The organism is Gemmiger formicilis, from assembly GCF_900167555.1.
Lineage (GTDB): Bacteria > Bacillota > Clostridia > Oscillospirales > Ruminococcaceae > Gemmiger > Gemmiger formicilis.
The window spans coordinates 57672-98603 of sequence record NZ_FUYF01000012.1 but is presented as its reverse complement, the minus strand read 5'-3'; the positions used below and the strand labels follow the sequence as shown (position 1 = coordinate 98603).

The following is a 40932-nucleotide window of genomic DNA, read 5'->3' as shown; positions in this document are numbered from 1 at the left end:
AAAAAGCCGCTTACCTCAAACGAGATAAGCGGCTTTTGGCAGGGGTAGAAGGATTCGAACCCTCGGCACGCGGTTTTGGAGACCGCTGCTCTACCAACTGAGCTATGCCCCTATACTAATGATGCCCACAATGCGTATCTTGCACTGTGGGCATCAGCGCTGGAGCTGCTAAGCAGATTTGAACTGCTGACCTCATCCTTACCAAGGATGCGCTCTACCAACTGAGCTATAGCAGCGTATGGCGACCCGAATCAGGCTCGAACTGACGACCTCTAGCGTGACAGGCTAGCGTTCTAACCAACTGAACTACCGGGCCATACCCAGCCTGCGCGGCGTTGTGTGACGTGCACCTCACGACCAGCGCAGGAACTATTATAAGGGATGCCGACAGAAAAGTCAAGGGATTTTTGCAGATTTTTTTATTATTTTTGCAGCTGCTTTGTAGGGGCGGATGCTCGCATCTGCCCGCGGGTCGATGCAAGCATCGTCCCCGGCAAAAGTACAATCACTGCTTCTGCATCCGAATCAGGCTGTACGCCATCAGCGGCGTCTCGCAGGGGATGGTGTACTGCATCATCGGGTGCGGGGTGGCGTCCACGCGCTCGCCGTCGGCGTTCTCGATCCACGCAGGCGTCAGCTTGACGACGCTGCCGTCGGGCTGCAAAATTTCGATGCTGTCCCCCACCGCGAACTTGCCGCGCTGAGTGCAGTGGGCAACGCCGTTCTCCCAGCTGTCCACCGTGCCGATGAAATCCCAGTCGCGCACATAGGTGTGGCTGGGGGTCTGCTGGGCCTGCTCCTTGCCGAAGTAGAATCCCGGCGAGTAATGGCGGTGGCTCGTGCGGTTCAGCTCCTCAATGACGTCGTCGGGCAGCTCAAAGCTATCGTTGTACGGGTTCGCCAGGAAGGCATCCAGCGCGCGGCGGTAGGCGCTGACGACAGATGCAACGTAATAGAACGTCTTGGCGCGGCCCTCGATCTTCAGCGAGTCAACGCCCGCTTTACAAATCAAATCTATAAACGGCGCAGTGCACAGGTCATTGGCGTTCAGGATGTAGCTGCCGTTGTCCTCGCTCTCGCCGATCTCCATGTACTGACCGGGGCGGTGCTCCTCCACCAGGCTGTACTTCCAGCGGCAGGGCTGGGCACACTCGCCGCGGTTGCCGCTGCGGCCCGCCATGTAGCTGGACAGCAGGCACCGCCCGGACACGCTCATGCACATGGCGCCGTGGACGAACGCCTCCAGCTCCAGATCCTGCGGGCAGTTGTCGCGGATCTGCGCGATCTCGGTCAGGGGCAGTTCGCGGGCCAGCACAACGCGCTTGGCTCCCAGCTCGTAGCAGACCTTCGCGGCCTCATAGTTCGTGATGCCTGCCTGGGTCGAGACATGACGCTCGACCTGCGGGGCGTACTTTTTGGCCAGCGCCAGCACACCCAAGTCGGCAATGATGAACGCATCCACGCCCGCCTCGGCGGCGTCCTGAATGTACCGGGGCAGCTTGGAAAGTTCCTCGTTCGTGGGCAGGGTGTTCAGCGTCAGATAGACCTTTTTGCCGCGGGCATGGGCAAAGATACAGCCCTCGTGCAGTTCGCCCACGGTCAGGTTGACGGGTGCGGCGCGCATGCCAAATTCCGGCAGGGCGCAGTAGACGGCATCCGCGCCGTACATGACGGCGTATTTCAGCGTTTCCAGGCTGCCCGCGGGGGCCAGCAGTTCCGGCTGTTGCAGCATAGTGATTTCCTCCGTTTTGCGTAAAAAGCGCCCGGTAGGAAGCGGGCGCTTGGGGATTTGATGTGTGGTGTGCCGTGGGTCCGTGCTGTAGGGGCCGGGCATGCCCGGCCCGCGTGTTTGCCAAAGCACAGCATTCCACGGGAAGTTGCGGGCCGCACATGTGCGGCCCCTACAGGGCAGCTTGCGCGCTTACGACGCCCACCCGGCCTTGACGCAGTTCTGGTAGTGCTCGTCGGCGGTCTTGGCGTAGAAGTACTGCCCTGCCACATCGGTGCCGGGATGGCCCGTGACAAAGAAGTAGTACCCCTCGTTGATATACTCCTCATCGGGGTTCAGCGCGGCCTCCATGGCGGCGTAGCCCGGGCAGGAGATGGGGCCTGCGGGCAGACCGCTGATGGCGTAGGTGTCGTACAGGGCCAGCACGTCATCGGGGATCGCGCCCTGCTCCGGCCAGCCGAAGTACTCCGCCGTCGGGGAGTTCCACAGATAGTTGTTCTCGCTGTCCTGCATGATATAGCTGCTGGCGTTGGATTCCAGCTTGTGCTCGGCCCACTGCGGGTCGCTGGATTCCAGGCGGTTGTGGAAGCAGGCACTGACCCTGGCGTCCTCGCTCTCCAAACCGGCCTCCTCCTGAATGAAGCTGGCCAGCTTGACCACGTCGTCCAGGCTCGTGCCCTTGGCGGCGACCGTGTCGGCCAGAGCGGCGGTCTTGGACGCAAACTCGCCGTAGAGGGCATCCACATAGTAGGCGACGCTCTCGTCCTTATAGAGATTGTAGGTGTCCGGGAAAAGGTAGCCCTCGCACTTCATCAGGCGGTCATTGTCGGGGATGGCGTTCCAGAAATCGTACTTGCTCCAATCCGTGCCGTCGCTGCCGTTGGCGCAGGACAGGAAGGTGTCCACGTCGTCCACAAGGCCCGCGTCCACGAAAATCTGCGCCACACCGACGGCTGTCGTGCCCTCGGGAATCGTGACGTTCACCGTTGCACGGCGGGTCACGACGGACAGCGCCTTGATGATGTCGTTGTAGGCCATGCCGGACTGGACTTCAAAGTCGCCGTACTGGATCTCACCGGCCTTGCCGCTGTACTTGACGTACTGCTTGAACAGCCAGTCATACTCGATGACACCGGCGTCCTTGAGCTGGGTCGCAATGCCGGCGACGGACGAGCCCTCGGGCACGGTGATGGTCTGGGTCGGGCCCAGCGTTTTCTGGCCGTCCAGCTCGGCGTAGAACTGGCTGACCTTGTAGCCGCCAAAGCCGACCAGCGCCAGAATGATGAGCACGATCAGGCAGCCAAACGGGAAACGGCGGCGGGGCTGCTCGTTCTCCTCGTCGTCCTCGACCTCCTCCACCGGCTGGCGGCGGGGCTTCTTGGCGGGCTTTTCCTTTTTGGGCTTCGGCGGCTTTGCAGCCTTCGGGGGTTCCTTCTGGTTTTCCTTCGGGATTTCCTGCTCGGGCAGTTCAAAGCCGTTTACCTCGGTCTGCGCCTTGAGCGGTGCATGACTCTGCACCGGCTGAGCCGCAGGCTGCTCCGGATTTGTGCGATTGATCCTCATGGGAGACTCCTAACTTTTTACGGCGCACAAGGGCACCGGGATTCCTTGATTTTAGCCGCCGAGTTTATTACCTCCCTCGGCGAGGGAGGTGGCCGCAGGCCGGAGGGAGCGAACCTTGCCACAGCCCGAAATATTTCGGACTACATCAGGCTCTCTCCCCCACCGCCTGCGGGCGGAGCCCCCTCCCAGAGGGGGCCAGGATTACAGCAGCATCCTGAAATACGCATCGGTCACGGAGAAGGGGCGGCCTAAAAAGGCGATCATTCCGTAGCCGCAGCGGCGGCCTGAGCCGAGGTAAAGTGTCTGGTTCTCGGCCAGTAGGATGCGGGCGTTGGCCGCACCGGTCTTTTCCCGCGCGGCCTGCAAAAGCTGGTCGGCGCAGTGGTCGTTGTCGGCCTGTAATTCCAGAAATTGCAGCGTGTCGCCCTTGGTAAAGTACAGCCCGTAGCCGCGCCGGGTGGACACCACGGTCAGCCCGCGGCGGTAGAGCTGGGTCATGGTTTCGTTCATGGCCTCCTCGGGCAGGCTGATGCAGCCGGGCTGGTAGATGTGCCGCCGTTCCAGCAGCTTGTGGACGGTCAGACTGTCAAACGCCGCCTGGGCGAACAGGTCGCGGCGGATGGGCGTCTGTATGACCCGCAGCGGCAGCTGGCTTTTGAAGCCCAGCGTTTTCAGGTCCTCGGCGCGCCGGGCGTCGTCGGGCGTCGTGACGGCAAAGTCAAACCCGCTGGCCCCGTAGGCACGCAGGCAGCCCTCCATGATTTTGGGCAGCAGGCGGTCCATCGGCACGCCCTGCATCCCGGCTGCGCCGCACAGCCAGACGCCGCGGTGCTGGCCGTACTTGACCGGCACCGCCGCCAGCATGGCCGCGGGCTGGCCGCTTTTTTCCAGCACCAGAATATTTTCCAGCCCGGCGACGTTTTGCAGCCAGCCCGCCGCATCGACGGGGTTTGCTTTGGCAGCCCCGCAGCGCAGCGCCGTCAGCGCGGGCAGATCATCAGCGGTAGCCTTACGCAGCATGGGCATCACCTCTTTTTGTAAAGTAAACTATTTTTATCGCGCGGTAGGCGCAGGGGTCGGCGTCCCAGACGCCCTCGGAGACTGAATGGCGGCGGGAACAGACGGAGCGGTCAAGACCGCTCCCTACAAGCTGCCCGTTCACGTCATTTCGTAGGGAGGGGTCTTGACCCCTCCGGGCGTGTGCGGCGTGAACAGTCTGGTGTGCTGCCACGTAGGGGCGGATTCCATATCCGCCCGTGCCGTTCGTGTCACCACGAACCCCCGCGGGAGGGCTTTTCCCCTCCCCTGCGCACGTCCCAAAAGCATACCTGTTTATTTTACAGTATTCCCGCCAATTCTGCAAGGATTTCTGCGTTAATATCCTCCACGGAGCGCATGGATTTTGCGCCGTTTGCGTCGGCGGTGGTGCATTCAATGCGGTGCCAGCCCAGCGTGCGGGCGCAGTACTCGGCGGCGGCGCGGCTGCGGGCCAGATACTCGGTGTCCTTCTCCTGGATATCCTTCTTGCTCTCGTCGCCGTGGTATCGCTCGGTGATGAGTCGCTGGGACACCTCGGGGTCAACCGCTAAATAAATCACCGCGTCGGGCGCGGGGATGCCGAACTTCTTGTACTCAAAGTCGAACAGCCAATTCAGAAAACCGTCCCAGTGCATCGGCGGCAGCTTCGAGCACTGGTGTACGGCGTTGGACGTCGTGTACCGGTCCGACAGCACCAGCCCGCCCTCACGGTAAAACTCGCCCCAATCGGTCTTGTAGCTGGCAAAGCGGTCCACGGCGTAAAAGCTCGACGCCGCGTAGGCGTTCACGTCGTCGGGCTTGTCGCCGAACGCGCCGGATAGGTACATTTTGACGAGCGCCGAGGACTCGCTGTCATAATCAGGGAAGGTGATCTGCCGCAGGTCTCTCCCCTGTTCTTTTAAACGCTGAGCCGTCAGTTTTGTTTGGGTGCCTTTTCCGGAGCCGTCCAGCCCCTCAAAAATGATAAGCTGTCCCATTTATACTGCCTCCTCCTTGAGTTTGGCGTATTTTGCGCGTACCTCCGTTTGTTTGCCGCAGCACATGCGCCCCTCCGGGCAGGGGCCGACGAGGCACCGCGGGCCGGCGCTCGCAAAGATGTGTGGGGCCAGCGGAAGCACCAGTCGCAGCATCTCGTCCGCGACGGCGCGAATCTCCCACTGGGCGCGGTTGCAGCAGCGCAGGTTGAAGAAATTCTGCAAGCTGCGGCAGTTCATCGTCATGACCATCTTCGTCTCGCAGGCGTTGGGCAGCACAAAGCGGGCGTCCTCGTTGGCCTGCTTGGACGCCTTGGCGCGGGCGGCCTTTTCATCGAGACCATTCGCCACAAACCGCGCTGTGTGGGCATTTTCGAGCGTCTGCACCAACTCAAGATACTTCTTCGCGTCGTCGTTCATCGACGCAATGAACTGGGCTCTGGCCTCGGGGATGGCCTCGATCTCCGGCGGGATGACGTAGCGGAAATCCTCCAGCCGCACGTAGCGCTGGCTCTGCACGCTGAAGCTGCCGATGCGGTGGCGCGTCACCTGCGCCAGGAACGTGCGGGACACGCCCTCGATGCCGAACGTAAAGCTGGCGTGCTCAATCGGGCTGGCGTGACCGACGTCGTTCAGCCGCTGCAAAAACGCCTCGGTCTTTTCGGGCGTCAGGCCGTCCAGCAGCGTCTCAATGTGCGCATCGGAGTAGCAGAGCTTTGCCGCTGCAGCGATGGTTTTTTCCGGGTCATTTGTATGGGCAATGAGTTGTACCAGCATATCATTCCTCCACTTTTTTCAGCGGCGCATAGTTTGCCATCGTCTTTTTGACGCCGACGCGGTCAAACTGAATCTCGACAATGCAGTCCCCCGCAATCGGCGTGGCCTTCAGCACCTTGCCGCGGCCAAACACGCGGTGCTCTACAATGTCCCCCGCCGCGTAGCTGGCGGCAGCCGCCTTCTTCTGAGGGGCAGCGGACGGCGCACCGGCCAGCGTGGATGTGCCCGCGCCCGCGGGAGCCGTGTTGCCCGCGCTGCGGCTGCGTCCGTAGCCCGAGCCAAAGCCCGTACTCTGCACTTGATGGCGTCCGCCGTAGGAGTTGGGGCTTTCGTGGCCGCCGCTGGCAAAGCCGCTGCTGTAGCCGCCGCCAAACCCACCGCGGGGGTGCGCGTTGTACTCGCTGTTCAGGTAGCCGCGGGACGCACCGGAGTACCCGCTGCGCCCACCCGGGACGTTGGTGCTGTAGCTGCCGTACCCCGCACCGAAGCCGCCACCGTAGCCGGTCAACTCGGGGCTCTGGGTCTCGTCCAGCAGACCGGGGTCGATTTCACTCAGGAAGGCAGACGGCGGGTTGCGGCGCGTCTGGCCGAAGATCATCCGCGTGCGGGAGGTGGACAGGTACAGTTCCTTCTTGGCGCGGGTGATGGCCACGTAGCAGAGGCGGCGCTCCTCCTCCATGTCCTCCTCATTATACTTGGCCATCTCGCCGGGGAAGATACCATCCTCCATACCTACGACAAAAACATACGGGAATTCCAGGCCCTTCGCCGAGTGGATCGTCATCATCGTGACGCTGTCGGCGTCGTTATCATAGCTGTCCAAATCGGAAATCAGCGCGACCTCCTCCAAAAAGCCCGACAGCGTCGCGTCCTCGCCGTTCTGGTCGGCGTAAGTCTTGATACTGCTGACCAGCTGGCCCAGGTTCTCGCGGCGGGTCTCGCCCTCCTCCTTCATGGCTTTGAGCATTGCCTCGTAGCCGGACTTGGCGATGACGTCACCCACAAACTGGTCCAGCGGCTCACTTACCGACAGATCGCACAGCTCGCGGTACATCTCATAGAAGCGCTCGAGCGCCGCGGCGGCGCGCTGCAATTCCGGGTAGTCCCGCACATGGGCGATGATTTCCATCATCGGCACGCCCTTGGAGGCTGCCAGCTCACCGATCTTTTCAATCGTCGTCATACCGATTTTACGCGCAGGCTCGTTGATAATGCGGCGCAGGCGCACGTCGTCCCGCGGGTTTACGATGATGGCCAGATAGCTGTTGATGTCCTTGACCTCCTTGCGGTCAAAGAAGCGCTGGCCGCCCACAATGCGGTACGGGATGCCTGCGCGGGCAAAGTAGGTCTCAATCGGGTTAGACTGAGCGTTCATGCGGTAGAGCACGGCGTGGTCCTTCAGGCTCGCGCCCTCTCTCAAATGCTCGCCGATGACGTCCGCAATGTGGCTGGCCTCGTCCTGCTCGTTCGTCGCGGTGTAGTGGTGGACCTTCTCGCCGTCGCCGTGGTCGGTCCACAGGGTCTTGCCCTTGCGGCCCATGTTGTTCTTGATGACACTGTTGGCGGCGTTCAGAATATTGGCGGTGGAGCGATAGTTTTGTTCCAGACGGATCGTTTTTGCCCCGGTGAAAACCTTCTCAAAGTTTAGGATATTTTCAATCGTAGCACCGCGAAATTTGTAGATAGACTGGTCATCGTCGCCAACGACGCAGACGTTGTTGGTGCCGCCCGCCAGCAGCCGCACCAGATGGAACTGCGCAATGCTCGTGTCCTGGTACTCGTCCACGACGACATAGCGAAAGCGGTTCTGGTAGTATTCCCGCGCTTCCGCGTCGTTTTGCAGCAGTTTGACGGTGTGGAAAATCAGGTCGTCAAAGTCCATGGCGCCCGCGGCCTTTAAGCGGCCCGCGTAGGCCGTGTAGATTTTGGAGACGAGCTGCGCCTTCGTATTGGCGAACGGCTCCCCCGCCACATCCTCGGCGGACAGGAGCTTATCTTTAAAGGAAGAAATCTGCCCGATGGCCGACTTGACGGGCAGGAATTTGTCGTCGATCATCAGGTCTTTGTAGATCTGCTTGATGACGCGCTGCTGGTCGTCAGAGTCGTAGATCGTGAAGCTCTTGGGGAAGCCGATGCGCTCGGCGTCGCGGCGCAGCATCCGCACGCAGGCGGAGTGGAAGGTTGACGCGTTGACGTCGCCGCCCAGCGTGTCGCCCAGCATGGCACGCAGACGCTCCTTGAGTTCGCCCGCGGCCTTGTTCGTAAAGGTGATGGCCAGCACGTTCCAGGGACGCGCGGGGCGCACGGCCAGATAGGCGGTCTCCCGCGGCAGGTCGCGGCCCGCGGCAACGGCATTGCGCAGGTCGTTGAGGTCGGCCTCGGTCACGGGCCGCGGCAGTTCGGTGCTGCCGTGGGCGGAGCCGAAGCGGATGATATTGGCAATGCGGTTGACCAGCACGGTGGTCTTGCCGGAGCCCGCGCCCGCCAGAATCAGCAGCGGGCCCTCGGTGGCAAAGACTGCCTGCCGCTGCACGGGGTTGAGCCGCGCAAACCGGCTCTCAATATATTGGTCGCGCAGCGCGAGATATTCCTTGGTGATGTCAGCCATGGAGTTCACCTTTCGTTTTGATTTTATTTAAAAAAATGCGCAGTAGGGGCCGGATATGACCAGCCCGCGGGTGTCCCGGTATCGGGCGTTTGCGGGGAAGTACAGGGCCGGGCGTGCCCAGCCCCTACGTGCGCAGCGTATGGTTCACGCCCGCTCCCGTCGGCATAAGCCTCCCGGGTCGGCCACGCAGTCAACGGTTCCTCACTCCCCCGTAAACGGGTCGTGACTATGGTTCAACCGCCGGTTCCACACCTTCGGCGTGGCATCCCGGAACCCAGCGCTCAGATACTTGCCCTCGCTCAGGCTGATGGCCGTGCCGCGGGCCACGCAGTTCAGCGGGTCGGGGGCGATGGCCACATCAGTGTGCAGCTCGCCCGCGATATACCCGGCCAGCCCGCGCAGCAGCGAGCCGCCGCCCGTCAGCAGAATGCCGGTGCCGGACACATCCGCCGCCAGCTCGGGCGGGGTGCTTTCCAGCACGTTGCGGGCTGCGTTGGCAATACGGGCGGCCAGCTCCTGCACGGGTTCGTATAGGTCGCGGGTATAGATGATGCGCCGCGCGGGCAGGTTCGTCTCCCACGAGTGGCCGCGCACCTCCATAACGCCCTCAAACTCGCTCCTGGTGCAGCAGGCGACCTGCTTTTTCAGTTGCTCGGCGGTCAGCGGGCCGATGGCGATCTGGTATTTTTCCTGCACGTACTGGGCAATGCAGCTGTCAAAGGCGTTGCCCGCCACAGGCAGGCTGGCGGCCTTGACCCGCCCGCCCATGCTAATGACCGCAATGTCGGTGGAGCCGCCGCCGATGTCCACGACCATGCAGCCGTGGGGCTGGCGGATCTGCAAGCCCGCGCCCAGCGCCGCTGCCACAGGCTCGTCCACAAGGTAGACCTGCCTGGCGCCCGCCGCCATGACGGACTCCACAACGGCGTCCGCCTCGATGCCGGTGATGGCCGCAGGCACACAGACCGCAATGCGCGGCTTGAAGATGCGCGAGCGGCAGACCTGATTGACAAACCGGACGATCAGCTCGTTCGTCATGCGGTGGTCCTGGATGATGCCGTCCCGCAGCGGGCGCACCAAGTCAATGTGCGCGGGTGCGCGGCCCACCATTTTTAATGCCTCGTCCCCCACCGCAAGGATGGAGTTCGTCCGCGTGTCCACCGCGCCGATGGTCGGCTGGCGGAACACAACGCCCTGCTCCTCGGTGGCAATGATAATGGAGGTCGTGCCCAGGTCAATTCCGATGTCGTATTGTTTCATGGATAGTTCTCCATTGGTAAAATATCGTCGTTCTATCGCCAGTATGCACCGCTGTAGGGGCCGGGCATGCCCGGCCCGGTAGTGTCCCATTGGCGGGCGTTTGCGGGCAGGTGCAGGGCCGGACATGTCCGGCCCCTACGGCTGCGCTTTCCCGTCAACCCCAGCCCCCTGCGGAGCGGTCAAGACCGCTCCCTACAGGCCGGGATGAACGGGCGGTTCGTAGGGAGGGGTCTTGACCCCTCCGTGCCCGTTCACGTCGCCGAGAGCTGTTCCTGCTTTTCCTCTGTCGGTGTCGCCGCGTCCTTCAGCAAATACCGCAGCCCGCTGTACCGCATATTCTGCCGCACATTCTCGACCATGGTCTGCTCGGTGCGGGCGGTGCCGGTCAGAACGCAGAGCTTTCGCGCGCGGGTCACGCCGGTGTACAAAAGGTTGCGGTAGCACAGCCGGGCGGGCACGTCCGCCACGGGCAGGATCACCGCGGGGAACTCCGAGCCCTGGCTCTTGTGGACGGTCACGGCGTAGGCGGGCTCCAGCTCGTTCAGCTGGTCGGCGGTGTAGGTGTACTTTTTGTCATCCATCTGGACCGTCACGCTGCGCGCGTCCACGTCCACCGCCGTGATGATGCCCAAATCGCCGTTGTACGCGCCGACACCGGCCTCGGCCCCGGCACGCTCAAACGTGATGTCGTAGTCATTCTTGATCTGCATGACTTTATCACCCAGACGTAATATTTTGGCACTCTCCGCCGTGCCGATCTGCCCCTTGCCCTTGGCGGGCGGGTTCAGAATATCCTGCAGCCGTCTGTTCAGCTCAACGCTGCCGGTGGGGCCGACCTTCGTCGGGCAAAGCACCTGAATGTCCCGCACGGGGTCAAAGCCGTAGGCTTTCGGCAGCCGCGTGCTGACAAGGTCGCAGACCAGCTTCTGGCAGGCAAGGCCGTTGGACTCGATCAGAAAGAAATCGTCCTTCGGCCCGCCCTTCTGCGGCATCTGCCCATCCACAATGCGGTGGGCGTTCTGGACAATCAGGCTGCGCTGCGCCTGGCGGAAAATATCGGTAAGACGTACCGTCGGCACAACGCCCGCCTTTAAAATCTCGCCCAGAATGTTGCCCGGCCCGACGCTGGGCAGCTGGTCGGCGTCGCCCACCATAATGATGCGGCAGTGGTACCGCGCCGCAGCCAGCAGCGCCTGAAACAGCTTGACGTCCACCATACTCATCTCGTCGAGGATGATGACGTCATATTTTAAAAGGTTCTTTTCGTTGTGGATGAACCGCACGCTGCCGCTGCTGTAGTCCACCTCAAGCAAGCGGTGAATCGTCGATGCAGCGTGGTTTGTCAGCTCACTCAGCCGCTTGGCGGCGCGGCCCGTGGGGGCACACAGAGCCACGCGGTCATACAGTGCCTCGTACAGGCTCAGAATCGCGTTGACGGTGGTCGTCTTGCCGGTGCCGGGGCCGCCGGTCAGCACCATGACCCGGCTGGACAGCGCCAGGCGTATGGCCTGCCGCTGCAGCGGCGCGTACGCAAAGCCCTGCGCCATTTCCAGCACACGGATGTCCGCATCCAGCGTCGGCGGGGCCTCGGTGGGGAACGTCGAAAGCTGGCCGAGCCGCGCGGCAATGTCCTCCTCGGCGGAGAGCAGGTCGGGTAGGTAGATGTACTCGACGCCGTCAAACGTGCGGGTGCGCAGCTCCTCGGAGGAGAGCAGCTCGTCGAGCGCGGCTTCCAGGTCTCCCAGCGGCAGGCGGAGAAATTTCGACGTAGATTCAAGCAATTTATCTCGCGGCAGGCAGGTGTGACCGTTGCCCGCGTTGTGCCGCAGCGCGTAGAGCAGCCCCGCCGCCACCCGCAGGCGGCAGCCTGTCTCAAATTGCAGCGCCGCCGCGATGGTGTCCACCTGACCGAACTTTAATTGCAGCGGTTCGCCGCAGAGCAGATACGGGTTCTGAGTCAGCGCCTCGACGGTGTGCGGCCCAAGCGCGCGGTAGCAGGTCACGGCCTGCTGGGCGGTCATGCCGTACCGGGCAAACCAGGCCACGACCTCCCGCACGCCGTACATGCGGCGGAACTCGTTGGAGATGACAGCCGCCTTCTGCTCGGTGATACCCTTGAGTTCGCAGAGCCGTTGCGGGGTCTCGGCGATGATCGTCAGCGTATCATCGCCGAATTTTGCCACGATCTTCTTAGCGGTGGACGGCCCGATGTAGGGCAGCACGCCGCTGGACAGGTAGCTTAAAATGGCGGTGCGGTCCTCGGGCAGGCGCGCTTCGATGGTCTCGGCGCGGAACTGCTCGCCGTAGCTGGGGTGGTTGACCATGTGGCCGTAGACGGTCACGCTCATGCCGTTGTCCACCCCGCCGACGTTGCCGGCGACGACCACATCGGTGCCGCCCGCGTCCACCTCGAACACCGCGTAGCCGGAGTCGGCGTTCTCGTAGATGACGTGCTCGACGGTGCCTTCCAGCTTCATAAGCTGTTGTTCCTGCTGTTCCATAGCCGCCCCCCTTCCCGCAAAATCGCCGCACTTTCACAGATAAGGATATTATACCGCATTGCGCGGCATTTGGCAAATTTATTTGTGTGTGGGAGGAGATGCACGACCCGGGATGCCTTCCGCCGCCGCCAACATCCCGGAGCGGTCAAGACCGCTCCCTACGGGCCGGGGTGAACGGGCGGTCCGTAGGGCGGGGTCTTGACCCCGCCGTGGCCGTTCCCGCCGCCGTGGGCCTGAACCATACACCGCACCCACAAACAAAAATCCCCCGCGCATACGCTGCACAGGGGACCGGAAAATTCCTGATGATTTACTCCGCCACGGCGGCCTTCAGGGCGTCCACGCGGTCGGTGTTCTCCCACTTCACGCCCAGGTCCTCGCGGCCCATGTGGCCGTAGGCGGCCAGCTGGCGGTAGATGGGCTTGCGAAGGTCAAGGTCGCGGATGATAGCGGCGGGCGTCAGGTCAAAGACCTTCTCGACAGCCTGCACGATCTTCTCGTCGGCAACGGTGCCGGTGCCGAAGGTGTCCACCATGATGGAAACGGGCTTTGCCACGCCGATGGCATAGGCCAGCTCGACCTCGCACTTGGTAGCCAGGCCCGCGGCAACGACGTTTTTGGCGACCCAGCGGGCGGCATACGCGGCGGAACGGTCCACCTTGCTGGGGTCCTTGCCGCTGAACGCACCGCCGCCGTGGCGGGCATAGCCGCCGTAGGTGTCCACGATGATCTTGCGGCCCGTCAGGCCGGAGTCGCCCTGCGGGCCGCCCACAACAAAGCGGCCCGTGGGGTTGATGTAGTACTTCGTATTCTCGTCCAGCAGCTCGGCGGGAATGACCTTCTCAATGACCTCGCGGCGGATGTCCTCATGCAGCTGCTCCTGGCTGATGTCGGGGCTGTGCTGGCTGGAAATGACCACCGCGTCGATGCGCACGGGCTTGCCGTCGTCGTACTCCACGGTGACCTGGCTCTTGCCGTCCGGGCGCAGGTAATCCAGCGTGCCGTTCTTGCGCACCTCGGTCAGGCGCTTGGCCAGCTTGTGGGCCAGGCTGATGGGCAGCGGCATCAGCTCGGGCGTCTCGTTGCAGGCGTAGCCGAACATCATGCCCTGGTCGCCCGCACCGGCCACGTCGTCGTTGGTGCCCAGCGCAATGTCGGGGCTCTGGCCGTCGATGTTGGTGATGACGCCGCAGGTGTCGCAGTCAAAGCCGTACTTGGCGCGGTCATAGCCGATGGAGCGGATGACCTCGCGCGCCGTGCCGGGGATGTCCACGTAGCAGCTGGTCGTGATCTCGCCCATGATGTGGACGAGGCCGGTGGAGCAGGTCGTCTCGCAGGCAACGCGGGCACCGGGGTCCTGCGCCAGGATGGCGTCAAGGATGGCGTCGGAGATCTGGTCGCAGATTTTGTCGGGATGCCCCTCGGTGACGGATTCGGACGTGAAAAGAACTTTGGACATTGGGAAAAGCCTCCTAATAAATATTCGGCAGAAACGCAACCGTGGAAACAAAAAGCGCGCAGCCGGAAAGACTGCGCGCGGTAACGCTTATCTTTCGGTTTCCCGCAGGACTTGGCACCTTGCGCATACACGCAGGTTGTCGGGCTTCATCGGGCCTGTTCCCTCAGCCGCTCTTGATAAGTTGCTATTCTGTTGTTGTGAAGTTAGTGTACCACAGGTTTTTGGCAAAGTCAACGATATTTCGTTGTGCAGTTCAGACGGTTTGCACAAAAGTGGGGCAGATGCGGCAGCGTGTGTGGTTTTGGAGGAGAGCCTTCCCCATCGGGGGAAGGTGGCCGAGGCCCCGCCCGAGGCCGGATGAGGGCAAAGTTCTCCTTGCCGCCCATAGACGAGTGGTTGCGTCAACCCGGCCCTCATCAGTCACCTTCGGTGACAGCTTCCCCCTGCGCGGGGGAAGCCTTTCTCACTTTCTCCCGTGCAGCACGCCGGACAGCGGCTTGTAAATCAGGAAGCAGAGCGCCGCGTCCAGCAGACCTTTAAACAAGGTAAACGGGAAGTTGAAGGTGATCAGGCAGGTCAGCAGGCCGTCCACGCTGGGGTTGATGGCCTGATACATGCCGATGATAGCCTCGAGCGGCAGATGATACAAAACCACATAGGCCGGGTAGACGATGAAGTAGTTGTACGGCACGGACACAACGGCCATGGCCAGTGCGCCCAGCCCTGCGCCGATGAGTGCGCTGCGGCGGGTCTTGCTGCGCTTGTACACAAAGCCGGCGACGCCCACAAACAACGCCCCCATGACGAAATTGAACAGTTCACCCACCGCAGCAGTGCTGGTGCTGGGCAGCTTGATGAGGTTTTTGATCAGGCACACGGCGATGCCGGACACCGGCCCGTAAGCGTAGGCGGCCAGCAGCGCGGGCAGCTCGGACACGTCCAGCTTGACGAAGGACGGCATGATGGGGATCGGAAACTCCATGTACATAAGTACGGCAGCGACAGCGCCGAGCATGGCGGTGCCGGTGAGCTTGCGGATGTTGGTAGTCTTGTTTTGCATGAGAAGATGCCTCCCGTAAAAATTTGTGAAAGTCAGCTCACGAACCCGGGAGGCTCTGCCCTGCCCTTGCGAAAACAAAACGCCCTGCCGCAAAATATACGACAGGGCGCAAAAAAAGCAAAGCAAACAGCTTTCCGTTTCTTTCATCCGGACTTTAACCGTCGGCCCCGGAATCACACCGGGTCAGCAGCCGCATTTGCAGCTGGTCGCGGGCTTGCGGGCCATGCCGCTCACCGCCGGTGGGGAATCACACCCCGCCCTGAAACAGACTTTCCAGGAAATATTATAGCATAGATTTTACAAAATGCAAGGGGGTGTGGTATAATTAAGGAAATTCTAGCCCACCAACGACAGCCCACTGCGGAGCGGTCAAGACCGCTCCCTACAAAGCAACGTAAACGGGTGGTTCGTAGGGAGGGGTCTTGACCCCTCCGGTCCACTGAGGAGCACCGTAGGGGCCGGACATGTCCGTCCCTGCACCTACCCGTAAACGCACGCTAACGGGACCACCCTTATTTCATTCCAACTGAGGTACCCACCATGGAAGAACTCACCCACGATTTTCTCTCGTTTCTGCCCGCGGCGCTGCTGGCGCTGGCGGCTGCCGGTGCACCCGAGGTGTACAAGCTCGCCGCCCGGCGTTTTCTGGGCCGCGCAAAAAGTCACACGGCATCGTGGCTTTACATTCTGCTGGACAGTTTCCTTACGCCGGTGGCGGGCCTTTTTCGGGTACTGCTGGGCGCAGCTGCCGTCAAGTCGCTGCCGTTTGAGCTGGTGCGCGACGCCGTCTTTTTGCAATACCTGAATCTGGCTGCCGACCTGCTGGTCATCTTCTATATCGCGCTCGGCTGCTGGCGTGCGGCCCCGGTCACCCGGCTTTTGCTGCGCAGCGCCCAGAACCATCTGGATTTAGAAACAAATCAGACGATGGGACACTTTTTTGAGAACATCTTTCATGCGCTGGTTGGCCTGTTTGCGGGTATCGCCATGCTGGACCGCCTCGGCGTGCCGGTCTCCGGCCTGCTGACCGGCGCGGGTGTTGCCGGACTGGCGGTCTCTCTGGCCGCGCAGTCCACACTGAACAACCTGATTGCGGGCATCACGCTAGTGTTGGAGCGACCCTTCGGCATCGGGGATTACATCGTGCTGGGCAACTGCGAGGGCACCGTTGAGGACATTTCCTTCCGCTCCACCCGCATCCGCAGCCCGGATAATGTCGCTATCACAATAGAAAATTCCAAAATCACAGCGGAGTACATCCAAAACTATGACCGCCGCCAGAGCCGCCTGTGGAAGTTTACGATTGGTCTGACCTACGACACCCCGCGCGAAAAAATCGAACAGCTGACCGCCGATCTGACCGCCATGCTGCAAGCCCAGCCCGACGTGCAGCCCGACGGCGTAACGATTGCGCTGGATAAATTCAACGATTACAGCATTGATCTGGCGTGCCGGGTGTACATCACCAAAGTCAATCTGCAGGATTTTATGCAGGTAAAAAACACGCTGAATCTGCAAATTTTGGATTTGATGCAGGAGGAAGGCTGCGAGTTTGCCTTCCCGACGACGACGGTGGATTTGCCGGAGAGGAAGTGAGGCTGTGGGCGGAAACGACCGCAAAGGCTTCCCCATCGGGGGAAGCTGTCGCCGCAGGCGACTGATGAAGGCTGAGTTCCCGTGACTGCCCGTATCTGGGAAATCGCGCGGACTTTCCCCTCATCCGACCTCAGGCGGGGCCTCGGCCACCTTCCCCCAAAGGAGAAGGCATTTAACGCACAAAAAATCCCCGCTCGGCCAACCCGGGCGGGGCATTTTCATTTCACGTCGCTTCTCTCGCTGACGACCAGAATCTTATCCTCGCCGGTCTGCGTCGTCACCGTGAACTCAAAATTGTACGCGGTGTCCAACTCGTAGGAGACGTACCCGTCCCCTTCTGTCAGGATGTAATCCAGCTTGATCTGCGGCTTGACGCGGTCATAATCGACGTACACGTCGCCGATGTCCTCCAGATACACAAGGTCAATATCCTGCGCTGCAGCGCCGTAAAACGTTACAACGGGCTGACCGTCGGCCTTGACAGCGGGCAAAACCGACACATTGTGCACGTACAGCTCCTCCCTCGTTGCGGCGTAGTAGACGTCCGCGTCGGAGAGCGGCGCCGCGTTGGCAAGCTCCATATGTACGCCGCTGGCGGGCAGGTCGCGCTGCCAGACCGGCGTCAGGTCGGGCGCGGCGGCGCAGCCGGGCAGCAACATTGCCAGCGCAAGCGCCGCAAAACAGCGATACTTCATTGAAAAGTTCCTCTCATTGATAAGGGTCGTAGGGCGCGGCGGGCGGGTCCTCCCCCACCTCCAGCGTGCGCGGGCAGAGGCCGGTCTCGGCCTCAATAAAACCCATCACCATGCCCATGTGGCGGTATAAATGCCGATACTGCGACAAAATCAGCGTAAACCGCGTCCACTCGCAGTTGTCGGGCCGCTGCAGCAGATCCTCGTCGTGGAGCGAGGTCAGATAGATGGACAGCTTGGCCTTGATTGTATAAAAATAGTCATCTATCGCCGGTCTGTCAAGACGCACTGCCGGGTAAATGTGCAGTTCCTGCAAGTGCGGCGTGTGGATGGGCGGCTCGACAAAGTCGGTGTCCCGCGGGTTGATGAACCACTGGTCCAGCTCATGCAGGGTGTGGTAGACGTGCTGCCACAGCGGTGCGCCGCCGTAGCAGCGGTCCCACAGCGCGTCGGGGATACAGTCCAGCAGGTTTTGCAGCTCCCACAGTGCGCGGACGGTCATCTCGGCAATGACCGCGTGGTAGGATGTTTCCCGCATGGCACATGCCCCCTTTCAGGGTCAGTATGCCCGCAGAAAGCACGTTTATTCGTTGTAATTTTCCGTCTCGCGGATGGTTTTGCGGGTCGTCAGCAGCTGCATGAACGGGTCGAGCAGTGCGCGTTCCTCCTGCGAGGGCGTGCGGCTGCGGGCCTGCATCAGCAGCCAGGCCAGCTCGCCGCTGACGGGGCGGCCATAGACCAGCGCGTTGTAGCCGTCCTTGCAGACGGCCAGCTTAGCCGACGTGATGTCCAGCGTTGTCGCGCCCGCGTAGTGGCGCAGCACATTTTGCAGCGCTGCCGGGCTGCCGAACACCGACTTGACCAGCTGCACATACGCGGCGATGTACCGCGGCGGCATGCTGTCCGCGGCGCGCAGCTCAATGCGGGATTTGAGACGTGCATCGTAAAAGAAATTGGACAAAATCTGCGCGGTTTCATGACGACTGACGTGCCCGGCGTAAAGCTCCGGCGCAATCTTTCCGCCCGCAGCCCTGACGCGGCCCAGCCGCAGCGCAGTGATTTGGGGCTTGGTCAGCACGTTCTCCGCATAGCGGGCGTAACCGAAATCCGCGTCCATCAGATGTGGCGTGACGCCGCAGCGGTCACGGTCCACATCCTGCCAGAGCCGCGTGCGGATGCAATAGCTGCTGTTCCGGCTGGCCTGATAGACCGGGGCGTTGTCGCTGAGCAGCGCAAAGAACGGCGTCAGCAGGCTGGCCGCGCGCATTTTGCGGACAAAATCAGTCTCATCCTGATAGTCAATGGACACCTGCGTCGCCGCCGTGGCGCGCATCATCTGCACGCTGCAGGCCCCCTTTTCCCGCAGGTAGGTGTCCATGGCCTCGTCCCGGGTGCGTGGCACCAGAGGCAGGTCCTCGGCATGGCAGGTCGGGTGGCAGCCCGCCGTCCAGGCGCGCAGCCCGTGGGCAGCCAGCGCCAGCCCCAGCTGCAAATAGAAGCGGTTGTACAGATCCATGATGTCCTGCACGTCGCGCAGCGGGGCCAGGCTGATGCGCAGCTGGCACGCGGGCCCCAGCGTGGCCGCCAGCGCCGGGCCGCTGTAGCCGAAATATTCGCCGTCGGTGATGATTGGCGCGTCTGTCTGCTGCTGCAAATCGCGCAGCGCAGCCTGCACATCGGCAAAGGCCGGGGGCTGGCCGTCGGACCGGGTGAGGAAGTGCTCGACCTCCAATTGCAGCGTCAGCTTGCCGTCCGGCTCACAGTCCGCCGCAAAGTAGCCCGCCAGCGTTTTGATTTGTTCGTCCAATTTTGGCATAGCGTGTGGTGGTTCTCCCCTGTTGTGATTCTGGCACTATTATACCGCGATTTTGGGGCGGGCGCAATGCTGTTTTGACGCCGACCTGCGGCTGCGGCACGGTACCTAGGCGGATATGGAATCCGCCCCTACGGTGTCGGGGCAGGGCCGACTTTACATATCCCGCGCCGCCGGGAAGCCGTACGCGCTGTCCGCGGCCTCCACGGCCCGGACGATGGCTTTGGCCATGACCCGTGCGCCGATCACGCCGACGGCGTCGAGGTCAGCGGGCACGTCGCCCAGCGAGACCGCGTAGATGCTGTCGCCGTCCATCGAGGTGTGCACCGGGCGGATGGCGCGGGCGTAGCCGTCGTGCGCCATGCCCGCGGCCTTGCACAACCGCGCCTTGTCGAGCTTTGCATTGGTGAAAAGGATGCCAAGTGTCGTGTTGCCGACAAATTTTTCCTGCGGCGCGTCGAGCTGCTGCATCAGCACCCGCTCGGAATCCAAAAACGTTTTGCCGTCGTCAGCCCGCAGCCCGGCGACCTTGCGGCCCGTCTCAAAATCGTAGACGTCGCCCACCGCGTTGACCGCGACGAGCGCGCCGACCTTTAGGTCGCCCACCTGCACGGCGTAGCTGCCGATGCCGGACTTCATGCAGTGCTCCATGCCCAGCAGCTTGCCGACAGTCGCACCGGTACCCGCGCCGTGGTTGCCGTCGCGGTAGTTGCCGGTTTCGGCGTTGACGCAGGCCGCGTAGGCCATAGCTGCATCGGGCCGGGTGCGGGCGTCGGCCACGGTCAAATCGAACAGGTCGGACTGGCAGACGAGGGGCACTTTCGTCACACCTACGTCAAAGCCGATGCCGCGTTCCTCGAGATACCGCATGACGCCGCCTGCGGCATCCAGTCCGAAGGCGCTGCCGCCCGCCAGCACAATGGCGTGGATGACCTGCGCCGCTGCCAGCGGCTTGAGCAATTCGCTCTCTCGCGAGGCCGGCCCGCCGCCGCGCACATCCAGCCCCGCCGGGGCGCCGTCCTTGCCCAGCAGCACCACCGTGCAGCCGGTGCCCGCCGCCGTGTTTTCCGCCTGGCCGATTTGGAGGTTGTCAAAGGATGTAATGGGGATTTCTTTCATGGGAGTGTCCTTTCCGCGAATGCCGCTTCACCGTATTATAGACCATTGTACACCACCCGCGCCTCCCGCGCAACAAAAAATCCCGCCAGGCGTCAGGCCAAGGCGGGATGGCAGGGTTAGGGGTTATTCAAACTCAATCGTTGCCGGCGGTTTCGTGGTGTAGTCGAACATGACGCGGTTGATGTTCTTGACCTCGTTCACGATGCGGTTGGCGGCGGTGGTGATGGTCTCCGTCGGCAGGATCGTGACCTCGGCGGTCATGAAATCCGTCGTGGTGACGGCGCGCAGAGCGATGGCGTAGTCGTAGGTGCGCTCGTCGCCCATAACGCCGACACTGCGCATGTTGGTCAGCGCGGCAAAGTACTGGCTCGGGCGCTGGGCCATGGGCAGCTTGTCGATCTCCTCACGCCAGATGGCGTCGGCATCCTGCACAATGGCGACCTTCTCGGGGGTCACATCGCCGATGATGCGGATGGCCAGGCCCGGGCCGGGGAACGGCTGGCGGGCGACAAGGTACTCCGGCAGGCCCAGCTCACGGCCAGCCTGACGGACTTCGTCCTTGAACAGGTCGCGCAGCGGCTCGACGATTTCCTTAAAGTCAACGTAGTCGGGCAGACCGCCGACGTTGTGGTGGCTCTTGATCGTGGCAGATTCGCCGCCGAGGCCGGACTCGACCACATCGGGGTAAATCGTGCCCTGTGCCAAAAAGTCCACAGCACCGATCTTTTTAGCCTCATCCTCAAAGACGCGGATGAACTCCTCGCCGATGATCTTGCGCTTGCGCTCGGGGGCGTCCTGACCGGCCAGCTTCTTGTAGAAGCGGTCACGGGCATCGACGCAGACAAAGTTGATGTCGAACTGGCCGCCCTCGCCAAAGACCTCGCAAACCTGCTCGCGCTCATTCTTGCGCAGCAGACCGTGGTCCACGAACACGCAGGTCAGCTGCTTGCCGATGGCCTTGGCCAGCATGGCCGCGCAGACGCTGGAATCCACGCCGCCAGACAGGGCGCAGAGTACCTTGCCGTCGCCGATCTTTTCGCGCAAGGCCTTGACGGAGTTTTCCACGAAGGAGTCCATCTTCCAGTCACCGGCGCAGCGGCAGACATTATAGACGAAGTTACGCAGAATTTTCGTGCCGTTCTCGGTGTGCAGGACCTCAGGGTGGAACTGCACGGCGTAGAGGCCGCGTGCCTTATCCTGCGCGGCAGCCACCGGACAGTTGGGCGTGTGGGCCACGATCTCAAAGCCGGGGGCGGCCTGCTCGATGTAGTCGTTATGGCTCATCCAGCAGACATTCTGCGCGGGCAGAGTGTCAAACAGCGGGCTGTCGGTGTTCAAGTCGACCAGCGTCTTGCCGTACTCGCGCTCGGGTGCCTTGCAGACCTTGCCGCCCAGCATGTGCATCATCAGCTGGCTGCCGTAGCAGATGCCGAGGATGGGCACGCCCCAGTTATAAATTTCGGGGTCGATCGTGGGCGAATCCGGCAGGTAGGCGCTGTTGGGGCCGCCGGTGAAGATGATGCCCTTGGGGTTTTTGGCCTTGATTTTAGCAAGGTCGGTGCGGTACGAATAAATCTCGCAATATACGTTGCATTCGCGGACGCGGCGGGCGATCAGCTGATTATACTGGCCGCCGAAATCCAGAACGATGACAGTTTCCTGCTGCATGAGGAGACTCCCTTCTCTATTTATAGTCCTTTTGGGTTATTATAGCACGTTTTGGCGGGTTTGAACAGATGGGGAGGGAAAATAAATTATTTTTGCATTTGTGTGGCGTACAGCGTGACGCAGGGGTGCCTTGTATATGTGCCCGGGCCGTGTGCGGCTGCATTAGGTTCGCGGGCGGATAGGGAATCCGCCCCTACGGTGGCGTCGGGAGGCTTGCGGTGGCGGGAACGGGCACGGCGGCATGAGGGCATGCCGCCCTACGTCCCCGCATAAATGATACACGTAGGGCGGGGTGCCCCACCCCGCCGCAAGTTCACACCAGCTCCACCTTATACTTTGTCAGCCAATAGTTCAGCTGCAAAAACCACGCGATAGTCTGGGGCGTGGTCATCAGCTGACCGTACCACGGGATGGGGTTATCCGCGCCGGAGGCCAGCAGCGTTTCCAGTGCGTCCGCCCGAATGATGCGCAGAAGCGGCGCGGCGGGGTCGTTCAGGACGGTGCGCAGCTCCGCCGAGACGGCAGCCAGGTAGCTGGGGTTCCACGTTTTGGGGTACGGGCTTTTGCGCCGCCACAGAACCTCGTCGGGCAGCACGCCGCGCATGGCCTCGCGCAGGAGGCCCTTTTCCTGCCCGTGATAGTCCTTGAACTCCCATGGGACCGAGTAGAGATACTCCGCAATGCGGTAATCGCAGAACGGCACGCGGACCTCGAGGCCGCTGTACATGCTCATGCGGTCCTTGCGGTCCAGCAGCGTCTGCATGAACCATTTGAAATTCAGGTTCATCATCTGGCGCATCCGCTGTTCTGCGGCGGGCAGGCCAGGGCGGACGGAGGTCTGTGCCAGCGTGGCGCGATAGCGTTCATCCACGAACGCCGCCGGGTCGATGCCGCCCAGCACACCGGGCTTGATGAACGACGCGCGGTAAGCCGTGGACTGCGCCCATGGGAAGCCGTACCGCTCGCGCACCGTGGGGTCGCGATACCACGGGTAGCCACCGAAAATTTCGTCCGCGCACTCCCCCGACAGCGCCACCGTGGCGTGGGGCTTGATATGCCGGCAGAACACGAGCAGCGACGCATCCACGTCCGCCATGCCGGGCAGGTCGCGGGCGTCCACCGCGGCGTACAGCGCGGGCACAAGCTCCGGCGTGTCCAGCGTGACCCAGTGGTGCCTGGCATGGAGAAAGTCGTTCATTTTGCGGATGTAGGGTGCATCCGCGCCGGGCTGAAATTTTGTTGCGTGGAAGTACTTTTTGTTATCACGGTAGCCCACCGAGAACGTTTGCAGCTGGTTGCCCTGCGCCGTAAAATGCGCGTCGGCAATGGCCGAGATCAGGCTGGAATCCAGCCCGCCGGACAAAAACGTTGCCACGGGCACGTCGGACACGAGCTGCCGCTCGATAGCATCGGTGACGAGGTCGCGCACCCTGCGGGCCGTGGCGGCGAAGTCGTCGGGGTGGTCGTGGTCCTCGAGCCGCCAGTAGGTGTGCAGGGTCAGGCGGGCGGTTTGGGTCTCATAGACAGCGTACTGGCCGGGCAGCAGCTCCCGCACATTTTGAAATACGCCGCAGCCCGGCGTGCGCCCGGGTCCAAGCAGCAGCACCTCGGCCAGGCCGTTGGCATCGACGCGGGACGGCACAGCCGGGTGCGCCAGCAGGGTCTTCAGCTCACTGCCAAATATCAGCGAGTTCTCCGCCTGCGTGTAGAACAGCGGCTTGACGCCGCAGCGGTCCCGCGCCAAAAACAGCGTACCTGCGTTCTGCTGCCAGACCGCAAACGCAAAAATACCGTTGCACCTGGGCACGCAGTTTGCGCCCCACTCGGCAAAAGCGTGGAGCAGTACCTCGGTGTCGGAGTGCCCGTTGAAGCTGTGCCCGCGGGCGGCCAGTGCGGCGCGCAGCTCGGGCGTGTTGTAGAGCTCGCCGTTATAAACCAGCACGTAGGTTTCACCCTGCCAGTCCAGCTGCATGGGCTGCAGGCCGTTTTCGAGATCCACAACCGCCAGCCGCGCGTGGATGAGCGCCGCTGCGCCGCAGATGTACATACCGCGCTGGTCCGGCCCGCGCCGCGCCAGCGTTTGCTGCATGGCGCAGTAGGCCGCGTACCGTCGCTGGATGGTCCGGGGGTCGCGCCCGACCTGCCCCGCAATTCCGCACATAAAAACGCCCCCTTTGCATGATTCACAAATGAATATGCAGGTGGGGGCGGGGGTATGATTTTTGGGTTTCGGGAAAGGGTGGGCGGGTAAAGCCCTTCCGGCCTCGCGGGCTCGGCCACCTCCCCTGTGAGGGGAGGCTTTTGCGCGGGCGAAGCCCGCGATAAAAGGCTCCCCACGCAGTGGGGAGCTGGACGAGCGACAGCGAGACCTGAGGGGCTTTGGCTGTTTGCGGTCTGTTTCTTACTTTCCCGCAATCGCGTCTGCGATGTGACCGGCGACGGCATCCTTGCTCTGGAGGGGCAGCTCGGTGACGCCCTGGGCGGTGATGATGGTCACAACGTTCGTGTCCACGCCGAAGCCTGCGCCGGGCACCTTCAGGTTGTTGGCCACGATCATATCCATGTTCTTCTTGTGCAGCTTGGCCGTGCTGTTTTCAATCAAGTCGCGGGTCTCCATCGAGAAGCCGCAGACAAACAGCTTTTCCGGCTTATGCGCACCGACCCAGGCTAAAATATCGTCGGTGCGTTCCAGAGCAATATTCATCTCGCCGTCGTGCTTTTTGACCTTGTCCGCGGCGACAGTGGCTGGGCGGTAGTCGGCCACGGCGGCGGCCATGACGAGGGCGTCAGCGTCCATGGCGTTTGCCTTGACGGCCTCAAACAGGTCGGCGGCGGTGGTGAACGGAACGGTCTTTACAAACGGCACGGGCGGCAGCGTGCAGCCGGTGGACGCCAGCAGCGTGACGTCTGCGCCGCGCAGCATACAGGCGCGGGCCACGGCGTAGCCCATCTTGCCGGTGGAGTGGTTCGTCAGGTAGCGCACGGGGTCCATCGGCTCCTGCGTGGCACCGGCAGAGACGACGACCTTTTTGCCTTTAAGGTCTTTCGCGCAGGCCAGCTCCCGCAGGACGTAGTCAACCAGCATACCCTCATCGGGCAGACGGCCCGAGCCGACGTCGCCGCAGGCCAGCATACCGGAGCCGGACGGGATGACCGTGAAGCCGTAGTGCTCCAGCGTTTTGAGGTTATCCTGGGTGATGGGGTTTTCGAGCATGTGGGTGTTCATGGCGGGCGCGACCAGCTTGGGGCAGGTCGCGGCCAGCGTGACGGTGGTCAGCATGTCGTCGGCCTGACCGTGGGCCAGCTTGGCGATGACGTTGGCCGTGGCCGGGGCGATGAGCATCAAATCTGCCGCGTTGGCAAGGCTGATATGGGCCACATCGTACTGGAAGTTGCGGTCAAACGTATCGACCTGGCAGCGGCGGCGGGTCAGCGTCTCAAACACCAGCGGCGAGATAAACTCGGTGGCGTTTTTCGTCATAAGAACGTGTACATCCGCGCCCAGCTTGACGAGTGCATGCGCCACGTTGGGCATTTTGTAGGCGGCAATGCCCCCGGTGATGCCGAGGACAACGGTTTTATTTTTTAACAGCATTTGTAAGGTCACACCCCTGCTAAACAAATAATAAATAAGAAATAAAAAATAATAAATGATGTGGAGTTTTTGCCTTTGGCAAAAACGAAATTGCTCTGCGTGTATTATAGCAGATTGACGCCCCGTATGCAAATGCGTATAATATTTTTGAGCGGTGCGCAGCGCCGCGATCCACCATATTTGTTATTTATTATTTTTTATTTCTTATTTTATAAAAGGATAGATTATGGTTTTAGCAGTTGACATCGGCAACTCCAACATCTGCATTGGCGGGCTGGACGGGGCGGACCACCGCACCATTGCGTTCACGACCCGCATGGTCACCCGCCCCCGCTGCACCGAGGACGAGTACGCCGCCGAGATGAAATTTCTGCTGCAGCGCCTGCCTGTGGACCCCACCGCCTGTGAGGGCGTTATTGTGTGCAGCGTCGTGCCACGCCTGACCGGCGTGCTGGCCGCCGCCTGCAAGCGGCTGACCGGGCGCGAGGCGCTGATTGTGAATTACACGCTGGACACCGGACTGACCTTCGCCGTGGACGAGCCCGCCAAGGTGGGCCGGGACCGCATCGCTGATGCCGCTGCGGCAGCGGAGCACTATCCCCTGCCCTGCATGACCGTGGATCTGGGCACGGCGACAACATACAACGTTATATCGGACAAAAAGGTGTTTTTGGGCGGGTTCATCGTGCCCGGCGTGCAGACGAGCCTGCGGGCCATCAGCGCGGGCACGGCGCAGCTGCCGCCCATCGCGCCCGAGCCGCCGGAGCATCTGATTGGCGCGAACACCGTCGCCGCGCTGAACAACGGGGCCATGTTCGGCACCGCCGCCATGCTGGACGGGTTAGCGGACCGCGTTGAGGCCGAGCTGGGCCAGCCGCTGACCGTGGTCGCCACCGGCGGGTTAGCGCCGTACATTATGCCCTGCTGCAAGCGGAAGATCATCTATGACGCTGATTTGCTGTTCAAGGGGCTGGCACTGATCTGGGAGAGGAACGGGAAATGAATCGACTGTATAAAGTTTTAAAGACCGCCGTCTGGTGTGTGATCGGCGTGTTTTTGGGCGTGACGGGCTACACCTGCTGGGACTATCACGCCCATCCCGGGCTGTATGCGCTGCAATCCGCACCGTGGTATACGAGCATCCAGATTCACGCCGTGTTTACCGCGGTGGTGGTCGGCGTGCTGCTGGCTGGGATGTGGTTTTTGAAGCGGCGGATGAAGTAGCCTGCTGTTTGTGGGCGGTTTGCGACGGCGGAAGGTGCCCGGGCGGCATGTATGCCGCCCCTACGACTATCGAGAACGGGCGTATGCGTTCCGCGGAGCGTCGCGGACGCCAACCCCTGCGACGTAGGGGCGGATTCCATATCCGCCCGGGGTGTTTGCGGCGGCGGAAGATGGATGCGGAGCGGTCAAGACCGCTCCCTACGGGGCTTCTTGGAGCGGCTGCCTGTTGATTCTGCCGGTTTGTAGGGGCGAACATTGTTCGCCCCTACGAGGCACTTTTTTGGCAACCTGCGGGCGCACACTGTGCGCCCCTACACAGCACTTTTTGGTAACCTCCGGGCCGGGCATGCCCGGCCCCTACCGCACGATGATATTAAAAAAGCACAAAAAGCCGCAGCTATGCGTTTTCTGCACAGCTGCGGCTTTATTTACACTCTTTTATGCGCTCACATATCCGGCGTCACGGGCACGGCACCGTAGTTGCGGATGTTCAGGACGTGGCAGCTGCCTTCGCCGAAGCAGCCGTCGATGGCGGCCTTGTAGGCGTCCAGCAGGTCAACGGGCACAAACGCCTGAATGGTGCCGGCAAAGCCGCCGCCCTGCAGACGCCACGCGCCGCGGCCATTCAGCACGCGCTGGCTCAAGGCCAGGGCCACAGGCACGCCCTGCTCCTTCGGGTTCTTGATGCTGTAGGCGTTCTGGTTGAACTCAAAGCTGGAGTGACCGCCCTCGATAATCAGGCGCAGGAACGTTTCAAAATCGTCCTCGCGCACGGCGTCGCAGAGCTGGGCGGCGCGGCGGCAGTCGTTGTAGAAGTGCATCGCACGCACGACGGCGCGGTCCCCCACGGCCTTGCGCAGCTTGGGCAGAGCCTTGTAGAACTCGTCTTCATCGACCTCGCGCAGGACCTTTTTGCCGAACTGCTCGGCCACACTCTCCATCTCACGGCGGATGGCGGCATAGTCGTCGGTCAGGTCGGCGTGGCTGCCCTTCGTATCGCTGATGCACATGACAAAGCCGTGCTTTGCCAGATCAATGGCGGTCTGGCCGACCACCGGGTGGGCCGGGTCCTTGAAGTCGATGGTGATAACGCCGCCGACGGCGCAGGCGGTCTGGTCCATCAGACCGCAGGGCTTGCCAAAGAAGACGTTCTCGGCATACTGGCCGATCTGGGCGATCTTGACCTGGTTGAACTTCTCCATGTCATTGTTGTTGTACTCGCCGCGCAGGATGGCACCGATGCAGACCTCAAAGGCTGCGGAGCTGGACAGACCGGAGCCGCGCAGCACGTTGCTGGTGGTGTAGCAATCAAAGCCGCCCACCTTGCCGCCTGCATCCACAATGCCTTTGGCGACGCCGCGGATCAGGGACGCGGAATGCTCGGCCTCGCGCGGCTGCGGGACGAGGTTGGTGACATCGACATCGTCAATTTTGTCAAAGCCCAGGGACTTGACGCGGATGACATTTTCCTCATTCGGGGAGACGACGGCCACCATATCCAGGTTGACAGAGCCTGCCAGCACCACGCCGTTGTTGTGGTCGGTGTGGTTGCCGCCGATCTCGGTGCGGCCCGGGGCGGAATAGAGGCGCACCGTGCGGTCGGTGCCGTATTTCTTTTCAAATTCGTCAATCAGGTCGGTATAGCGCTTGCGCTGCTCCTGCACGGCGTCTGCACCGTACAGCTTGGCAAAGGCGGCGTCGTATTCGCCCTGTGCGATCTGCTGTTTGAGTTCAATGGTATTTGCCATGATTCCACTCACCTTTCCTGTCGGGCGGCTCTTTTCGTAGATATGCACAAATTGAGCCTTATGTTTTTAGGCAGACAGCCAAAGGAGCGGCTCTCTGCGGGTTTCTTGTTTTCAGTATAGCAAATCCTGCAAAAAAAGCAAACATTTTTTCCGCCTCTTTTATGGACTTTTGATGAATAGCTTGGTATAATGAAAATATCACACGAGCGAGGTGCCGCCATGACCATCAATGAGATGAAGCAATCCTACAAGCAGAGCTACACCGACAACGTCGAGCTCTCGATTTTTAACTGCGGGCATGAATACTGCCAGCCGGGCCATACCTGGGGTCCCGGCGTGCGCGACCACTACCTGATCCATCTGGTGGTGGCGGGCAAGGGTGTGTATCAGGTCAACGGGGCCTCGCACACGCTGCAGGAGGGCGATCTGTTCTTGGCCAAGCCGAACCAGCTCATCACCTACGCCGCCGACGAGACCGACCCGTGGGAGTACTACTGGGTCGGCTTCAACGGCGCATGTGCCAACAAGCTGGTGCAGCAGACGCCGTTCTCCGACGCGCACCCCGTACACCACTGCAAGGACCCGCAGACCGTGCGGGAGGCGCTGTACAACATCTACCTGTCCCGCGGGCCGGAGCCGCAGTGCGAGGCCCTGATGACGGGCTATCTGTATATCTTTATGGCGCACCTGATGAAGGAGGCCCGCGAGGCGATGCCTAACGTGGGCTCGTCCAGCAGCCAGTACGTGCTGGCCGCCATCAAGTATATCCAGTTCAACTACTCGCATGATATTTCGGTGGACGATATTGCCAAGGCCGTCGGCGTCAGCCGCAGCCACCTGTACCGCGTGTTCATGTCGAACGTCGGGCAGAGCCCCATTGACTACCTGACAAGCTACCGCATCAGCGAGGCGTGCAGCCTGCTGAAGAATTCCAGCCTGTCGATTGCGGAAATTGCCGTATCTGTGGGCTTTTTTGACCAGTTCTATTTTTCCCGCGTGTTCAAAAAGGTCAAGGGCGTGCCGCCAAGCAAGTACCTGGCCACGCTGGAGAAGGAGGGCCCTGCCGCACCGCAGGCCATCAACCCGTAACATTTCCCGCACTATTTATAAGGAGCAGACATGCCTTTTACGAAAAATCAGATCATTACTCTGGAGATCGAAGCGCTCTCCAATGACGGAAACGGCGTGGCCCACAAGGACGGTCAGGCCGTTTTTGTGCCGCTGACCGCCCCCGGCGACGTGGCCGAGGTGCGCATTGTCAAGCCGATGAAAACCTATGCCTTTGGCCGCGTGGAGAAGCTGCTGACCGCCGGGCCGGGCCGCATCAAACAGGACTGCCCTGTGGCCGGACCCTGCGGTGGCTGCGGGCTGCGGCATATCAGTTATGAGGCCGAGTGCGCCGCCAAGACCCAGTTTGTACGGGACGCCTTTGCGCGGCTGGGCAAGCTGGACGTACCGGTGCTGGACGTGCTGGGCGCACCCGACACGGACCGCTACCGCAACAAGGTCCAGCTGCCCGTAGGCACCGACGAGAACGGGCATATTGTGACCGGCTTTTTTGCCGGGCGCAGCCACCGCATTGTGGCCTGCACCGACTGCAAGCTGCAGCCCGCGTGGATGAACGAATTGGCTGCCCGCGCCTGTGCGCTGCTGGAGGAGAACGGCATCACCGCCTACAACGAGGAGACCCACACAGGCCGCGTGCGCCATTTGTACATGCGTCAGGGCTGGCACAGCGGGCAGCGGCTTTTGTGCTTTGTGGTGAACGGCAACGGCCTGCCGAACGAGGCGGAAATTTGCGCCACACTGCAAAAAGAGTTTGCTTTAACGACAATTTTGGTCAACCGCAACAGTGAGCGGACGAACGTTATTTTGGGCCGCAGGACCCGCACTGTGCTGGGCCCCGGCGTCATTGAAGACACGCTGGCCGGTGTGCCGTTGCGGATGGGTGTGCATGAATTTTACCAGGTCAACACCCCCGCCGCCGAGGTGCTCTACGCCAAGGCGCGGGAGTACGCCGGGCTGAAGCCGGACGATTTTTTGCTGGACCTGTACTGCGGCATGGGCACGATCGGGCTTTCGATGCTGGCGGACTGCAAGCGCTTAGTCGGCGTTGAGGTCGTGCCGCAGGCTGTCGAGGGCGCGAAGGAGACCGCCGCGCGGCTGGGACTGGACGCGGACAGAGCGGACTTCCGCTGTCAGGATGCCGGTGCAGCCGCGGCCCAGCTCGCCGCCGAGGGTGCGCGTCCCGACGTGATCGTCGTAGACCCGCCCCGCAAGGGCTGCGACGAGGCGGCCCTGACCGCCATCGCCGAGATGGCCCCGCGGACCGTGGTCATGGTCAGCTGCAACGCCGCAACAGCGGCAAGGGATGCCAAGTGGCTGACCGAGCACGGGTATAAAGCCGTGGAGGTCCAGCCGGTGGATCTGTTCCCGAGGACGAAGCACGTGGAGTGTGTCGTGAAACTAGTCTGGGAATGAGACAGCACCTAGGGGTTTTGTTTTCACCTTGTCGGCCACCTCGTACCGAGGAAGTATGAGTGGTTGGAGAGGATTTGAATAATAAGGAGTTTCCTACATGAACCAGGAAATCAGCAGGCGCATATCCTTTCTGGGGTTTGTGATGACCTGCGGCATCGTTCTCTATCACTGCGGCCCTTCCCCGGCTGTTCCGTCCGTTGGGTTGGACCAGGTATGTTTTGATGCCATATCAAACTTCTTCACAAATACCGCGACACTTGCCATGTCCTATTTTTTTGCAGTGACTGGCTATTTGCTGTTTCTGAATTTATCGCTGCGCGGCTGGGCCGGTAAGGTCAAGCGCCGCACTTTTTCGCTGTTGGTTCCCTATCTGGCGTGGCAGTGTTTGACTTTTGCGGTCAATCTGCTGCACCATGAGGCCATGACCAAACGCGAATTTCTGAAAACGACCTTTCTTCTTGACCAATGGCCGCCGGATGGCGCACTGTGGTATCTCTATGCGGTCTTTCTGCTGGCATTGCTTGCCCCTGTTGTTCTGCTTATTTACGAACGTGCAGGTCGTTGTCTTGGCTTTTGCCTTACGTTCGCGGCAATTTTGTTTTTCTACTGGCTGCAATCCGCAGATTTTGTCTCGGCTTTCTGCCAATATAGCTATGTCAATAATATTTTGCGCTATATGCCGTCCTATCTTTTGGGCGCTTACTTCGGATTTTATTGCGCACAGGCATCGGAGATAGATAATCTACGCTTTCTGTTGGCTGCGCTTTTGGCTGCATTTGCTGCCGACGCCGTGTTTTCTGGCTTTTTCTCGCTCATAACGCTGCAAGTACTTCCGCTGTTCGCGCTGTTCTTATTGCCTATGCCGGAGTCCCTGTGTGACAGAAAAGTCTATCACTTGTCGTTCCTTGTGTACGCTCTGCATCAGCCATTGCTCAAGCACCTCTTGCATCCGATCCGCGATTTGATGTACGTGGTATACCAGGCTTCGCCTGCCACACTCATCAATGGACTGGGACGTGTGTTGTATCTGCTTGCTATTTTGTGCCTGGCCTGGTCGCTGCATACCATGCTTTCTCGGTTCTGCCCGAAAGCACTGGATGTGCTGACCGGCGGACGGAAGTAGTATTTGTTCAAACTCTATTCCCCGCTTGTTCACGATTTGCCCATATTTGTGTGCCATAATAGTACGATGAAAACAATGCGGCTTTGCCGCAAAAAGGTGGTTTTTACATGAAAGGCTGGTTTCAGCGGTTTATGGCGGGCCGATATGGGTTCGACCAGTTCGGCGGTTTCCTGTGTATTTCGTCGCTTATCCTTATTGTCATCGGCGCGTGGGTGTCGCCGGTGCTGTACTGGCTGGGGCTGGTGGCCATCGTCTACAGCTATTTCCGCATTTTGAGCCGCAACACCCGCAAGCGGTACAGTGAAAACCTCAAATATCTCTCCTACCAGAACCGCGTTACCACGTGGTTTGGCAAGCAGCAGGTGCGGTTCAAGCAGCGCAAGGACTATCACTATTACCGCTGCCCCCAGTGCGGCCAGCAGCTGCGCGTGCCCCGCGGGCGTGGCAAGATCAGCATCACCTGCCCGAAGTGCGGCCATCAGTTCATCAAAAAGAGTTGACGCGCGATGTTCGGATATGTTACGCTTTACCGTAAAGGTCTGGCAGACGCCGAGATGGACCGCTACCAGGCTTACTACTGCGGGCTGTGCCGGACGCTGGGCCGCCGCTACGGACGCACCGGACAGTTGGCATTAAGCTATGACATGGCGTTTGTCGCCATTCTGCTGACAGCACTGTATGACACGCCCACAGCCTTTTCCGAGGGCCGCTGTGTGCCCCACCCACTGAAAAAACGCCCCCGCGCGGACAACGAGCTGCTGGACTACGCCGCCGACATGACCGCCGCGCTGGCGTACTACAACTTTCTCGATGACTGGCAGGACGATCACCGCCGCGCCAGTCTGACGCAGGCGCAAAAGCTGGAGCCAAGCCTGCCCGCCCTGCGGGAGCGCTGGCCGCGCCAGCTGCAGACCATGGCCGCACAGCTGGACAGGCTGAATACGCTGGAAAGCGCCGGCAGCCACAATTTGGACGCGCTGTGCAACGCCTTTGGCGCACTGCTGGGCGAGGTGTTCGCCTGCCGCGACGACATCTGGGCCCCGGCGCTGCGCGGCATGGGCAATGGGCTGGGGGCGTTCATCTACCTGATGGACGCCTACGACGATCTGGAAAAGGACAGCCGCCGCGGGCAGTTCAACGCCCTGCGGCAGTTGGCGGACGAGCTGCCGCCCGCCGCCTATGAGCAGCGCTGCCACGAGCTTTTGACCCAGCAGATGGGCCGCTGCGCACAGCAGTTTGAGATGCTGCCGATTTTAAAGGACACCCCGGAGGGGAAGCTATTGTACAACACGATCTATTCCGGCGTGTGGAGCAAATACGCGCTGGTACGCAAGCACAGGGAGGCAAAGCGCCATGACTGATCCATACAGTGTATTGGGCATCACCCCCAGTGCCGACGACGAAACGATTAAAAAAGCCTACCGCAAAAAATGCAAGGAGTACCACCCCGACCTGCACCCCGATGACCCGTCGGCGGAGGAGCACTTTAAAGAGGTGCAGGCCGCTTACAGCGAGATCATGCGCATCAAGCAGGGCGGCGGGGCGTCTTACAGTGCTGGCGGGCAGCGCTATGGCAGCAGCCAGAGCGGCTACAGCCAACAGTATCAGGACCCGTTCAGCGGGGCCGGGTTTGGCTTTGGACCGTTCGGGTTTGGGTATTACAGCACAAGCGGCTCGTCCGGGCGGCAGAGCTACGGCAGCGCTGCCGGTGACCCAGAGCTGCGTGCCGCGGCAAACTACATCCGCAGCGGCTTCTATGAGGAGGCCATGAACACGCTGAACGGCATCCCCACTGCCAACCGCACGGCCCAGTGGCACTACTACGCCGCGCTGGCCAATCAGGGGCTTGGCAACAACATCCGCGCGCAGGAGGAGGCCCGGACAGCGGTCTCGATGGAGCCGAACAACTACGCTTATCAAAACCTGCTGGATCAGCTGCAAAGCCCGGGCCGCAGCTACACAAGCTACCAGCAGCCCTACGCCCAGCCCAGCGGCAGCCCGGGGTCTTTCTGTCTGTCGTTCTGGATGTATTTATTGGTGTGCAATATTTTGAGCTGGTGCTGCTGCGGCGGCAGAGGCGGATTCTTTATCTGCTGATTTACACGTAGGGGCCGGGCATGCCCGGCCCGCGGCTTTCCCGCAGTTGGGCGGTTATCTTCAGGCTGCGGGCCGCATATATGCGGCCCCTACAAAGCAATATAGGAAAAGCGCTGTGACTGTTTGAAAAGGTCACAGCGCTTTTGTTGTTGTTTTGTAGGGGAGGGATTTTTCTCTCCCGGGGCGTTGGCGGCGGTGGGAAGGTGCACGGGAGACATGAATGTCTCCCCCTACAAACCGTCCGTTTACCCGCATCCGACAATTTACGGGAAATTTTGTAGGGAGGGGTCTTGACCCCTCCAGGGCGTTGGTTTCTGCCGCAGAGCTGCACGGAGCGGTCAAGACCGCTCCCTACAAAGCTGTTTTTTACAGCATCCTGTCCAAAAGCGGCATTAAAATTTCTATGTTTTGACAAAACTGCGGGTAGAAGTCGTCGCCGAGCTCGTAGTCGTAGTAGAGGGCACGCTCCATACGCCTGACAGCGGCGGAGAAACGGGGGTTATCCGTGCCGCCCGCGGCCTGTAACCGGTGGGAAAGCTGCGTGCAGACGATGGCCCAGCGGGCATCCACCCCCGCGCGGTCCAGCACGGCGGAATCCTGCAGATAGTCCTGCAGCGTCCGTGCCTCCCCTGCCCGCGCACCGCAAAGCGGCGTCTGTACGTAATATTCCGTCTGCGCTGTCACCGTGTCGATGCTCTGCCCCAGCGGGTAGAGCGCACAGGCCAGCGGGCGCGCGGCGTGGATGGTGCAGGCGCTGCCCTCAAAAAAGCGGCAGTTGCCGGTTTTGGGGTCCGGCGTCAGGCGCAGGGCGGGCAGGCAGCTTTCAGGCGCAAGGTAGCTTTTGCAGAACGCCGCCGCCACGATACGGGGCGGCAAGCTAAGCCGCCGCGCAATGCGGTAGAGGTCATACCCCGACAGCACCAGATCGCGCCTCTGGCGGCAGCAGTCGCCGCAGCCCGCACAGGCAAAGTCAAAGCGGTCCCCTGCCGCCAGCCGCGGGCAGTCGTCCCAGTGTTCGCCGCAGCGGCCCGGCTCAACGGCTGGCATCACATCTGCACCTCACCGGCGTAGGGCTGGCCGTGGGCGTAGGCGTCCAGCGCCTCAAACGGGCTCTGCACCATGCTGGCGACATTGACGTCGGTGTAAAACGCCGTGTGCGGGCTGACAATGACATTGGGATAGCTGCGCAACAGGTTCAGTTCGCGGTTCGGGATGGCCTGCCCCATGCGGTTGTAATAGTAAATACCGGTCTCATCCTCAATGACGTCGAGGCCCGCGCCGCCGATCTTACCGCTTTCCAGCCCGGCGATCAGCGTGTCGGGGTCAATGAGCGTGCCCCGCGCCGTGTTGACGAGCAGCACGCCGTCCTTCATTTTTGCAAGGGCGCCGGCGTTGATGAGGTGGTGGTTTTCCGCCGTGGCGTTCGTGTGCAGCGTGATAATGTCACTTTGCGCGTAAAGCTCGTCCAGCGTGACGTAGTCGGCGTACTGCCTGACCGCGTCGTTCGGGTAGAGGTCGTAGGCCAAAATCTTGCAGCCGAAGCCGCTCAGGTGGCGGATGACCGTCTGGCCGATCTTGCCCGTACCGATGACGCCCACCGTGCAGCCGGAAATATCGCGGCCCATCTTGCCGGGCAGCGAGTAGTCCTGCACATTGGCGCGCAGCATGATTTCGTTCATGCGGCGGGTACACATCAGCATGAGCATGATCGTATAGTTGGCCACGCCGTCCGGCGGGTAGTGGCTGTGGCTGATGCGCAGACCCAGCTTTTTGGCGGTGTCCAGCGGGATATGATCATAGCCGATGCTGCGGCAAGGCAGATATTTGACGCCCATTTCAGCCCATGTCTGCAAATATTCAGGGCGTATCTCGCAGGGGTTCGTGCTGACGGCGTCGCAGCCCTCGGCCAGATGCAGGTTATCCGGGCGCGGCACGTCGGGCGTGCCGGTGTAGTCGATGCCGTAGCGGGCTTTGTAGGGCTCGCAGTATTGCTGCTCATCAAAGGGGCGCAGCGCGTAAAACATGATTTTCATGCTTTGTCATCTCCTGTTACAGGTGAAAATCAAAGGTTTCGGCCAGCCAGTCCGTGCAGAGGGCCACCCAGGCGCTGTTATGCTTGTTGGGGGTGTTGACCTCCCGCGTGCAGGTACTTGTGCCGTGGCCGTCGTGGGCGAAAAGATGCAGCTCCAGCGGGACCTTATGGGCTGTCAGCGCACCGGCAAGCATCAAAGAGTTCTGCACGGGGACGGACGGGTCCTCCACCGTATGCCAGACGAAGAAGGGCGGCAGACCGTCGCGGACCTGGTTTTCCAGGCTCATTGTGGCGCGCAGGTCGGCGTCATCGCCGCAGAGGTTGACAAGGGAGCCGTCGTGGCGGTATTTCCCCGCCGTGATGACCGGATAGCCCAGCACAACGGCATCGGGGCGGGCCTCGGTGCCGTGGATGCCAAGGGCGGTCTGCACAGGCTCGGCGTCCCACAGGATGGCCGTGGACGCCGCCAGATGGCCGCCCGCCGAGAAGCCGCAGATGGCGATTTTCGCCGGGTCGATGCCGAACTGCTCTGCATTGCGGCGGATATGCAGGATCGCCCCGGCAGCATCGATCAGCGGCTGCCAACGCAGCGCGGGCACGGTCTCGTCACTTCGGCAGGTGTAATAGAGGGTAAAAACGTTGTAGCCAGCCTGCAGGAACTGCATGGCAACGGGGTCGGCCTCGCGTTTGCTGCACCAGGCGTAGCCGCCGCCCGGCAGGATGAGAATGGCCGGACGGGTGTTGAAGGCAGGCATCTCGACGGTCCTATCGCGCAGATACCCGATGAGCTGTGCGCCGCCGGGGAGAGTGTGGGTGTATATTAGCATGATGGATTCTTCTTTCTATGGTATTTCTATGGTAAGGGATCGTTTTTTGTCGGCAGGGCGTAGGGGCCGCCTATATGCGGCCCGCAGCTGTACGCAGGCAGACATTCACGGGCAAGCCCGCGGGCCGGGCATGCCCGGCCCCTACCGCGCTGTTTAACAGAATACCTTATACATTGTTAGCATACCGCAAATTCCCACGTTTGAAAAGCCCTGAATTTAAATTTTTTGTTAAAATGCTGTGCAAGGGTTGCACTTTATTAAAAAGAGTGCTAAACTAGCTTTAGCAGTTGAAATAAACGAGTGCTAATTTCATTTGTATAAAGTGAGGTTTTCTACCATGGCTATGCATCAGTTTAAGGCCGAGAGCAAAAAGCTGCTTGACCTGATGATCAATTCTATCTATACAAACCGAGAGATCTTCCTGCGTGAGCTGATCTCCAACGCATCGGACGCCTGCGACAAGCGCTACTTCAAGAGCCTGACCGACACGTCCATCGGCATCACGAAGGATGACCTGAAAATCCACATCCAGCCCGACAAGGACAGCCGCACGCTGACCATCACCGATAACGGCATCGGCATGACGAAGGAGGAGCTGGAGAAGAACCTCGGCACGATTGCCAGGTCCGGCTCCCTTGACTTCAAGACCGAGAACCAGAGCGATAACATCGACATCATCGGTCAGTTCGGCGTCGGCTTCTATTCCGCGTTCATGGTGGCCAAAAAGGTCACCGTCATCTCCCGCGCACAGGGCGCTGACACGGCCTGGAAGTGGGAGTCCACCGGCGTCGAGGGCTACACCCTGACCGAGGCTGACAAGGAGGACGTCGGCACCGAGATCATTCTGGTGCTGAAGGACGACACCGATACCGACAAGTACAGCGAGTACCTTGAGGATTACGAGCTTGCAAACCTCGTTAAGAAGTACAGCGACTACATCCGCTTCCCCATCACGATGTACCGTGAGAAATCCCGCCAGAAGCCGAAGCCGGAGGACGCGGGCGACGACTACAAGCCCGAGTACGAGACCTACACCGAGCTGGAAACGCTGAACAGCATGGTGCCCATCTGGAAGCGCCCGAAGAACGAGGTCAAGGACGAGGACTACAACGAGTTCTACAAGAACAAGTTTATGGACTACACCGACCCGCTGCGCGTCATCACCAGCCGCACCGAGGGTACGGCGACCTACACCGCGCTGCTGTTCATCCCCGGCTCGACCCCGTACGACTACTACACCAAGGAGTACGAGAAGGGTCTGGCGCTGTATGCCTCCGGCGTTATGATCATGGAGAAGTGTGCCGACCTGCTGCCGGATTATTTCAGCTTTGTGAAGGGTGTTGTGGACAGCGAGGATCTGAGTCTGAACATCAGCCGTGAGACGCTGCAGAAGGACAACCAGCTCAAGCTGATGCGCAATTCTCTGGAAAAGAAGATCAAGAACGAACTGCACGCGATGCTCATCAATGACCGCGAGAAGTATGAGACCTTCTGGAAGAACTTTGGCCGCCAGATCAAGTTCGGCATCTACGGCGACTACGGCATGCACAAGGATCTGCTGGGCGACCTGCTGATGTTCTACTCCGCCAAGGAGAAAAAGCTCGTCACGCTGGACGAGTACGTCGAGAAGATGCCCGAGGGTCAGAAGTGCATCTACTTTGCCGCCGGTGACGACACGGACCGTCTGGGCAAGCTGCCCAACGCCCAGCTGGTGTTGAGCAAGGGCTACGACCTGCTGCTCTGCACCGAGGATGTGGATGAGTTCTGCCTGCAGATGATGCGCGACTACAAGGAGAAGGAGTTTAAGAACATCAACTCCGGTGACCTGGGTCTGGAGACCGAGGACGAGAAGAAGGCCGCCGAGGCTGCCGAGACCGAGAACAAGGACCTGTTTGAGGAAATCAAGAAGGACCTGAACGGCAAGGTCAAAGAGGTCAAGGTCAATCCGACCCTGCAGGAGCACCCCGTCACCCTGTCTGCCGAGGGCGGTATCTCGATGGAGATGGAGAAGGTACTGCGCCGCATGCCCAACGCAGAGGGCGTCGAGAGCACGAAGGTGCTGGAGCTGAACCCGAACCACACGGTCTTTGCCGCCCTGAAGGCTGCCCACGCCGCGGGCGACACCGACAAGGTCGCCAAGTACGCCGAGTTGCTCTATGACCAAGCCCTGCTGATCGCCGGTCTGCCCATTGAGGACCCCGTTGCCTATGCACAGCTGGTGTGTGGGCTGATGCAGTAAAATCAGAATAACAGCCGCCCGCCCAGGTACGATGCCTGAGCGGGCGGCTGTTTTTTGATGGGGTAGCAGGGGCGGGCATGCCCGGCCTACCGGCTTCCGGCTGGCTGGTGCTTGTTGGAAGTTTTGTAGGGGGAGGCATTCATGCCTCTCCCCTACGCGGAAATATCTTTATGTATCCGACTTTTCCAGCTGCTTCAGCGTTTTGCCATCCTGTGTTTTCCATTCCACATAGCCGCTTGTGCTGGCTGCGCACACAAAGCTGGACGCACCGGAGGGTGTATTGAACAGCACATCCTCCTGCAAAACGCCGTTTTCATCAATCGCATTTTTATATTGCTCGCGCTTCTTTAAGACAAATTCCGGACAGCTTTTGGTTGGCTTCATCGAGAGCACGCTCCCCCTCTTCACCACAAAGCCGTCACTTGTGCGAATGGCTGTTGCCTGAACGCCGTTTTTCACACAGAGCAGTACCGGCCCTTCCGTCCCCACTGTATCCGTGCTTGTCGGCTCCACCAGCGGCACAAATACCTTATGCCCCAAAATACCTACTACAATTTTGGCGTAGTCAATGAAGTCCTCCAGCTCACTCTGCTTTTCCTCGGAAGGGTTCCCCTGCGCAGGGTCAACGCCATTCTTTACAGCATAGCGCTTTGCTTCCACGGCCAACTGATAGAAGCGGTGCTCAAGGTAGCTGATTTCCGTGGGGCCAAGGGAATCGTTAGAGGTGGTGATGGCAATAGCCTCTGTCCAGTAGTCCTTTTCCGGGCTGCCGTTGTGCTCCTGCAAGCGTTTGAGAATGCCTTCCCCATTTTTTCGGACGCTGGCCTGCCCAACATAGACAACGGATTGATCATGCTCCTCATCTTTGCCGAAAAGGAAGTACACACCTGTCTGCTTCAGTTCCTTCCGGTCCCTGCACAGGTCCAGCGCCGTGCGGGGAATTTTAAAGGCAAGGCCTGTCCAGTTTGCCAGCGTGCATTTTACGCGGCCGTTGACGCTCCCATCCATCAAGTACAGGTTCAGGCTTTTTCCTCGCGGCATAGCAGTTCTCTCCTATCTGTCATTTGATTCTAGTATAGAAGAATTTTTCTGCAAAAGCAATAAGGATTTTTGTTTTGCGCGGCTATGTATCCCGTACACGGGCGGCTATAGGAATGGTGAGGGCCGGGCATGCCCGGCCCCTACCGCTCTATATGATATAAAAATGCGCCCCTGCGGAATCTGTTTTCTGCAGGGGCGCAATTTTCGTTTTTTACACAAACGGATTATAAAACCGCCCAAACCTGATCGTCACGGTCAGGCTGATGAGCAGCAGCACGACGCCGACTGCCAGCGCGATAAAATCGCGGCGGGCAAAGGGGCGGCGTGTGTACCAGGTGCGCTTGTCATGCTTGCCGAAGCCGCGCAGCTCCATGGCGTTGGAGATCGTGTCGATGCGGTTCAAGCTCGTCAGAATCAGCGGCAGCAGGATGCTGACCGAGTTCTTCAGGCGCTTGAAGAACGGCTCGCTGCGGCCCAGCTCGACGCCGCGGGCCTGCTGTGCCTGGCTGATGCTGTGGTAATCGCGCTGAATATCCGGAATGTACCGCAGCGCAATGGCGACGGAATAGCCGACCTTGTATGAGATGCCGATGCTGTTCAGACTGGCGGCGAACTCACTGGGGTTCGTGGCCGAGATGAACAGAATGGCCACCGGCAGCGCGACAAAA

Annotated in this window: 33 protein-coding genes, 3 tRNA genes and 2 riboswitches (1 of these 38 cut by a window edge); of the genes, 10 read left to right on the top strand and 26 right to left on the bottom strand. The window is 60.9% G+C overall.

The features are described 5' to 3' along the window. Positions 1-36 precede the first annotated feature (36 nt). The 13 genes from B5D32_RS10510 to B5D32_RS10450 all read right to left on the bottom strand — a co-directional run bounded on the left by B5D32_RS10510 (position 37) and on the right by B5D32_RS10450 (position 14969). Positions 37-112, bottom strand: a tRNA-Trp gene (locus B5D32_RS10510). A 48-nt stretch (positions 113-160) separates the two neighbouring features. Beyond that, positions 161-236: transfer RNA gene (locus B5D32_RS10505), tRNA-Thr, on the bottom strand. A 3-nt stretch (positions 237-239) separates the two neighbouring features. Beyond that, positions 240-316, bottom strand: a tRNA-Asp gene (locus tag B5D32_RS10500). Between the two features lie 189 nt (positions 317-505). Beyond that, positions 506-1732, bottom strand: coding sequence for a peptidase U32 family protein (locus B5D32_RS10495; RefSeq protein WP_078784977.1), 1227 nt, complete (start codon positions 1730-1732; stop codon positions 506-508). Positions 1733-1921: 189 nt separating this feature from the next. Continuing rightward, on the bottom strand, positions 1922-3292 hold the full coding sequence (mltG, locus tag B5D32_RS10490; RefSeq protein ID WP_078784976.1) for an endolytic transglycosylase MltG: 1371 nt from the start codon (positions 3290-3292) through the stop codon (positions 1922-1924). A 201-nt stretch (positions 3293-3493) separates the two neighbouring features. Next, positions 3494-4312, bottom strand: a complete 819-nt coding sequence (locus tag B5D32_RS10485) for a hypothetical protein (protein WP_078784975.1) — start codon at positions 4310-4312, stop codon at positions 3494-3496. A 317-nt stretch (positions 4313-4629) separates the two neighbouring features. Further along, the gene (locus B5D32_RS10480) at positions 4630-5307 is read right to left on the bottom strand and encodes a dTMP kinase (protein ID WP_078784974.1); all 678 of its coding nucleotides are present in this window, start codon (positions 5305-5307) and stop codon (positions 4630-4632) included. Then, entirely contained in the window at positions 5308-6081 is a 774-nt protein-coding gene (thyX, locus tag B5D32_RS10475; RefSeq protein WP_078784973.1) for an FAD-dependent thymidylate synthase, read from the bottom strand. A 1-nt stretch (position 6082) separates the two neighbouring features. Further along, positions 6083-8689 (bottom strand): ATP-dependent helicase, encoded by a 2607-nt coding sequence (locus tag B5D32_RS10470; RefSeq protein ID WP_078784972.1) that lies wholly within the window; start codon positions 8687-8689, stop codon positions 6083-6085. Positions 8690-8890: 201 nt separating this feature from the next. After that, positions 8891-9949, bottom strand: a complete 1059-nt coding sequence (gene mreB, locus B5D32_RS10465) for a rod shape-determining protein (protein ID WP_078784971.1) — start codon at positions 9947-9949, stop codon at positions 8891-8893. Between the two features lie 251 nt (positions 9950-10200). Continuing rightward, the gene (gene recD2, locus B5D32_RS10460; RefSeq protein ID WP_078784970.1) at positions 10201-12450 is read right to left on the bottom strand and encodes an SF1B family DNA helicase RecD2; all 2250 of its coding nucleotides are present in this window, start codon (positions 12448-12450) and stop codon (positions 10201-10203) included. A gap of 310 nt (positions 12451-12760) precedes the next feature. Continuing rightward, a complete protein-coding gene (gene metK, locus B5D32_RS10455; RefSeq protein ID WP_078784969.1) occupies positions 12761-13909 on the bottom strand; it encodes a methionine adenosyltransferase in 1149 nt (382 codons plus the stop codon). Positions 13910-13993: 84 nt separating this feature from the next. Continuing rightward, positions 13994-14092: riboswitch (SAM riboswitch) on the bottom strand. Between the two features lie 280 nt (positions 14093-14372). After that, complete coding sequence (locus tag B5D32_RS10450) at positions 14373-14969, bottom strand: ECF transporter S component (RefSeq protein WP_078784968.1); 597 nt, start codon at positions 14967-14969, stop codon at positions 14373-14375. Between the two features lie 131 nt (positions 14970-15100). Further along, positions 15101-15240, bottom strand: a riboswitch (FMN riboswitch). 269 nt (positions 15241-15509) lie between these two features. Between B5D32_RS10450 and B5D32_RS10445 the strand changes: the two genes are divergently transcribed. After that, positions 15510-16565, top strand: coding sequence for a mechanosensitive ion channel family protein (locus tag B5D32_RS10445; RefSeq protein ID WP_078784967.1), 1056 nt, complete (start codon positions 15510-15512; stop codon positions 16563-16565). A gap of 218 nt (positions 16566-16783) precedes the next feature. Here B5D32_RS10445 and B5D32_RS10440 read toward each other — a convergent pair whose 3' ends face one another. The 7 genes from B5D32_RS10440 to coaBC all read right to left on the bottom strand — a co-directional run bounded on the left by B5D32_RS10440 (position 16784) and on the right by coaBC (position 25452). Next, positions 16784-17260 carry a hypothetical protein gene (locus B5D32_RS10440; protein WP_078784966.1) on the bottom strand — a complete coding sequence of 159 codons (477 nt, stop codon included), beginning with the start codon at positions 17258-17260 and terminating at the stop codon, positions 16784-16786. Positions 17261-17273: 13 nt separating this feature from the next. Continuing rightward, positions 17274-17795, bottom strand: a complete 522-nt coding sequence (locus B5D32_RS10435; protein ID WP_242943438.1) for a hypothetical protein — start codon at positions 17793-17795, stop codon at positions 17274-17276. 45 nt (positions 17796-17840) lie between these two features. Continuing rightward, the gene (locus B5D32_RS10430; RefSeq protein WP_078784965.1) at positions 17841-19073 is read right to left on the bottom strand and encodes a glutamate-cysteine ligase family protein; all 1233 of its coding nucleotides are present in this window, start codon (positions 19071-19073) and stop codon (positions 17841-17843) included. Positions 19074-19226: 153 nt separating this feature from the next. Beyond that, on the bottom strand, positions 19227-20189 hold the full coding sequence (locus B5D32_RS10425; RefSeq protein WP_078784964.1) for a P1 family peptidase: 963 nt from the start codon (positions 20187-20189) through the stop codon (positions 19227-19229). Positions 20190-20312: 123 nt separating this feature from the next. Next, a complete protein-coding gene (gene guaA / locus B5D32_RS10420; RefSeq protein WP_078784963.1) occupies positions 20313-21857 on the bottom strand; it encodes a glutamine-hydrolyzing GMP synthase in 1545 nt (514 codons plus the stop codon). A 313-nt stretch (positions 21858-22170) separates the two neighbouring features. Further along, positions 22171-24018, bottom strand: coding sequence for an asparagine synthase (glutamine-hydrolyzing) (gene asnB / locus B5D32_RS10415; protein WP_078784962.1), 1848 nt, complete (start codon positions 24016-24018; stop codon positions 22171-22173). 240 nt (positions 24019-24258) lie between these two features. Next, positions 24259-25452: a bifunctional phosphopantothenoylcysteine decarboxylase/phosphopantothenate--cysteine ligase CoaBC gene (gene coaBC, locus B5D32_RS10410; RefSeq protein ID WP_078784961.1), complete on the bottom strand. Its 1194-nt coding sequence runs from the start codon at positions 25450-25452 to the stop codon at positions 24259-24261. 226 nt (positions 25453-25678) lie between these two features. Here coaBC and B5D32_RS10405 point away from each other — a divergent pair, with 226 nt between their 5' ends. After that, a complete protein-coding gene (locus B5D32_RS10405; RefSeq protein WP_078784960.1) occupies positions 25679-26455 on the top strand; it encodes a type III pantothenate kinase in 777 nt (258 codons plus the stop codon). Further along, positions 26452-26676, top strand: a complete 225-nt coding sequence (locus tag B5D32_RS10400; protein WP_078784959.1) for a hypothetical protein — start codon at positions 26452-26454, stop codon at positions 26674-26676. The genes B5D32_RS10405 and B5D32_RS10400 overlap by 4 nt, the downstream gene beginning before the upstream one ends. A gap of 446 nt (positions 26677-27122) precedes the next feature. Here the strand turns inward: B5D32_RS10400 and B5D32_RS10395 are convergent, their stop codons facing one another. Then, the gene (locus B5D32_RS10395; protein WP_078784958.1) at positions 27123-28424 is read right to left on the bottom strand and encodes a galactokinase; all 1302 of its coding nucleotides are present in this window, start codon (positions 28422-28424) and stop codon (positions 27123-27125) included. Between the two features lie 219 nt (positions 28425-28643). Between B5D32_RS10395 and B5D32_RS10390 the strand changes: the two genes are divergently transcribed. From B5D32_RS10390 to B5D32_RS10365, 6 genes are all read left to right on the top strand, one after another. Continuing rightward, on the top strand, positions 28644-29513 hold the full coding sequence (locus B5D32_RS10390; protein WP_078784957.1) for an AraC family transcriptional regulator: 870 nt from the start codon (positions 28644-28646) through the stop codon (positions 29511-29513). 30 nt (positions 29514-29543) lie between these two features. Next, positions 29544-30905, top strand: a complete 1362-nt coding sequence (rlmD, locus tag B5D32_RS10385) for a 23S rRNA (uracil(1939)-C(5))-methyltransferase RlmD (RefSeq protein WP_078784956.1) — start codon at positions 29544-29546, stop codon at positions 30903-30905. A gap of 97 nt (positions 30906-31002) precedes the next feature. Then, entirely contained in the window at positions 31003-32028 is a 1026-nt protein-coding gene (locus B5D32_RS10380; RefSeq protein WP_078784955.1) for an acyltransferase family protein, read from the top strand. Between the two features lie 107 nt (positions 32029-32135). Next, entirely contained in the window at positions 32136-32528 is a 393-nt protein-coding gene (locus B5D32_RS10375; RefSeq protein ID WP_242943437.1) for a TFIIB-type zinc ribbon-containing protein, read from the top strand. A gap of 6 nt (positions 32529-32534) precedes the next feature. Then, complete coding sequence (locus tag B5D32_RS10370; protein ID WP_078784953.1) at positions 32535-33389, top strand: DUF5685 family protein; 855 nt, start codon at positions 32535-32537, stop codon at positions 33387-33389. Then, positions 33382-34125 (top strand): J domain-containing protein, encoded by a 744-nt coding sequence (locus B5D32_RS10365; RefSeq protein WP_078784952.1) that lies wholly within the window; start codon positions 33382-33384, stop codon positions 34123-34125. The genes B5D32_RS10370 and B5D32_RS10365 overlap by 8 nt, the downstream gene beginning before the upstream one ends. A gap of 366 nt (positions 34126-34491) precedes the next feature. Here B5D32_RS10365 and B5D32_RS10360 read toward each other — a convergent pair whose 3' ends face one another. From B5D32_RS10360 to B5D32_RS10350, 3 genes are read right to left on the bottom strand one after another with little or no spacing between them, the layout of a single operon-like run. After that, positions 34492-35172, bottom strand: coding sequence for a YkgJ family cysteine cluster protein (locus B5D32_RS10360; protein WP_078784951.1), 681 nt, complete (start codon positions 35170-35172; stop codon positions 34492-34494). Next, positions 35172-36158, bottom strand: coding sequence for a D-isomer specific 2-hydroxyacid dehydrogenase family protein (locus B5D32_RS10355; RefSeq protein ID WP_078784950.1), 987 nt, complete (start codon positions 36156-36158; stop codon positions 35172-35174). Before B5D32_RS10355 ends, B5D32_RS10360 begins: the two co-directional genes overlap by 1 nt. A gap of 16 nt (positions 36159-36174) precedes the next feature. Then, entirely contained in the window at positions 36175-36984 is an 810-nt protein-coding gene (locus tag B5D32_RS10350; protein WP_078784949.1) for an alpha/beta hydrolase, read from the bottom strand. Between the two features lie 337 nt (positions 36985-37321). Between B5D32_RS10350 and htpG the strand changes: the two genes are divergently transcribed. Beyond that, on the top strand, positions 37322-39223 hold the full coding sequence (gene htpG, locus B5D32_RS10345; protein WP_078784948.1) for a molecular chaperone HtpG: 1902 nt from the start codon (positions 37322-37324) through the stop codon (positions 39221-39223). Positions 39224-39391: 168 nt separating this feature from the next. Here htpG and B5D32_RS10340 read toward each other — a convergent pair whose 3' ends face one another. Continuing rightward, on the bottom strand, positions 39392-40264 hold the full coding sequence (locus tag B5D32_RS10340; RefSeq protein WP_078784947.1) for a GIY-YIG nuclease family protein: 873 nt from the start codon (positions 40262-40264) through the stop codon (positions 39392-39394). A gap of 211 nt (positions 40265-40475) precedes the next feature. Continuing rightward, positions 40476-40932, bottom strand: partial view of an energy-coupling factor transporter transmembrane component T family protein gene (locus B5D32_RS10335; protein ID WP_078784946.1) — the 3' portion only. The gene runs 374 nt beyond the window's last position; only the last 457 of its 831 coding nucleotides appear in the window; its start codon lies beyond the right edge, outside the window; it ends in the stop codon at positions 40476-40478.

Bases quoted from the DNA above. Each gene is read 5' to 3' on its own strand.
- B5D32_RS10495 (WP_078784977.1), bottom strand. From the start codon at position 1,732: ATGCTGCAACAGCCGGAACTGCTGGCCCCCGCGGGCAGCCTGGAAACG.
- mltG (WP_078784976.1), bottom strand. From the start codon at position 3,292: ATGAGGATCAATCGCACAAATCCGGAGCAGCCTGCGGCTCAGCCGGTG.
- B5D32_RS10485 (WP_078784975.1), bottom strand. From the start codon at position 4,312: ATGCTGCGTAAGGCTACCGCTGATGATCTGCCCGCGCTGACGGCGCTG.
- B5D32_RS10480 (WP_078784974.1), bottom strand. From the start codon at position 5,307: ATGGGACAGCTTATCATTTTTGAGGGGCTGGACGGCTCCGGAAAAGGC.
- thyX (WP_078784973.1), bottom strand. From the start codon at position 6,081: ATGCTGGTACAACTCATTGCCCATACAAATGACCCGGAAAAAACCATC.
- B5D32_RS10470 (WP_078784972.1), bottom strand. From the start codon at position 8,689: ATGGCTGACATCACCAAGGAATATCTCGCGCTGCGCGACCAATATATT.
- mreB (WP_078784971.1), bottom strand. From the start codon at position 9,949: ATGAAACAATACGACATCGGAATTGACCTGGGCACGACCTCCATTATC.
- recD2 (WP_078784970.1), bottom strand. From the start codon at position 12,450: ATGGAACAGCAGGAACAACAGCTTATGAAGCTGGAAGGCACCGTCGAG.
- metK (WP_078784969.1), bottom strand. From the start codon at position 13,909: ATGTCCAAAGTTCTTTTCACGTCCGAATCCGTCACCGAGGGGCATCCC.
- B5D32_RS10450 (WP_078784968.1), bottom strand. From the start codon at position 14,969: ATGCAAAACAAGACTACCAACATCCGCAAGCTCACCGGCACCGCCATG.
- B5D32_RS10445 (WP_078784967.1), top strand. From the start codon at position 15,510: ATGGAAGAACTCACCCACGATTTTCTCTCGTTTCTGCCCGCGGCGCTG.
- B5D32_RS10440 (WP_078784966.1), bottom strand. From the start codon at position 17,260: ATGAAGTATCGCTGTTTTGCGGCGCTTGCGCTGGCAATGTTGCTGCCC.
- B5D32_RS10435 (WP_242943438.1), bottom strand. From the start codon at position 17,795: ATGCGGGAAACATCCTACCACGCGGTCATTGCCGAGATGACCGTCCGC.
- B5D32_RS10430 (WP_078784965.1), bottom strand. From the start codon at position 19,073: ATGCCAAAATTGGACGAACAAATCAAAACGCTGGCGGGCTACTTTGCG.
- B5D32_RS10425 (WP_078784964.1), bottom strand. From the start codon at position 20,189: ATGAAAGAAATCCCCATTACATCCTTTGACAACCTCCAAATCGGCCAG.
- guaA (WP_078784963.1), bottom strand. From the start codon at position 21,857: ATGCAGCAGGAAACTGTCATCGTTCTGGATTTCGGCGGCCAGTATAAT.
- asnB (WP_078784962.1), bottom strand. From the start codon at position 24,018: ATGTGCGGAATTGCGGGGCAGGTCGGGCGCGACCCCCGGACCATCCAG.
- coaBC (WP_078784961.1), bottom strand. From the start codon at position 25,452: ATGCTGTTAAAAAATAAAACCGTTGTCCTCGGCATCACCGGGGGCATT.
- B5D32_RS10405 (WP_078784960.1), top strand. From the start codon at position 25,679: ATGGTTTTAGCAGTTGACATCGGCAACTCCAACATCTGCATTGGCGGG.
- B5D32_RS10400 (WP_078784959.1), top strand. From the start codon at position 26,452: ATGAATCGACTGTATAAAGTTTTAAAGACCGCCGTCTGGTGTGTGATC.
- B5D32_RS10395 (WP_078784958.1), bottom strand. From the start codon at position 28,424: ATGGCAAATACCATTGAACTCAAACAGCAGATCGCACAGGGCGAATAC.
- B5D32_RS10390 (WP_078784957.1), top strand. From the start codon at position 28,644: ATGACCATCAATGAGATGAAGCAATCCTACAAGCAGAGCTACACCGAC.
- rlmD (WP_078784956.1), top strand. From the start codon at position 29,544: ATGCCTTTTACGAAAAATCAGATCATTACTCTGGAGATCGAAGCGCTC.
- B5D32_RS10380 (WP_078784955.1), top strand. From the start codon at position 31,003: ATGAACCAGGAAATCAGCAGGCGCATATCCTTTCTGGGGTTTGTGATG.
- B5D32_RS10375 (WP_242943437.1), top strand. From the start codon at position 32,136: ATGAAAGGCTGGTTTCAGCGGTTTATGGCGGGCCGATATGGGTTCGAC.
- B5D32_RS10370 (WP_078784953.1), top strand. From the start codon at position 32,535: ATGTTCGGATATGTTACGCTTTACCGTAAAGGTCTGGCAGACGCCGAG.
- B5D32_RS10365 (WP_078784952.1), top strand. From the start codon at position 33,382: ATGACTGATCCATACAGTGTATTGGGCATCACCCCCAGTGCCGACGAC.
- B5D32_RS10360 (WP_078784951.1), bottom strand. From the start codon at position 35,172: ATGCCAGCCGTTGAGCCGGGCCGCTGCGGCGAACACTGGGACGACTGC.
- B5D32_RS10355 (WP_078784950.1), bottom strand. From the start codon at position 36,158: ATGAAAATCATGTTTTACGCGCTGCGCCCCTTTGATGAGCAGCAATAC.
- B5D32_RS10350 (WP_078784949.1), bottom strand. From the start codon at position 36,984: ATGCTAATATACACCCACACTCTCCCCGGCGGCGCACAGCTCATCGGG.
- htpG (WP_078784948.1), top strand. From the start codon at position 37,322: ATGGCTATGCATCAGTTTAAGGCCGAGAGCAAAAAGCTGCTTGACCTG.
- B5D32_RS10340 (WP_078784947.1), bottom strand. From the start codon at position 40,264: ATGCCGCGAGGAAAAAGCCTGAACCTGTACTTGATGGATGGGAGCGTC.